The sequence below is a fragment of the Coprococcus sp. RTP21204st1_G4_RTP21204_210225 genome (assembly GCF_040915385.1).
In the GTDB taxonomy this organism is placed as follows: Bacteria; Bacillota; Clostridia; order Lachnospirales; family Lachnospiraceae; genus Allocoprococcus; species Allocoprococcus comes.
In genome coordinates, this window is sequence record NZ_JBCPDP010000011.1 from 1 (window position 1) to 57,671 (window position 57,671).

Sequence of the window (57,671 nt, forward strand, 5' to 3'; positions counted from 1 at the left end):
TGATACCAAATTTTCAACCTGTATAAAATTTTCAATGTTCTTAAATTTAGCCTTGACTTTTTATTTGCAGGCTAATTTTTCTCCTTCTTCTATGTGGTATCCGCGTAGGAAGGCATCGGCTTCCATGCGTTTTTTGCCTGGGATCTGGAGGGACTTGATGGCTAGTCTGCCTTCACCGGTCTGAACTTTAAAGCCGTGTTTTGTGACTTCTGTGATCGTTCCGGGCTCATGAGTATCTATGGTTTCTACAACATCCTCTACTTCTGCTTCCCAGATTTTCATCGTTTTGCCTTCCCACTGGGTGTAGGCACTTGGCCATGGATTTAAGCCGCGGATCAGGCGTTCGATTTCTACTGCTGTTTTCGTCCAGTCGATCTCACCGGATTTTTTGTTGAGCATTTTTGCGTATTCGGTGGTGCTTTCGCCCTGTTTTTGTGGAGTAATGGTTCCTTTTTCCAGTTCTGCAAGGGTATGGACGCAGAGTGCGGCTCCTTTTGCGGAAAGTTTATCGAAAAGGCTTCCTCCTGTTTCTTTTTTATCTAATGTGATTTCTACTTTTTCCAGCATATCACCCGTGTCAAGTCCTTCATCCATCTGCATCGTTGTGACACCGGATACTTTTTCTCCATTGATGACCGCCCATTGGATTGGTGCAGCACCGCGGTATTTCGGCAGAAGGGATGCATGGACATTGATACATCCGTACGGTGTCATTTCCAGAATCTCTTTTGGAAGGATCTGTCCAAACGCCACGACTACGCAGACATCTGCCTGATATTTTTTCAGTTCTTCGATACATTCAGGTTCCCGGATCTTCTTTGGCTGATAGACCGGGATATTATGTGCAAGTGCACATTCTTTTACCGGAGTGAACTGCATTTCTTTGCCTCTGCCCTTTGGCTTGTCCGGCTGTGTGACAGCGAGCACTACTTCATGTCCTGCTTCTACCAGTGCTTCCAGTGTTCCGACTGAGAAATCAGGAGTTCCCATAAATATTATCTTCATCTTATCTTAACCTCCCGCTTCCAGCCTAGGCTTCTTCGTATTCTGTGCTGTGAAGTTCGCCTTCTACTTTTTCTACATAAAGATGACCGTCCAGATGCTCCAGTTCGTGACAGATTGCTCTTGCCATCAGTCCTTCGCCTTCGATCTCGTATTCTTTCATATCTTCATCAAGTGCTACTGCTTTTACATAATTCGGACGGGTAACAATACCGGATTTACCTGGTACACTAAGGCATCCTTCTTCCCCGGTCTGTTCTCCGCTGCTCTCTACGATGCGTGGGTTGATCATGACAACCGGACCTTCTCCGATATCGATGACAACGATTCTTTTGAGAATTCCAACCTGTGGTGCAGCAAGACCTACCCCCATTGCCTCGTACATGGTCTCTAACATATCATCGATCAGTTCTGTTGTTCTTGGTGTCATCTTTGTTACTTCCTTACACACCTTTGTCAGTACTTCATCGCCTATTTCTCTGATTTTTCTAATTGCCATTTGTTCTTCCTCCTGCCTTTTCTTTTAAAATCCACTCATCGGATCAAAATCAAACTGAATCCGCATCTTTGCAAATCCCCGGTTCAATTCAATATATTGTTCCATTTTATCTTTCATTTCAATCAGGATCTCATAGGATTCCTGCTTCAGATACAAAACTTTCCGGTACACATCCTTGACCTTTCCGACTGCCGGAGCTGCCGGACCGATCACCTGTACCTTGCGGTTCTTCGTGATCCGCATTGCATATAATTTGAGATAGTGCATTCCTTTTTCCAGAAGTGCTTCATCCTCACAGGCTACCAGTACCGCCATCAGATGCTCTGCCGGCGGATACCCCATCAGTTCCCTGTAATTCATCTCTTCTGTATAAAATGCCTGATAATCCTGACGTGCTGCCGTCTGGATACTATAATGCTCCGGGCTGTAGGTCTGAATCACGACCTCTCCTTTTTTTGCCCCTCTTCCGGCTCTTCCCGCAGCCTGCGTCAGAAGCTCGAATGTCCTCTCTGCTGACCGGAAATCATCCGAGTATAAAGACATATCCGCAGCAAGCACGCCAACCAGGGTCACATTTGAAAAATCATGTCCTTTTACGATCATCTGTGTTCCGACAAGAATATCTGCCTCTTCATTTGCAAATGCAGATAGAATCTTTTCATGTCCTTCTTTGGATCTTGTAGTATCCAGATCCATCCGAAGTACCCTTGCCTGCGGAAATTCCTTTTTTACCAGTTCTTCAATCTGCTGTGTTCCTGCGCGGAAACCTCCGATATGAGGGGAGCCGCAGGACGGGCATTTTTTTGCAACCGTTTCTTCGTATCCACAGTAGTGGCACACCATTTTCCCATTATTGTGCGCTGCCAGTGAAACATCACAATGAGGACATTTTACTACATATCCGCAGGACCTGCAAGAAAGGAATCCGGCATACCCTCTTCGATTCAGAAACAAAATGATCTGTTCTTTCTTTTTCAGACGGTCTTCCATCAGCTCATGGAGCCTGTCACTTAAAATAGAACGGTTCCCTTTTTGCAGTTCTTCACGCATATCCACCGTGTAGACCTCCGGGAGCTCTGCTTTTGCAGTCCGCCTCTTTAATTCCAGCAACGTATACTCTCCCAGCTCGCACCGGTAAAATGCTTCCATGGAAGGGGTTGCCGATCCCAGTACCACACTTGCCCCTTCCAGGCTTGCGCGTTCGATTGCCGTCTCCCGCGCATGATACCGGGGAACCTGTTCACTTTTATAAGCTGCCTCATGTTCCTCATCGATCACGATCAGCCCAAGACTCGGAAACGGGGTAAAAAGCGCAGATCTTGGACCGATCATCACATCAATCTCTCCTTTTTTCGCCCGCATCATCTGGTCATACCGCTCTCCCGCTGAAAGTCTGGAATTCATGATGGAAACGCGTTCCCCAAATGTCCTGTAAAAGCGCATCACCGTCTGGTAAGTCAATGCGATCTCCGGAATCAGTACGATTGCCTGCCGCTTTTCCTTTACCACCTGCCGGATCATTTCCATATAGACCTCTGTCTTGCCGCTTCCGGTCACACCGTATAAAAGATAGGTCTTTCGGATCCCTTTTTTATAATCGTTTTCAAACGTCCGGATTGCACTTTCCTGCTCCTCCGTGTAGGTAATAAAATGCTGCTGCTGCTCTTTTTCTTTCACAGGATTACGGTAAATCTTATGATTTTTGATTTCCAGAACCCCCTGCTCTTCAAGCGCTCTCACCACCGTCAGCGTGATATTCAACTTCTGGCTGATCAGAGAATATTCTACCTCTTCATCATCCAAAAGTGCTGCCATCAATCTTGCCCGCGCTTTCTGGTTCTTGTGAAGATATTCTTCCAGCTTCTTTTCGCCTGCTTCTCTGGAAATACATCTTTTTAAAATCCGCTGTTCCTTCTGCTGCTCGGTACGCTTGATTGGAAGCACCGTTTTCAATGCCTGGATCATCGTACCTCCATAATATTCTTTCATCCACGCTGCAAGTGCAACCAGCCTTGCCTCAATCGCTACACTTGATGTATCTGTGCGCAGAATATCCTTTATTTTTTCCGCATCATAATCACATGTTTCCGAAAAACCGACAATATACCCCTTCGTTTCCCGGTTACCCCGTCCAAACGGCACAATGACGCCTGCACCGGTTCGTAAATCTCCTTCCAGTTCTTCCGGTACACGGTACTGAAATACTTTATCCAGTTTTTCATGTGTAATATCTATAATAATGTCTGCGTACATTCTGTCTGTTCCTTTTTCTGTCTCTTTTGTGCAGCAAGCCTGACGGCTTTTCGCACCAGTTCCCGGTCATCCATCGGATACCTGACTCCCTGGATCTCCTGGTAATTTTCATGTCCCTTTCCCGCAATCAGAAGGATATCCCCTTGTCTTGCCATTTCCACCGCAAAGAGTACTGCCTCTTCCCGATCCTGGATCATCCGATAGGCTCCGGAAGTTTCTTTGATGCCTTCTTCAACGTCTGCCATAATCTTCGCCGGCTCTTCCCATCTCGGATTATCTGAAGTGATGATCGTCAGATTCGCAAGCTCTCCTGCCACTCTTCCCATCCCGCCTCTTCTGCGTCCGGCACGGTTGCCTCCACATCCAAACACCAGTAAAATACGTTCTGGTTCGTAAATTCTCAGCATTTTAAGCACTTTTGCAAGACTCATGGCATTATGCGCGTAATCAATGTAACACAGGATATGTTCTCCTGCATCTACCCGTTCCATCCTGCCTCTTACCACCAGATGCTTTAACACGTCTCCTGCTTCTTCTCTTTCAAATCCAAGACAGCTCACCGTCTGTAAAGCAGCCAGTGCATTGTACACATTAAATTTTCCAGGAAGGGCAAGCTCATATTTTCTATCATCTGCATAAAATACCGTTTTAAGTTCTCCACCTTCCATCAGAAAACTGATTTTTTCTGCCGTCAGTACATGACTGTTTCTAAATCCTCTTTCCTGCCCTTCTTCCCGACAGGTAAATCCGTATTTCGTGCAACATTTTCTCTGGAACATATAGCTGCACTGTGCATCATCCAGATTCCCTATTCCAATCCTGCACTGTTCAAAAAGACATGATTTGTAATATCGGTATTCCCCAAGACTTGCATGCTCGCCTGGTCCAATGTGATCCTCCCCGAAATTAGTGAATACCGCAATTTCAAACCAGATTCCATCGATCCGATGCTGCTTTATTCCCTGTGAAGATACCTCCATCACCGCATAGTGGCAACCTGCTTCTACCATTTTAGCAAAATACGACTGAATGGTAAAGGCATCCGGAGTCGTATTTTGCGAAGTTACCACTTCATTTCCAAGATGGTGGCCGATCGTACCGATCAGTCCGCATTTTTGGCCAATACTTTCCAGCATCTCCCAGATCATCACTGCCACCGTACTTTTCCCCTTTGTGCCGGTCACGCCAATCACTTTCAACTTATCAGCAGGACTTCCAAACCAGATCCTGCTGATCCCGGCAAGAGCTTCCCGTGTATCTTTTACCAGAACGACGGCAACATTTTCCGGAAACTTCAGCATCCTTCCCCCAGATACCAGTTTTTCTATCAGAATGCAGGATGCCCCAAGGTTGCAGGCTTCTTCTATATAATCATGTCCATCTGCCCGGCTTCCCTGAATGCAGACAAACAGACTGTCTTCTTCTGCCTTTTGGGAATTACAGGTAATCCCCCGGATTTCCATCTCTTCTTCTAATTCCGGCATTTGGATCACCGCATGCTGAATCCTTTTAAACAGAACCGAAAGCTTCATAAGGCTCCTCTTTTTGGACTCTTTGTTTTCAGAATATGCTGTTTCCCATCAAACGTCACACCGGATATGAAAATATATAAAATGGGTGGATTTCCTGCTTTCGTTTTAACGCATCCTGTGCGTTTGCAGGAACACCCACCCATCTCTCAGTCTCTATTGATGCTTTTTATCATACTCGGCAAGATATTCTTTAACATACTGTGTATCTGATTTGCAGTCCAGATACTCACAGCCATATTTCTGCCTTGTCTCATTTCCTTTTCCGGTAATCAGGAAAATAGTCTTTCCCTCTGCTTCATCCATCGCTGCTTTGATTGCCTCTCCCCGATCCTCGATCATGGCATACGGACAGTTTTGTGCTTCCACATACTGTGCGATTTCTTTGGAAATCTGCTCTACCGGCTCATATCCCGGATCTTCCGCTGTCAGATAAACCTTTTTCGCATACTGACCAGCTACCGTTCCAAGGTCTCTTCTCCGGATAAATGCTTTCTTTCCTGGGCATCCGAAGATCGATACGATATTATAATCCGGATATTCATCTTTAATTGAAGAGAACAGCTTTTCAAAACTAAGCTTGTTGTGTGCATAATCCACAACAGCGATCAGATTCTTATCTGCACTTCCATAAAGCTCCATACGTCCGCTGGATCTTGCCCTCAAAAGACCGCTGTGCATATACTCCTTCGGGATTTCAAGAAGAATGGATGCCGCAATGACAGCCAGTGCATTTTCCACATTGAAAAGTCCCGGCATCGTCAGACGGAATTCTTCATCAAACAGCTCTGTCTTTACCATAAATACCGTTTCATGTCCGTCTTTCTGGATCTCATAACCATAAACATCCGCTTCCGGATTCTTTGTACTGAACGTCAGCACCTTCTCACAGACCTTTGACTCTTTCAGAATACGGTCTGCAAAATCTGCATCCATGTTCACAACTCCGTAACGTGATTTTCCGAAAATTTTCAGTTTAGACGAAAAATAGTCTTCAAAATCCGGATGCTCGATCGGACTGATATGGTCCTCTGAAATATTCAGAAAAATTCCCACATCAAACTGCATGTTATCGACACGATTGTATTTTAACGCCTGTGAAGATACTTCCATCTCGGCAAATGTAATACCACTTTCTACGGCATGGCGCAGATGCTCCTGCAATTCTACCGACTCCGGCGTAGTAATATGGGATTCTTTCTTGATCACTCCGTCATAAATATCGATTGAAGAAAGGACTGCACTTTCCTTTCCGCCGGTTGCTTCCATATAATCATCCACGATTGCTTTCATATAGTAAGCGGAAGTGGATTTTCCTTTTGTTCCGCCGATTCCGGTGATCGTCAGTTTCTTCCACGGTGCATTATTGAACTTCTCTGCAAGTGGAGGCATCGCCTTACGGATATCGTCTACCAGAAAATATGGAACATCTTCTTTCGTTTCATATTTTACTTCGCTTACATAAGCAATCGCACCTTTTTCGATCGCTGCATCCAGATACTCAGCCTTAAATGCCGCACCTTTGCAAATAAACAATGTTCCTTCCGTCACCTCTCTGGAATCATAGGTCAGATATCCTACGTTTTTTTCTTCTTCCCCATTTGAATAAAATTCTTTCATCATACGCAGGTTCTGTAACAGATTTGCGTACTCCTGTAATGTGTATTTTTCCATCTGGTATTTATCTCCCTTATATTCTTTCCGGTATTATTCCCGGTACTCTGCGCCTGATCTGATGATGGATTCTCTTACCAGAACATCCATTGCATCCATGCAGTCTGCCGGTACCTGATAATATTCTTTGAATACCGAAATCTCTGTGCATGCAAGAATTACTGCATCACAACCTTTTGCCTTCAGATCATTATAAGCACGGTCAAATTTGTTCTTGTCTCCCGGCTTTCCTTTTTTGATATCATCATAGATCAGCGACATCACATCTTTCTGGCAGGCTTCTCCCGGAACTACCGGTGTGATTCCAAATTTTTCGCAGGCTCGGTGGTAAGTCTTTGCCTGCATCGTTCCATCTGTTCCCATGATCCCGATCTTCTTCACTTTTGGATGAGCCTCTACTACATATCTGACACTCTCCTCTACCATATTGATGATCGGAACACTTGTAGATTTCTGGATATCTTTCAGGAAATAGTGCGAGGTATTGCACGGAATCGCAATATTTTCCACTCCCAGCATCTCCAGATCTCTTGCGTCCTGTGTGATCGCTTTCAGAAACGGAAGCTTATTTCCTGTAAGGATTGCCTGTGTCCTGTCCGGCATTGTCGCATGACTTAAAATGATCATGTTGATATGCTCCTGATCACTCTCCGCCTTTGTCCTCGCGATCACTCTTGCATAATAAAAACTTGTCGCCTCCGGTCCCATTCCGCCGATAACACCTAATTTTTTCAGCATATCATTCTCCCTGTTTCAGCTTCTCTTAGCTGTAATATTTCTTAAAGTTACCAAACTGTCTGAGATGATTCTTCACCATAGCAAGATAACGTCTTGGTTTAAAATCACCTCTCTTAAATACCGGATTGACCATCTTCTTTTCCTTAAGAAGGCGTCTCATCTTCTCACGGTTTGCTTCTTCTTTGATATATTTGAAAGCAACTGCCTTCGGTACTGTCATCCAGAGATGTTCTTCTTTTGCAAGTTCAAGCGGCAGTTCTTTTCCGTAAACATATTCTTCTACTACATATTTTGCAACATTGAATCCAGATCCTGTCACATAATAATTACTTCGTCCCTGGCGGGTGTTGATCTCGAAGAAACGGTATTTTCCATCACGCCTGTCATACTTGATATCAAAGTTGGAGAATCCTACATAGTGCAAATCTTCCAGCAGATTCTTCACCTTCATCATCAGCTCTTCGTTTGGCTCTGTGATGATAACTGCATGATTTCCAAGTCCGTGTGGTGTGTGTTCTTCCAGGAGTACATGTCCCAGACACATCATTTTAACTTTTCCATTCCGGTCAGAATAAGAAGTCAGAACACGCATATATTCATCATTTCCCGGAATCATATCCTGGATGATCAGTTTATCTGTATAACCTGCCCCATAGATATCCCGAATTACTTTTTCCAGTTCTTTTCTGTCCTTGATCGTGTAGATCTTATTCTGGGTTGCAAACGGATGCTCCCAGTAAGAAATACTGTCAGACGGCTTTAAAATTACCGGGTACGGGAAATTCATCTCAAAATCCAGTCCCATGGACTGATCGTAAATAATCGTTCCCGGATAATCTACCCCATGCTTTTCGCACAACTTGTAGAAAGTCTCTTTCTGCTGCAGACTGTTCATCAGATCAAAATCGATATATGGTGCGATAATATTTTTCTCAAGCTCTGCCTTATGCTTACTGATCAGCGCCACATAACTGTCACCACATCCGATGAGCATAATCTTTTTGTCTTTATGCTTTTTTGCAAATCCATTGACTGTCTGAAGAAAATAATCGTCCGTATCAATCTTCGGATTCGGATGATATTCGATGATCTTACTTCCGTAACTCGGTCCTGTTGCAAACTTTCCAAATATATATGTCTTCACCTGATACTGCTCATAAAATGCGCGGGCAACACTGTAAGTATTGATATCTCCACCAAGCAGTACCGGAATAAATTCTCTGTCTTTAAATTCCATTGTTTAAAGAAGCTCCTTTCTATCCCCTTATATTTCTACATATCATCTCATTATACTCCAGGGATTCTTTAGGTGTCAAGGCATGGAAACATCCCTGTTGTCCTGACACAAACTTTTCACCGATGTGAAAAAGATCTGTGTTTTATTTTATCCAAATCATGTTATACTTCTTAAAAGAATTTTCCTGATTGTAACAGCGTATACGCAAAAACAGCTCTGAAAGTTTCCCGGGAAATTTTCAGAACTGTTTCTTTTCATATTTCTTCTCTTTTTCTCTCTGCTCCAGAACACTGCCCCGTATCACCGCATCCGCCCCATACTTTCCGCGGATCTCTCCCATTGCCGCACTGAGCTTTTTCAGCTTTTCCATGCTCTTCTTCGGCTTCTCAGATTTCACCTCGAATTGCAGGTCAAACAGGCTTAACTGCTCCGGTTCATCTTCATCCACAAGCTTCGCTGTGCGAACACCAAGCAATCTGATCGGCTCACCGTTCCACAGCTCATCGAACAGACTGCAGGCCGCCTCGTAGATCACCTGATCTGCACCGGATGCTCTGCCAAGCTGCTTCTGGTGAGATACATTCTGAAAATCACTGTAGCGGATTTCCACACTAACCATATTGGCTTTCTGCCCTGCTTTCCTTAGTCTCTTTCCCACACTTTCTGCCAGAGAAAATAGAACCTTTTTTGCATCCTCTGCCTTTTCCACATCTTTTGGAAGTGTGGTGGAATTACCAACACCCTTTGCTGCGGTCTCCTCGGATTGCACCTTTGCATCACCGATTCCATTCGCAAATTCCCACAGCGTTCTCCCATGACTTTTCAAATGGAATTCCAGAAGCTTCGGATCTGTCTTCGCAAGCTCACCAATTGTCCGGATTTCCAGCTTTTCCAGAATCGCCACACTGGACTTCCCTGCCATAAAAAGCTCACTCACCGGGAGCGGCCACATTTTTTCCTTGACCTCTTCCGGGAAAAGAGTGTGGACACGGTTTGGCTTTTCAAAGTCTGATGCCATTTTTGCCAGAAGCTTGTTTGTCGAAATTCCCACATTCACGGTAAACCCAAACTTTTCATAAACCCGGGCTTTGATTTCATACGCAGCCTCCACCGGCGAAGAAAAGCGCTGTGCGATTCCGGTAAAATCCATATAGCACTCGTCCACACTGACCTGCTCGATTTCCGGTGTATAGGTTTTCAGGAAATCCATCAGTCTCCGGCTATACTCCCTGTACATCCTGTGATTTGGCGGATCCATGTGAAGATTCGGACACTTACGGAACGCATTTACCACCGGCTCTCCCGTCCGGATGCCGAATTTCTTTGCCGAAGGAGATTTCGCCAATACGATCCCGTGGCGTGATTCTCTGTCACCGCCGATGATCGCGGGGATCGTACGGATGTCCACATCGGCACCATTTTTCAGTTGTTCTACTGCCGTCCAACTAAGGTAGGCTGAATTGACATCTATATGGAAAATGATGTGTGACATTCCTGCTGTCTCCTCTCTGTAAATAATCGAGCAGGCTGACTCCTGCTCGATTTGTATACTTTGTACACCATCTCGCTTAACAGCCAGGTGATGTACATTCGACAAATGCAGATCCTTGTGCAAGCACAAATCTGCACTTGGCTCATCGTATACACAAAAAATACGGAATATGATATTCATTTTATCATATCCCGCATCCATTTTCATTATTTTATCTTTTATTTATCAAGCTTACCGCCAATTTCACTCCATCCACAGTTAAATACATATTGTGCAAATTCTTCCAGCTGCTTCTCATTATATAAACTTAAATCCATCGTTTTCAGCTTGGATTCTACTATTTTTTTGTTGTATCTCAGATCGGATACATATGAACATTCCACTCTCTTTATCATATCATCAAATATATCTCTTTCCATATGTTCCCTCTTTTCTACATAATGTTAATTATGTTGTAATATAAATCGTCCAAACTCAGTCCAACTATATTCTAGTCTGTATTACAAAGACTGTCAACATTAAAAAACGTCACAAAAATACAAAACAGTCCTTTCACTTTAATTATGTAAAACATTTATTTTTTCTTTTTTATTTTCATATTTTCGAGTCAAAATACCTATATCGAAAACTACAACATAATTAACATTATGTCGTCATTCTACAAGCATTTCTAACATTTCCATGCTCTTTTTCCATTCCATAATTCCATCCGAAGCATAAATCCTTGTCACCTCGATACTGCTGTGTCCCAGAATATCCGCAAGCTGCAACAGATTCCCAGTAACCCTGTAAAAAATTCTTGCAAACATATGTCTGAAATTATGCGGAAATACTTTTTCGGTTTCCACCCCCGCACTTACTGCAAGCTGTTTTAATTCTCTCCATATATTCGACCGGTCTTTTTCATGACCCGATCTCGTTATAAACACATTTCCCTTTTGAATTTTGTTTTTTCTTATATAATACAACAGTCTTTTTCTCAACTGATCCGTTAAAATAACCGATCTGTATTTTCCTTTATTCCACACCTTCACGATCCCTCTTTGAACACTATCAACTGAAAAATATCTTAGCTCACTGATCCGGATTCCTGTCCCTGCAAGCGTCTCCATAATCATTACAAGCTGTTCCTTTCCCTGCTCTTTTGCTTTCCGCACCAGTTTGATATAATCGGATTTCTGCAGTTCTCTTTCCATCATCTTTGAATTACAGCCCTGTACACGGACTCTGCGGAGCTTCCATTTTCCAAGCCCAACGGCAAGTAAATACTGATTCAGTGCCACAAGCATCGAATTTACACTGCTTACTGCATAATGCTGCATCAGCCACTCCCGGTAAGCAAGCAGAAGTTCCTTATCTATTTCTTCCGCTTCTGCTGCATAGGAATAAAAAGTCGTTACATCTGTCATATATTTCTTCTTTGTTGCCTCCGATGCTTCCCGCTCGATCAAATACTTCATAAAGATTTCTTTTTCAAATTTCATTCCGCTCATAATGTGTCCTCCTAGTTTTTTTTACTCACATTATTTCACAGATCTGAAATTTTATTAACCAAAAAAGCAGTAGGACAAAAACTTTTTTCATTGTCCTGCTGCTCATATCCGCCTATTTTTCTTAATTGATTTTAATTTGCATGAATCCTATCATAGTAGTACTGGAAATCTGGAAGTGGAATATCCTTCTTTTTAATATTTTTCTGAGGATAAAAAAGTAATTCCACCTCTTTTGGTGGCATCATCTGGAGTTCTTCAATCGGAATTTCTCCCGCATGATAACGTTCCATAATCAAAGATAATGTTCCGGATCCAATCTTATACCGATCCATGCTGGAGCTTCTTAATTTTTATATTATATTGGCTTGAATCCTTTTCCACGCACTTCATTCGATTCCATTGTAACAAGAAACGCTGATGAATCTACTTTCTTTACAGCTTCTTGAATCGTATGCATTTCTTTATTGTTACATGCACACATTAATACTTCTTTTTCACGTCCTGTATAACTTCCTTCTGCCTTAATCAAAGTTGCCCCTCGTTGTGATAGCTCATCAATTTTTGCCGCAATTTGTGGCCCCTTTTCTGTTACAATCAAAGCAAGTTTTCCAGCATCAACGCCATACATTAGCTTATCTACGACAAATGATAGAATATACGTTCCAATTAATCCATAAATAATCTTATCAATGTTTCCATGCATCAGAATTCCACCAATAATTACAATAATAAAATCCATAACAATGATAATTTTTCCTACAGAAATATGTGGCTTTGCCTTGTGTATTGCCATCAAAACAAAATCTGCTCCACCTGTAGAGGTATCTCTCATGTAAATTAATGCATATCCGATTCCTGAGAATACACTCATACAAATACAAGATAACATCATATCACCTTGGTAAATTGGAAACAATGGAACAACCCAGTCCATCAGTATATTAGAAATTAACATTGTCTTTATTGATCTTAAAAAAAATTGTTTTCCCAACAACTTGTAACAAATTAAAATAATTGGAATATTCAAAATTGTCGTCATTGTACCAATTGGAATTTTCCAAAAATAATAAAACACGATTGCAATACCTGATATACCTGCTACCGGAAATCCAGATGCCACTGCAAAATTATAGACTCCAATCGCAATGAAACAACCACCTACAATATCAAGTAAAATATCAATTAAAAATGTCTTTGCCTTTGATTTCAATGTGAGTTCCTCCCTATTACGGAATCTTATTTCTTTTTCATCACAATACATTGATATGTTTGTAGTTTTATTGAACCTGTAAGGATTTCATCAGTAATCAAATTTGTATAACATTCATTCAAAACCATCTTCACAGGATGTCTGTTAAAATTCTGAAGAAAATATACATCATCTTTCTGTTCTTTTCCACTTCTTTTTGAAACAGTAACTCCATAAGGCAATGTTTCCGTCAAATTTGCTTCCACATTTGCTTCCTCAATTACATCGCCCAAAAATTCTTTCAAAAATTCCAGATCTGGTTGAACAGCAACATAGTAAGCTTTTCCTTTGCCATACGCATTTTCTGTAATTGCTGGAGTATTTACATTGTAATCTTGCAAGTATGTTCCCAACGGCTTTGCAGTTTGAAGTGTCACAACTTCTCTTAACACACCGGCTTTATATACACCGTCTTTATAGGAGAAAGTATTTGGAAAATATTCATTCCCCACATCAATCTCATCAACTGATAATCCTAGCAATCTCTCATGTGGTCTCTCTCCAATAAAACATAAATCTGTTTCATTTACTACTCCACTCCAATAAGTTGTTACATATATTCCACCTGCTTCCACGTATGCTTCTACTTTATGAATATACTCTTTTTTATGCAAGTACAAGGTCGGAGCAACCACAAGCTGATAATCTAACAACTCTCGATCCATGGAAATTATATCAACTTCAATTCCTTTTTCCCAAAAAACCCGATAATATTTTAAAAGTTCTTCCGTATAATCAAATTTTCTCGATATTGCTTGTGCGTCAGAAAGAGCCCACCAATTTTCCCAATCCATAATAATAGCTACCTTCGCCCTATTACATGTACTTAGTATTTGACTGCTTAGCTTTTCTAGATCTTTGCCAATCCAAGCAACTTCTTGAAAAACTCTATTCTTTTCTGACGCATCATGATCAACAACCGCTCCATGAAACTTTTCACTCGATCCTCTGCTTTTTCTCCATTGAAAATAAAGAACACTATTCGAACCTAACGCAATTGCCTGCATTGAAGATAAGTAATTCATCCCCGGTCTTTTTACATTATTTTCCTCATCCCAATTCACAAGTGATGGTGTTGATTCCATCATCAAAAATGGCTTCTTCTGAAATCCTCTCATCTGGTTATGCATAAAGGCTGCCCACACAGCAATCGGTACTTCATCTTCTTTTGTATGCCAACTCGGATAAGAGTCCCAAGAAATCACATCCAACTCCTTTGCCCATTTGTCATAATCCAATGGTGAAAAATACATCATCATGTTTGTTGTAACTGGAAGATCCGAATATGTTTTAACAGCTCGAATCTCTTCTCTACAAAAGTCCTGTAACTGTTCGCTCACAAATCTTTTCCAGTCCAATTTCAAACCGTGTAATTCATCCTCTCCCCTCGGAGAAGGTGAATGAATCTGTTCCCAATCGGTATAAGTATGACTCCAAAACGCACTCCACCATGCATGATTCAATGCATCCAATGTTTTGTATTTTTTTTTCAACCATTTCCGAAATGCTTTTTGACATTCTTCGCAATGACAAGAAGCATCCCTAAAATTTCCTCCGTATTCGTTTGATATATGCCAAAGAATTACTCCTGGATGTTTTCCAAAGCGTTCTGATAATTTCAAATCCAACTTTCTAGTTTTTTCTCTCATAACAGCAGACGTGTAACAAAAATTATGCCTTTTCCCTGGTAAATTCTGTATCCCGTTTTCATCTGTCTGCATTACTTCAGGATATTTTTGAGTCATCCAATTTGGCATTGCACCTGTTGGTGTAGCTAGATTTGTATAGATGCCATTGTCATATAAACGGTTAATAATTTCTTCTAAATAGTCAAACTGATATTTTCCTTCTTCTGGCTCTAAAAATGCCCACGAAAATATTCCTAGTGAAACATTATTTACATGCGCTAATTTCATTAACCGGATATCCTCTTCAAGAATATCCGGTCTATCTAACCATTGTTCAGGATTATAATCTCCACCATGCAGAAGACCTGGCATATTTATTTTTTTATATTCCATTTCTAATCCCTTTCTTTATAGATATCATTTATTATTTTACAGCTCCAGTAATACCTTCTGCAAAACTCTTCTGTAAAATAAAGAATACTACGGCGGTAGGCAATGTACATATTAAGACTGCCAACATAAGCATTCCATAGTCTGTTACATATCCCTCTGTCAGATTTGCTACAACCATTGGCATTGTCATGCTCTTGGATTGTGTCATGATTACTTTCGGCCACATATAACTATTCCAAGCATTCATAAATGTAATAGTCATAGCCGCTGCATATGTTGATTTCATTGTAGGAATAAACATCTGAAAGAAGATTCCAATTTCCGAAAGTCCCTCTAATCTGGCAGCTTCAATAATATCACGAGGAAATGATCTTGCACTCTGCCGAAACATCATGATTAAAAATGGGGTTGATATCGTTGGTAAAATGAATCCCAACGTACTATTTAACATTTTCATTTTTGCAACCATCTGAAACAATGGGACCAATATCGTAATAAATGGAACCATCATCGCAAGAAGAATCACACCCATCACGGCATCTTTTGCTTTATCATGATAAATTTCAAATCCATATCCTGCCAAGGAACATATCACCATCGAAACTATTGTAAGTAATATTGCATATTTAAATGAATTGACCAATGCAGCCCCTACATCTTGATTTGCCAGCAGATTTTTCAAGTTTTCTCCCAAATGAGAGCCAAACGATAATACACCTTTTGATACATCCACACTTTTGTTTGTGGATGCACTTACCATCCAGTACAAAGGAAATACTGAAATAAAAGTAACCAAAATCAAGAATGCATACATTCCTATATTTTTCATTTTTTTAATCACGTTTATCACCCACCCTCATTTGTATAAATGCTAATACTGCAACCAACAGTAATATAAAGAAGGACATCGCTGCTGCATATCCAAAATTCGGCACATACTTAAAACATAAATTATATATGTAATGTGACATAGAGATCGAAGCATTCGCAGGACCTCCATCGGTCAAGTTAATTGATTCATCAAATAACTGTAATGTTCCATTTGTTGACATTATTGCTGTCAACAAGATAGTTGGTTTTAATAATGGAACAGTAATCTTAAAAAATGTCTGTATTGCTGATGCTCCATCAATTTTTGCAGCTTCGTATACTGAATATTCAATGTTTTGCAATCCAGAAAGGAAAAATACCATATTATATCCTGTCCATCTCCACAAAAGAGCCAATATGATAACTATTTTTGCCGCAAATGGTTGTGTCAAAAAATTATATGGTTTATCCAAAATTCCCAAATTCACTAGAACATAATTTACTAATCCATCATTTGCAAACAAAGACCGAAAAATAATTGAGTACGCAACCAATGAAGTTGTACACGGCAAAAAAATCATTGTTCGGAAAAATCCTTTAAACCGTAAGTCTTTTTTATTTAGAATACAAGCTAACACCATCGCTACTACAAGCATAATGGGCACTTGAAGAATGAAATAAAAAAATGTGTTTTTTATTGACTGAATAAATACATCATCTTGAAACATTCTGATGTAATTTGTAAATCCAGCCATCTGCATATTTCTACCTTTCCCCGTCTGAAAAGATAAAACTAACGCTTTAATCATTGGCCAAAAACTAAACACCGCAATCAAAAATGTTGCTGGTGTCAAAAAAGCCCATCCTGTTAAATTATGCTTTTTTTCCAACGTCATTTTTCTTGGTTTGTTAGACACAAAAACTCCTCCTCTCTATCCATAAGGGGGATGGTTCTACATTCCATCCCCTTGTATGATAGGAACCTTTCTTACTGTCCCATATTAAAATTAACAGTATCGTCCGCTTTTTTAAGCTCTTTCTCTAAATCTGCACCATTTGTAATATTTGTTGTCGCAACAGAGATTGCGTCTCTTGCTTCATGGAAATATGGTCCCGTAATAATAGAAGGAACTTTTGTTGAATAGTCAACTATTTTTTCAAACACTGCATCACCAGAGAAAAATTCATTCGGTACTGCATATGCATCAGAATCTCCTGCTGGTGTCCATGTAGCAATTGCTCCACAAGAGAGAATATTATTATATAACTCTGTACTTCCAGCAAATGTAGATGCAAGAAAATCTTCTGCTAACTCTACGTTTCCACAATTCCCTGAGATTGCCCAGGAAGAACCTCCAATATTTGAATAGTTTGTGGCACCCTTTACATTTGTAAGTTTTGGAATATTTGTAATAGCCCATTTTCCTGACTGATCCTCAGCTGTCTGAATTGTTCCCATAATCCAACACCCATTAATCACACCTGCAACTTCACTGTTCAACATTGAGCCAGTGTATTCATCCCAGTTATTTACTTCCTGTAACACACCTGAATCTTTCATTTTACAATATGTATCAATTACCTTCTTCAAAGTGTCATTTTTTGCAATATTCGTTGTTCCATCTTCATTAAACAAAGATGCTCCTGCAGACTGCAACATCATCGTAAGCAAATCACATTCGCCTGCTGTCGTTGTCAATAATGGTTTTCCTGTTTTTTCCAGTACTACTTTGCCTTTTTCAACCCACTCATCCCAAGTAATATCTGTAAAATCTTCTAAAGTCATTCCAGCTTCTTGCAAAATATCTGTACGATAACAAGCAATTGCTGCTCCGTTGTCAAAAGGCACTCCATAGTGTTTTCCATCTACAACAGAAAAATCTGTTTTACCAGGAGCAAATTCTGAAAAATCAATTTTCTTTTCAGAAATTTCTGTAAATACATCTGGATAAGATAATACATTTTTTTGGAATGCCTGGTCTTGCATCAAAAAAATATCTGGCAATGTGCTTAGATCTCCTGATATACCAGCCGTAGTAAGTCTAGACTGTACATCTACATCTCCAACTTCGACAATATCAATTTTCACATCTTGATGATCTTCTTGATAAATTTTTGCAGCTTCTTCCATTGCAAAAATATTAAATGTTTTGTCCCAACACCATACTGTAATTGTATTATCGTCTTTTTTGTCCCCTGAACCTCCGCATGCTGCAATCCCCATTGCCATCGTAGCTATCAATAAAATTGCCACTATTTTTTTTCTCATTCGTTATATTCTCCTTCTACCATGCCCCTTGATACCCTATTGTTACCGCACTATTCCGAGCTCCTGCTTCCATCGAATCTTGAACATTCAATCCATTCAAAATCCCATATAAAAATCCGGCAATAAAACTGTCGCCTGCACCCATTGTATCAACAACTTTACACTCTATGATTCCAAATCGATACCAAGAATTTCCATCATACCCAATGCTTCCATTTTTCCCCAATGTTGCAATAATGACTTTAGGTCCTTTTTGTTGCATTGCTTTCATGAATTCCTTTAATTGTTCCGTACAATTTTCTTTTTCTTTTAAGCCCATGCTATGATATTTCTGTCTAAACTCATTGCGTGATTCCTCGTCAAAAGAGAAGAATGCATATGTCACATATGGAATCGCTTTCTCAACAATTGGATTTGCAAATTTATTGGCAAAATCAAATGCAACTGGAATTTCTTTCGAAATAAGTGGAAGCTCATCTTCAATCATTCCCCAAATTCCTGTAACCGCTAAATCATGTTTCTTTATAAAGGAAATGTCTTGTTCTCTTAGCTTAAAGTCTGCCAAAACACCTTCTTCATATTTTCCAAACACTCTATCTCCGTCTACAATGTCAACATGTGTAACTGCGGTCTTTCCATCCAGCACTTGAATATGAGAAGTATCAACTCCTTTATTTTGAATTGCACTTATCATGATTTTTCCGAATGAATCAGTTCCAACAGCACCTGTATAAGAACTTTCTCCACCTAATCGTTTTATGTATACAGCAACATTCACTGGGTTTCCCCCTGGATAAGATTCATTCAATGAATCATAATAATCAATACAATTATCTCCTATTGCTGCTACTCTTATCTTTCTGTCCATTTTGCCACCTTAATAGTCCAGACATCTGTAATATCTTCTGATTTCCATAGGATGACAATTGACTTTTTCCATATGTACATCAATTCTCTGTGTTACCGCATGCATCACTAAATGTGATATATATCCTCTGTACTCTGGACTAATTCCTTTTAATTCAAATTTCTTGGTATCAATAATATTGTATTTTCCACAAATGCGTGGCAAGAAGTTTGCAACGCGCTCGCTCAATGATCTCTGAGAATCTTCCCCAATAAATACTGTAACTGGTGTATCTTTGTCAATTATTTCTAACATTCCATGGAAAAATTCTGCACTGTGGATAGATTTTGTACGAATCCAATGCTGTTCTTCCCAATAACACATTGCATAAGAATATGTGGCACCATACTGGTTCCCAGCCCCAACAAAATAATGAATTTTGTCATCCTTATGACGATTTGCAAATTCTTCTCCGAAAGCATCTGCTTCCTTTTCAACTTCCACAAGTGCAGTTGCCAAATACTGATCCAACTCCTTGTATAAATCCTCATATTCTGGAAATTCTCCTGCATTGTACATAAATCTATCTGCTACCATATAAAATTTCAATTGTTCATTGGCAGGATATGTAATCACATAGTCTACAAGTTTTGCAAGTTCTGCAGTAGCAACATCAATAAAACCAATCACCCTTGCTCCACTCTTCTGTGCTTTTTTTACTCCATCTACGATTTCAGAAGTTGTTCCTGTAACAGACGAAATAATTACAATAGTTCCTTCTCCAACTTTTTTATTTCCAGTTGTCAAATACTCTGCTGCGTTTTCAACAAAAAATGAAAGTTTTGATTTTTCTTTCATATGAACCTCTGCCTGGAGGCAAGATGCATATGTTCCACCGATACCGAGCCAACAAATATTCTTGTATCCTTCTTTACAAATTCCATCAATCAATTCATTAATTTGATTTCTCAGAGCAAGCGCTCCATTCACACTTTCAATCTGTTTCTGTTCATTAAATTTCAACATAGTGTTTTCCCTTTCCCTTCTTTTGTATTGGTGACTATTTTTAAATTTAATATACCACTTTTTTTATTTTTTTCAATATTTCACGCAAAGAATATTGAATATTGTTGTATTTTTATAAATATAAATGCTTTTTTTTATACACAATGCATATATTTCTTTTATTCTGGTATGAAACGCATTTCAAGTTTACTATACCAGTTTTTATATTTATTTTTTATTTATTCATTTCTTTTTTCCTTTCTATTTGCTTTTTAAGAACTGACAACGTATAATTTGATTATAATTTACAAGTAAATTATAATATTAGGAGTTCTTATGAAAAAAAATTTATTAACTTTAGATGTTGCATTATCAAAAGAAATCAAATACATGCTAAAGGAAGAACACTATCTTCCAGGTGACAAACTGCCTTCGGAACGAAAGCTGGCAGAGCTGTTTCATGTACAACGCTTAACTGTTCGTGGAGCCTTGAATCTGTTACTTCAAGATAAAACAATTATCTCAAAACCACGAAGTGGTTATTACGTAGCGCCTAAACGCATTTTACAATCCATTCGTAATTTTTCCTTACATTCAGAGGAAGATAGCGAACAATTAACTTACGAATTATATGATTTCAAAAAAATAGAAGCAGATAACTATCTTGCAAGCGAAATGTTACTTCCTGAAAAATCGAAAATATACAAAATTGTTTGGCTTTATTCAGATGGTACTCAACTAATTTGTATCAATACAACTTATATTCCTGAATATATCTATCCAGATCTCACCCAACAAATTGCTGCTTCTGCTCCTGCAATTGATTTGATTACAAACAATTGTCAAATAACCTTGGCAAAATCGAATCAAAAAGTCACCTTACTTTACGCAGACACAAAGACTGCTCAAATTTTAAATATTCCTGTTGATAGCCCTTTAATGAAATACAAAGGGCTCATGTATGATAAACAAGGACATCTTGCAGTCTTTTTTGAAAATAATATGCTAATTGATCGTTTTGGTTTTATCAGGGAGGTAGTTTTATGAGCAATGATGATGTATTAGCCGCACAAATAAAATCTAGTATCATTACAAAAATTAAAACACAGGAATATCTTCCTGGGGAGTTGCTTCCTAGCGAACGGGATTTTGCAACAATGTATAGTGTAAGTCGGTATTTGATTCATGACATCTTTGACGAATTAATTAGCCAACATTACTTAATTCGCGTTCACGGAAAGGGAACTTTTGTCCGCAAACCCGAACAAAATCGAGTTGCTTTAGGAGTACTAAATGAATCAAAAAATGCTAGCTTTACCTCTTTAGTTCGTAACTTTGGTATTGAAATTTCCAATAAATGCTTAGGCACAGGTATAATCAAAAACAGAAAATACTTTGCAGATAAACTTGGACTTTCTGAAGAAGATGAAATATACGGTATTCATCGAATTCGTCTTGGAAACAAGGAACCTCTTGCAATTGAGTTTACCTATGTTCCTCTTCATTTTTTTTCAGATATCGATAATTACAATTTTGAGCACATATCGCTTTATGATTATATGAAATCCAAAAATCATTTGCCTGTAAAATTTAATGAGACAATGATGATGGTAGAAGCTGGCGAAAAACTTCAAAAGCACCTTCATCTTCCAAGTGCCACCTCTATCGTCAACTATATTGAATTCATAGGATACGATGAAAATAGTAATTTAGTTGAATATACAGAAAGTTATTCACGCCCTGATAAACTTGAAGTGCGCTTTGTCACAAATGATATCTAAATTCACTTTAATTTTACCATTTAGTATGTGTATGCACCATAAACAAAACAAGATAGAATATACACAAAATAATACTTTTGTTAGGGGCGGGGAAAATTGACCACCTAAAGTCGCTTAGAATTAACCATTTTTAGTCGGATAGGCAAGCTTTTCCTTGAGATTTTCTTCACGCTTGTCATCGAATACAGCAGAAGCATTGTTTAGGGTGTCTTAATTTATGAGACCATTATAGTACTCAATATAACAAAAATAAGGACAGCTTTTTAGAACCTCATTAGTTCAAAAAACTGTCCTTATTTTACATCCTATCGTTTTTTATCTTTTATGTTTTCTTTTCTGTATTTGTGCGGTGTCATTCCGTAACGTTTCTTAAATTGCCTGAAAAATAGCTTTGATTCTCATACCCGACAATCCAGGGCTATTTCTTCAATCGAAAGCTTTGTATCGCACAACAGAAGAACCGTCATCTGAAATCTTTTTCTTTGCAGAAGCTCCTGAAAATTGTATCCGGTTTTTTGCTTTATCAGCTTGTATCGCGATTATGTGATTGAAGAAGCCATTTTATTCTCCGGTGTAAGCCCGAGGAGGGACGGCGTCTGCTTCAGTTCACGAATAAACCGATCAGTACAATCAGCACTTTTTTGTGTTTTTCAGGCAAGAACCACTTTCAGACTGCCTTCAAAAAACAGTTTGGTATAACTCCAAACGAATACAGGCGCAAGCGGTTATAAACCGTCCTGCGCCTGATGATGTCACCATGATCGGATTCGATGATCTGCCGATTGCAGATTCTTTATATGTCACATTTCTTATACTTCTCTTAAGTGCTGCTTGATCCTTGCAGTAAGTTTTCCATCCACATTATCGATCAGGATCGTATCTCCGCTGCCAACATTTCCTTCCAGAATCAGTTTAGCTGCCTCGGTTTCAACATTCTTCTGAAGATATCTCTTCAATGGTCTTGCACCATAGGTCGGATCATATCCGCCTTCCACTACAAGCTGTTTGGCTGCTTCGGTAAGCTCGATCCTCAGTTCTTTATCTGCAAGCCGTTTATTGATATCATTGACAAGCAGGCTGATGATAGAGTAGACATTATCTTTCGTCAGCGGACGGAACATAATCGTCTCATCCAGACGGTTCAGAAATTCCGGTCTGAAATGTGCTCTCAGATCATTCATGACCATCTCCTCTGCCTCTGGTTTGATATCGCCATTTTCATCGATACCATCCAGCAGATAAGAAGATCCGATGTTCGATGTCATGATCAGGATCGTATTCTTGAAATCAACGGTACGTCCCTGCGAGTCCGTGATACGTCCGTCATCCAGTACCTGCAGAAGTACGTTAAATACATCCGGATGTGCTTTTTCTACTTCATCGAAAAGCACTACGGAATACGGTTTTCTGCGAACGGCTTCCGTAAGCTGACCGCCCTCATCATATCCGACATATCCCGGAGGCGCTCCGATCAGACGGGACACAGAATATTTCTCCATGTACTCACTCATATCGATACGCACCATATTGTTCTCATCATCAAACAGATTCTCGGCAAGTGCTTTTGCAAGCTCTGTCTTACCTACACCTGTAGGTCCAAGAAAGAGGAAGGAACCAATCGGCTTAGTCGGATCTTTGATTCCTGCTTTGGAACGGATGATTGCATCGGTTACTTTCGTAACGCCTTCGTCCTGTCCGATGACACGTTTGTGAAGTTCATCTGCAAGGTGCAGTGTCTTGCTTCTCTCGCTTTCGTTTAATTTTGCAACCGGAATACCAGTCCAGCGGGAAATGATCTTAGCAATCTCATCATCGGTAACACTTTCATGAACCAGTGACAGATCTTCATCTTTTACCTTTGCTTCCTCTTCTTCCAGCTGTTTCTGCAACTGTGGAAGACGTCCGTACTGAAGCTCTGCTGCCTTGTTCAGATCATAGCTCCTCTGAGCTGCTTCGATTTCACGGTTCAGCTGTTCAATCTGCTCACGGATCTTCTGTACATGTTCAACAGAATGTTTTTCGTTATCCCACTGTGCTTTCTGCTTTGCGAATTTTTCCCGTTCTTCGGCAAGTTCTTCCTGCAGTTTCTGCAGTCTTTCCTTGCTCAGTCGGTCATCCTCTTTCTTCAAAGCAGCTTCTTCAATCTCCAGCTGCATGATCTTACGGTTCAGTTCATCCAACTCTGTCGGCATAGAATCCAGCTCTGTCTTAATGGATGCACATGCTTCATCAACCAGGTCGATTGCCTTATCCGGAAGGAAACGGTCTGAAATATAACGGTTACTCAAAGTAACCGCCGCAACCAGTGCGCTGTCTGTGATCTTGACACCATGGAATACTTCATAACGCTCTTTCAATCCACGAAGGATAGAAATGGCATCCTCAACTGAAGGCTCATCCACCATAACCGGCTGGAAACGACGTTCCAGAGCGGCATCCTTTTCGATATACTGGCGATACTCATCCAGAGTTGTCGCACCAATACAATGCAGCTCACCACGGGCAAGCATTGGTTTTAACATATTTCCGGCGTCCATTGCACCGTCTGACTTTCCGGCACCTACAATGGTATGCAGCTCATCGATAAACAGGATGATGTTTCCATCACTGTTCTTGACTTCTTCCAGAACTGCTTTCAGACGCTCTTCAAATTCACCACGATACTTGGCACCTGCAACCAGTGCTCCCATATCCAGTGCAAATACTTTTTTATCTTTCAAAGCTTCCGGTACATCACCACGCACAATACGCTGTGCCAGACCTTCTACTGCTGCTGTCTTACCTACACCAGGTTCACCGATCAGAACCGGGTTGTTCTTTGTCTTACGTGACAGGATACGGATCACATTCCGGATCTCTGCATCACGTCCGATGACCGGATCCAGCTTCTGCTCCCTGGCTTTTTCTACCAGATCTTCCCCGTATTTGTTCAAGGTATCATAAGTAGCTTCCGGATTATCACTGGTTACTCGCTGATTACCTCTTACCGAAGAAAGTACCTGAAGGAAACTTTCCCTTGTGATTCCAAGTTCCTTCATCATACCTTTGATCTCACGGTTCGCATATTTCAGAAGTGCGAGGAACAGATGCTCAACCGATACATATTCATCACCCATCTGCTTTGCCTCATCCTCGCCATGGATCAGCACATTATTCAGATTCTGACCAATATACATCTGACCGCCCTGTACCTTCGGACGCTTCCGTAAAAGCTCTTCCACACGGTTCATCATCGTCTCTTTTGTAATGCCCATCTTCTCAATCAGCTTGAGAATCAGGCTGTCATCTATTGTAAGCAAAGAATACAGAAGATGTTCCTGTTCAATTTCCTGGTTGCCATAATCTGCCGCAATCTTTTCAAGGTTCTGTACTGCTGCCATAGAACTTTGTGTAAATTTATTGATATTCATAACATGAGTCCCTCCTTTGCCTTGCTATCTTTGTTCTACTCGAACTATAGCACTTGTTATTAGCACTGTCAATAGTCGAGTGCTAAATCTATATAAATTTTTACTTCCCTGTCAAATCATCGAACTCATTTTATGAGTCCCATCTATATGAAACGCCCCGGATCCTTTATCTTCCTCCGGCAGCGGCTTTCTTATATTCCATCAGTTTCTGTCTTGCTTCTGCATTTAAATGTCTCGGAACCTGAATTTGTACCGTTACATACTGATCACCATGGACATTTGCATCCTTCATGGAAACGATTCCTTTTCCTCTTAAACGAATCTTGCTTCCTGACTGTGTTCCTTCTTTGATCTTACACATCACATCACCATACAGGGTATGCACCCTTGCTTCTCCACCAAACACAGCAGTTGTATAAGGAATGCTGACCGTTGTATAAACATCCATACCTTTTCGTTCATATCCGGCTTTCGGCTGAACAGTTACTTTCAGAAGAAGATCTCCTGCCCCACCTTTTCCGGTTCCCGGCATTCCTTTTCCACGAAGTCTTATGCTCTTTCCGCTGTCAATTCCTGCCGGAATATGCACCTCAAGTGTCTGTGCTTTTCCGCTCTGATCCTGCAGAGTAATTCTTTTATCACATCCAAATGCTGCCTCATCAAATGTAACAGACACACTGGCATTCAAATCCTGACCTTTCTGATCAAAGCCTGCTGATCCGTGACCGCCAAATCCTCCGAAGCCACTAAATCCGGATCCATCGTCATAGAAACTGCTTCTGTGAAAACCATGACCTCCGAAACCATCTGTGCTTTTACTGCTGCTTCCGTGGAAGATATCTTTAAACATATCTCCGAAAATATCATCTGCATTTCCTGTAAAATGATACTCCTGATATCCTCCAGGACCACTTTTGAATCCCTGGAAACCATTTCCAAATCCACTGCCCTGATAGCTGCCTCCTGCAGACTGGTCAAATGCAGCGTGTCCGAACTGATCGTACATCTTCTTCTTTTCCGGATCACTCAGTACCGAATAAGCTTCTGTTACTTCTTTGAATTTCTTTTCTGCATCCGGATTTCCGGCATTGGTATCCGGATGATACTTCTTCGCCAGCTTCCGGTAAGCTTTTTTGATTGTCTTCTCATCTGCATTCTTTGCTACTCCGAGCACCTCGTAGTAATCCCGCTTTGCTGCCATGCTCTGTCACCTCCTGCCTGTAAAACACCCCGGAGATTGCTCTCCGGGGGAAATTTATCTTCTATATTAACCTTCAATTGTGATATATTTCTTCTCTTCTACCGCTGGTTTTGCTTCTTTTTTCGGAACAAAAAGTTTCAGAATACCATGTTTAAATTCTGCTTTGATATCTTCTTCTGTGATATCTTCACCAACATAGTAACTTCTCTGACATGCTCCTGCGTAACGTTCACGGCGGATATACCTGCCGGTTTCTTTCTCCTGTTCATCCTGATCAAGACCTTTCGCTGCACTGACTGTCAGATAACCATCTTTCAATTCTGCAGTAACTTCATCTTTCTTGAACCCTGGAAGATCAATCTCAAGTTCATATCCATCTTTCATTTCCTTGATATCTGTCTTCATCAGATTATTCGCATGATGTCCATAGAGCTTCTTTTCTGCTCTGTTCTCTGCTTTATCTGCATATCCGTAAAACGGAAATCCAAACCAATCATCATCAAATAAATTATTATTAAAAATACTAGGCATTAACATAAGTCCTGTCTCCTTTCAAACACTCATAATACGTTCGGAACACTTTCTGGCGAACCTTTCTTTTCGTTCCCCTTCCTTTGTTCTACCTGTACTATAGCACGCGTTATTAGCACTGTCAAGAGGTGAGTGCTAATTCTTTTGTGAAAATTTTGTGAACGCTACAAGCCATGCAAAATGGTGAAAATAAACGCCCTGCAAGTTTACTTGCAAAGGCGTCCATTTTTGCTATTTTATAGGGCGACAGCCCGGCAGCGAGGGAATTCTTTCCCGAGCTGTGCATGGCGTATCTCTCAGCTTCACAGGGATTTTTCACTTGCTTTCGCACGGAGGTTTCTTGATTTGACCACATTTTACGACAAATCTGCGGATGATCCGTTTACAGTAATTACTTTTTCTGTATCCATGCTGCATTATCTCTCTTCTGTATTTTTTATATAAATAGTGCTTCATGCCGCACCCTCTTTTCTCAAATAGCCGTCCTTAACCATATTCAGCAAAACAGCTCTGGCTCTACGATGTTTTACATCTGTCTTAAAATCTCTACTGTTTCAGCAGTAGTAATAAAGCCATTTTCCAATACATATTTATAAATTTGTTGTTCCTGTTCACTATAAAGACGGATATCTCTTCTGCAAACCGGTCCATATCTCACTGCTTCATCCATCCGCTCATAATAAGCCATCGAAAAATCTACAATTTTATAAATACTGACTGAACTCTACCTTCTCCTTATTCGGTCCTTCAATCGTAAAGAAACGCACGCCGTTATCCCAGAACGGAAGGAAATGAATGGTATCCTTCGTTGTGTTCATTTTTTCGGCTTCAATATACCGATACACTTCTTCGATATCTTTCACATTGATCGCCACATGATCAATTGCTCCGCTCTCCATCTTTGCAGCCTTATTTTCATAAGTCTCGATCACAAGCGTTTCCAGTTCCAGAAATGCAACCTTTTCGTCTGCTTCTTCATTCACCGTCTGAAGTGCAATCTCAAATCCCAGTTTCTGATAAAAAGCAATTGTTTTTTCAATATCATTTGTCGGAATCCCGATATGCTGAATCCCTGTTGTATATGTTTTCAAATCCATCTTAACGTCCCATCCTTTCTTCAACCTGTGCAAGTTCCGGCATTGCAGGGATCGCGCCTTTCCTCTCTACACAAAGGCTTGCCACCGCGTTGCCAAACCGTACATACTCTTTCAGTTCATCCATGGTAAATGCTTCCGGTCTCTTTCCGGCTTTGCTGATACAGTATAAAAATCCTCCCCAGAAGGAATCTCCTGCCCCATTGGTGTCCACCGCTTTGCTCACAAATCCCGGAATATGTACACCGCCTTCTTTGCAGTACAGATATGCTCCATCGCTTCCCAGCGTGACTGCAACGATCTTGACACCCTTCCGAAATAAAATTTCTGTCGCTTCTTCCGGACTTTCTTTGTCTGTCAGAAGCTTCGTTTCTTCATCTGAAATTTTCATGATATCCACGTAAGGAACCAGACTTCTCATCTGTTTCTTTGCAGTCTCCTCATCCTTCCATAAAGAGGCTCTGTAATTCGGATCATACGAGATGATACTTCCTTTTTCTTTTGCGCGCCGGATCGCATAATGTGTGGTATCTCTTGCCGGCTGTTCCGTAAGTGACAGAGAACCGACATGAAAAATATGTGTCTTATCCAGAATATCAACATCGATTTCTTCTTTTTCCATTCTGGTATCTGCTCCCGGTTTTCTTGCAAAAGAAAATGTTCTCTCTCCATTCTCATCAATATTTACAAACGCAAGAGTCGTAAAATATTTTTCATCCAGAAGCATTCCTTCCGTTTCCACGTTTTCTTTTTCCAGCACAGATTTCAAAAACTCTCCATGCATATCCTTTCCTGCCTTCCCGATAAAAGCGGTATGTCCACCAAGTTTTGCCACCGCAACTGCAACATTTGCAGGAGCGCCACCCGGATTCTGGGCAAATAGTGTCTGCCCGTCTTCATTTACTCCCTGCCAGGTAAAATCGATCAGGATCTCACCAAATGTTGTAATGTCGTAAAGCGACCGTTTTGCCGCATCATTGGTATCTGCAAGAAGTCCTTCTTCAAGCAGTCTCTCCAGAACCTGGTTGCATTCATTTTCTTCGTCCGTGTGGATATGCAGTTCTCCGTATTCAAATTCAGGCATACTTAAAACACCGAGCATGGATTTCGCATTGACCACATATCTGCCACTGCAAAGCTCTACGTCACAGGAAATCCGCTCTGCAATGCTAACCAGTTTCCGTGCATTTGTCATGGTTCCCAATATTACTTTCGCAATCATTTTTTCCTCCTAAGCAAATATGCTGATAATCAGGGCACAGATAAGACCGGTAAATCCGATAATCGTCTCCATCATCGTCCATGATTTTAAGGTTGTCTTTTCATCAATTTCCAGCAAGGAGCTTACCAGCCAGAAACCAGAATCATTCACATGACTGAATGCCGTTGCACCACCGGTAATCGCACAGACCATCGCTGCAAGGTATAATGGCGAAAGTCCTGCAACCGCCGGCATGGATGCCATAATTCCGGCTGCCATCGTCATCGCAACCACTGCCGCTCCAACCGATGCTCTTACCAGAGCTGCGATCAGAAATGCAACTAAGATTAAAAGAAGACCGCTCTTTTCCAGTGCCGGTCCGATGATGTCTCCCATCCCGCAGTCCTGAAGCACCCAACGAATGATTCCGCCTCCGGTAATAACCAGAAGGATCTGTCCTGTCGGTCGGAGAGATCTGTCCATGATCTTTTTCAGCTGTTCCCCGTCATATCCCTGCTTCTTTCCAAGAAAATACATTGCACACAGAACTGCAATAATCAGCGCTACAAATGGTGTTCCCACAAATTCCAGTACCGGTCGTATTCCATCAAGTGCCGGAATATATTCCGAAAGTGTGCTGCACAGAATGAGTACCAGCGGAACAAGGATGATCGCAATGACAGTTGAAAATTTGGGAAGATTTGCTTCTTCCTCTTCCCTTACTTCTGAAACTGTAGTTGGAAGTCCGGTATGGATCTTGGTCCCGATAAATTTTGACCATAAAATTCCGGCAAAAATAAGTGATAAAATTCCGATCGGCACACCAACTGCGATCATAATACCAAGATCTACTCCAAGCATATTGGCAACCAGAACCGATCCAGCTGACGGCGGGATAAAGGCAAATCCGGTTGCAAGACCTGCAAGAAGCGGAATCACATAATACAAAGTTGATTTTTTTGTTTTCTTTGCCAGTCCGAAAGCAAGCGGAATTAAGATTACAACTCCTGCCTCAAAGAAAACAGTCGTTCCAACTACAAGTCCGGTAATTCCAAGGGCAATCCCTGCTTTTTTTTCACCAAACCTGTTAACCAGTGTCTGTGCAACACACTGTGCGCCACCCGACACTTCCAATATACCTCCGAACAGGGAACCCAGACCGATCAGCAGTACAATTCCCTGTAAGGTTTCTCCTGCACCTTTTTCTACCGTATTTACCAGAGTCGGAACCGGCATCCCGGCTCCGAGTCCGATCAACAGAGCAGAAATCAACAGAGACAATACCGGATGAAATTTAAATTTTATGATCAGCAGTAATAATAAGACGATTCCCGCTGCCGCAGCGATCAGCAGTCTTGTCGGATCTGCTGCAAATACTGTTTCTGACATTTTCATTTCCTCCCGTATTCTTCCTGATTAGTGAACATATTTGTGGATCGTTGCTTTTACAGCACCTGGTCCTGCGATCATTTCACGAAACATTTCTTCAATCTTTTCACCGACACCATCTTTGTAAAGATCGGTAAAGAACAGACGTTCATTGGACAGGATCGGTTTCAACTGGTCTTTCAATGTCTCCGGCTTTCCAACTACGATGTCACCAAGCTGTTCTCCGATTTCTTCATTCATCGGATCCGGTGCCAGTTCGAATTTGTTTCCTTCATCATCAACTGCCAGCATATATCTGAGCCAGCCTGCAATACCAAGCGGAATTGCTGTCAGTTTTGATGCATCTCCGTATTTTGCCACATAAGCTTTTACCGTCTCGCCAAAACGGATACCAACCATCTGTGACACATCAACTGCAAGACGGAGATTTGTATCTCCCAGATATTCATTCGGAAAACGGTCATTAAAAAGTTCATCCACAAATGCCTGTGGAGAAAGGATTCCAGGATCTGCCACTACCGGAAGTCCTTCGTCATAAGCAACCATTCTTGCCATCTTCATCATATCTTCATTGGTATTAAGCATATGTGCGAACAGATCATATCCAAGTACGACACCAAGCGGACCTGTGGCTGAATGAACCGGATTTAAGCATACCGTTACTTTCATTCGTTCCGAAAGATTTACTGTATTTCTGTCCGCCATATAAACTCCAAATCCTTTTTCCAGTGCCGGGCGTCCGTTCGGAAAACTGTCTTCAATGACCAAATATTGCGGTTTTTCTGCATTTACAAATGGAGCAATGTAAGTCTTCTTTCCAGTGATGACCGGCTGCATTTTTTCCACACCGAGAGCTTCAAGATCATCTGCAATCTGTTCGCTCGGACGTGGAGTGATCTTGTCGATCATGGTCCATGGGAAGGCAACGACTTTTTCATCACTTACATATGTAATGAAATCATCATCTACAAATCCCTGCTTCTTCCACTCTTCTGCCATTGTAAGAACAGATTCACGGAGTTTTGCACCATTCTTGGAACAGTTATCCATAGATACCAGTGCAATTGGATATCTTCCTGCTTTGAATCTTTCATAAAGCATTGCTACCAGTACTGCCATGGCTCCTGTCGCTTTATCCGGTCCGTTCTTAATGTCCGCTTCCACGAATGGAAACCAGGTTCCGTCTGCTTTCTGCAGAGCATATCCTTTTTCGGTAATTGTAAAGGATACCATCTGAAGAGATTTGCTTGTAAAGATCTCTTTCAGGCGGTTCCACTGTGCCAAATCAGAAGACTGTGCTTTTACTGCTTCTGCAAGGGATCCGAGTACTTTATATTCACGTGTTCCGTCCCCATGCAGAATTACGCTCAGTCCCAGATTGTCATATGGATCATAAATTTTATCTACTACGTCATAGTCAAATGTCTCTACACAGGTGATTCCTCTGTCCAGTACACCTTCTTCCAGAAGTCCGTCTGCAATTCCACCGATAAAAATACGGAAAATATTACCGATTCCAAAATGAACCCATCCCGGTTCTTCTTTTGCTTTTTCAGATATCTTCTCCACATCATATCCCGGAAGTGCAATTCCTGCCTTCTCCCATGCCGCACGGTCTTTGATTCCTTCGATTGTTAACTTCATTTTGTTACCTCCCGTTTTACTTTTTCTTTTTAGTTATGTTTTTGACTTACGCTTATATCTAAGTTGTAAGTGTAGTATATAACCACAAAAGTGAGTTGTCTATTGACAAAAAATACAATTTTACAATTCTATTTTTATCTATTTTTCACAAAGTGAATCAGAAAGCTCTTGTTTTATCCGCACATCTATATTAGAATAAGTTCATATCTTGTGTGTATGATTCACGCATAAGTAAAGGAGAATATCATGAAAGAAAAAGGAATGACCACGATTACCCTGAAAAAAATCAATCGGGAAAAAGTGTACCAATATATTTATCAGCAAAAAGAAACATCCAAACTCCAGATCGTTCAGGATCTGCAGATGGGACTTTCTACTGTCAGCCAGAATTTAAATGAGCTGGAAAATGACGGTCTGATCAGCCGGAATGGATATTTTGAATCAACCGGCGGACGAAAGGCCCAGATTATAAAAATTGTTGAAGATTTCCGTATTTCGATCGGACTTGGGATTTTAAAAGATATGTTTCATATTGTAGCCGTAAATCTATATGGAGATGCAATTGCAACCGAAACGATTGAGCTGCCATACGAGAGCAGCGATGCTTACTACTCTGCCCTTGCTGCAAATGTAGAACTGTTTATCCAAAAGAATCATTATGATCCTGAGAAAATTGAAGGGATTTCGATTGCCACCCAGGGCGTCATCTCCCCGGACGGAAATGTTGTTACTTACGGCGATATCATGGGAAATGCAAACATGCAGCTGTCTGATTTTTCTTCCAGACTTCCGTATCCATGTCATCTGGAACACGATTCAAAAGCCGCTGCAGATCTGGAACTCTGGAATCATCCACAATTTGACAGTGCCCTGATTTTTCTTCTGAATTCTAACCTTGGCGGTGCGATCATCACCGGACATGAAGTTCACCAGGGCGATCATATGCGTAGTGGTCTGATCGAACACATCTGCATTGATCCAAATGGTCCGAAATGTTATTGCGGCAATCACGGGTGTCTGGAAACTTACTGTTCTGCAAATGCCCTGAAAGCAGCTTCCGGTATGCCGGTCAAAGAATTTTTTAACCTCCTGCATCAGACACATGCTCTGAATCTCACACAAATCTGGAGAGACTATCTTGACCACCTTGCCTTTGCAATCCGTAACCTGAATCTTGTGATCGACAGTCCGGTGATCATCAGCGGATATCTTGCACCATATTTTCAGGAAGCAGATATGCAGTATCTTTTAAGCAAGATCAATGAAAGTTCCCTTTTCCAGATGGACGAAAGCCAGCTTCTGGTGGGAAATCATGGACAGTATACTCCTGCGATTGGTGCGGCACTTTATTATATTAAAGAGTTTCTGACGCCGGCTGTGTCGTAATAATCGAGCAGGCTGCTCCTGCTCAGCTTGTGTACCATCTTGCTTAACAGCCAGGTGATGTACTTTTTCCAAATACAAATCCTTATGCAAACATAAATCTGCATTTTGCACATCGTATACACAAAAACAGGACAGATATTTGATATCACTTTCCTCATTTTCTGATAAAAATGATATCAAATATCTGTCCTGTTTTCTTATGCTTTACCTAAACATTTTCACAGAACTTCTACGCATCAAAATGAATCCTGCTCTCATCAAACCGGTCCTGCTGCGCTCTTTCTTCCGCCGGATATCCAAGTGGAAAGATTGCGAATGCTCTCTGATCTTCCGGAATCCCAACGATCTCTTCCACTTCCTTCATCCGCTCTTCGATCGGAGCAATTCCAAGCCAGACTCCGCCAAGTCCGATTTCATCTGTCTTAAGCCATAAGTTCTCCATTGCAATACTCATATCGATGTCCGCATAACATGGGACATCACAATCTTTCCGATATGCAGATATGATTGCCACCGGTGCATTCGCCGTCATCCCTGCATACGGACTTGCCTTTGATAATTTCTCCAGTGTATCTTTTTTGGTAATTACATAGAATTCCCACGGCTGCTGGTTCTTTGCAGACGGTGCTGCCATTGCCGCGCGAAGGATTTCCACAATCTTTTCCCTCTCCACTGGTCTGTCCTGATATTTTCTGATACTTACGCGATGAAATAAATCTGCCATTTTCTGTTCTCCTCTATTCTATCTTTTTCAGTCTCTCAACCGCATATTTGATAAATCTTTTTACCGCTGGTGATGCCTGTTTATACGACGGAACTGCAAGTCCAAGTGTGATCCTTGATGGTGGATCTACCGGAATCTTCACTACATCACAATTCCACTTTTCCGTGATCAGATTGTTCATCACACTCATTCCAAGTCCCTTTTCAATCATTGCCATTGTCGCAAAATTTTCCAGAGTTGTAAAATGAATATTCAGTTTGATTCCATTTCGCTCAAACAGCGAAACCACATCATCATCCCGTCCAAGTGCCGGCATAATAAACGAATCGGTCTCACAATTGATTAACGGATAACTTTCTTTTGATGCATACGGATGATCTTTTGGCAAAACTGCCAGCATTTCATCATAGTCCAGTGGTGTCCACTCATACGGCATTGGCTCCTGATAACTTAAAAATCCGATATCCGCCTTTTTTTCATCCAGCCATCTTGTCACTTCCTGCCGGATTCCCTCCATAAGCCGGATTTCGATCTGCGGATAATCCTGTTCAAAGTCCCGGATCACCTCCGGAAGCCAGTGCGTAGAAATACTGGAATATGCTGCAATCGTCACACTGCCTACAAGAAGTCCCTTTACTTCTGCTGCGAGCTCATAGATTCGATTTTCTTTTTCAAGAAATTCTCTGACTGCAGGCAAAAGAATTTCCCCATCCGGTGTTAGGGTAACCCCTTTCCTCGTTCGTCTGAGTAAGGTAAGACCTGTTTCGTTCTCCAAAGCTCCAACAAGCTGACTGACTCCTGACGGTGTATAATTTAATCTCTCTGCTGCTTTTGTAAAGCTCCCAGTATCTGCAGCATACATAAAAGCTTTACATCTGGCACTTTCCACATCTGTTCACCTCTTAATTTAAATATTTATTTTAAGTAATACTATTCTTATTTTGAATAATTAATAGTTTTACTTTATTGTAGGTGTATTTTAAAATAATTTCAACAGGAAATAGAAAGGAGGTTTTATAATATGAATATTCAAATCAGAGCTTATCAGAGTAAAGATGCTGCCTCTGCAGCACAGATATGGAATGAGGTTGTAACAGACGGAAATGCATTTCCACAGGATACCGAAATGACAGCTAACGTTGCCAACTTATTTTTTCAGGAACAGACTTATACCGGTATTGCAGAAAATGCGGACACTCACGAAATTCTTGGCCTTTATATCCTTCATCCTAATAATGTTGGAAGATGTGGGCACATCTGTAATGCCAGCTATGCTGTCCGTAAAAATATCCGTGGATTGCATATAGGTGAAAAACTGGTTCTTGATTGTCTGCAGAAAGCAAAAGAAAACCAGTTCCGCATTCTGCAATTTAATGCGGTTGTTGCTACCAACACCCCAGCATTACATCTTTATGAACGAATTGGATTCAAAAAACTCGGCACAATACCCGGCGGTTTCCGGATGCCGGATGGAACTTATGAAGACATCATTCCACATTACTATCTTCTCTAAGTACATCCCCCTCCATAACGGAGGAAGGGCGCATCCAGCTTATCCCAGATGCGCCCTGTATTTATGATCAACTATTTACAAAATATCTTTATAGAGCCGGAGGACATTCTTATAAAAAATCTTTTCTATTTCCTGATAACTTTTTATAAATGAAATTTTGTCTTTATTCTTTTCCATTTCATTATAAAAAACAGCTAAAAGGCGCATTCCATATGCAAAAGGATTATTCTCCGTTCTTGGTCTTGTTGCCATATCTTTTGCTCCTTCTTTCTGTTATGCCATATGGCTGTCACGTGCTACTTTAATGCACTCCAGACCTTTCTTTAATACTGCGGTCTGTGTTGCCACATTCAGACGAACATATCCTTTTCCGCATTCACCATAGTTTGTTCCACTGTTCAAACGAACACCTGCTTCTGCAAATGCATTCATCAGATCATCCTGTTCCATATTCCATGCACTGAAATCAATCCACAGCAGGTAAGTTCCTTCTGGTTCAATCATCTTAACTTCCGGCATATTCTCCGCAAGGAAATCTCTTACTACACCGATATTCTTCCAGAAATATTCATTCTGCTGGTCTACATAGTAATCGCACTCGTTGTAGCATGCCATAAGTGCTTCGATTCCAAGATAGTTATAGTCAAAGTGGAAATCATCATATACCACATTGTACTGGTCGCGAAGCGCTTTATTCTTGATTACAACATATGCAGAATAGAAGCATGCAAGATTGAATGTCTTACTTGGTGATCCCATTACAACGATATTGTCTGTAAGGTCATCTGAAAGTGAGAATAATGGAGTATGTTTGTGTTCTCCGTATACAATATCTCCGTGAATCTCATCACCAACAAGAATTGTATTGTTTTTCTTACAGATTTCTGCAACTTTGATAAGTTCTTCTTTTGTCCATACACGTCCTACCGGATTGTGTGGGTTACAGATCAGCATGATTCTTACTCTTGGATCTGCTACTTTCTTCTCAAGATCTTCAAAATTCATCTCATAACGGCCATCTTCGAGTACCAGATCATTGCTTTCAACAAAACGTCCTGCACCTTTGATTACGATGCTGAATGTATGGTAAACCGGAGCCTGGATCAGCACTTTATCGCCCGGACGGGTATATGCATTCAGGATCATCCATAAAGCACCTGTCATTAGTCCCTGTGAATGACGGATTGTTTCCGGGTCAACAGTAAGACCATATCTCTTTTTATACCAGTTACAGATTGATGCTGCAAATCTTTCCTGTGGCAGTGCACCATATGCATACACACCAAATTCTGTACGTTTACGAACTGCTGCAATTGCTTCTTCCGGTGCTTTGAAGTCTGTATCTGCTACTCCAAGCGGAATATACTTTCCATTTTCTCCTTCATAATCCCATTTGAAAGAATCTGTGCCAATACGATTGATCGGTTCATCAAAATCATGAAATATGTTTGCCATTGTTTTTACCTCATTTTTTCAATATCTTCATCATCTGTTTTTTTGATGGCACCTGACCTGCAACAACTAGTTTCCCGTCAATCATCACCGAAGGAGCCGTCATCACTCCCAGCTTTACGATCTCAACCAGGTCTGTCACTCTCTCGATTTCCGTATCCATCCCGAGCTCTTCAAGACACTCCTTCACAACCGCATTTGTCTTATCACAGTTCTCACAGCCGCTTCCAATTACTTTTATATTCATATCCCGCCTCCAGATTTAATTGTTCAGTTTCATAGGAAGTCCCACACACTCTTCCCACGCCGCCGCGATCTCCCGGATCAGTGCAATTCCGATTTTGGAAATAAATACAAGCTGAGACTTCGGCTGTGGTTCGTAAGGCGCATAATCCCGTTTCTTTCCGACTACATCAACTTTTTCCCATCCTTCTTTTTCCACTTTAAAGAATCCCTTTACACGGAAAACATCCGGTTCAATCTTTGCAAGGAAAGCTTCCAGCTTTTCCTTCTGGATCTCTCCTGTAAAATCCATGGAAAATGTTTTTGGTTTATTTTTCGATGAATTCGTAGTATCCTCACATTCTGCCCATTTATACAGCATCAGATCCATATCATAAAACGAACGGTCAATATTTCCATTGGCACTCTCTGTAATTGGGCATACCGGATTAATTTCACGCACTTTGTCTTTCACCTGTTCAATCTGCTCGCTGTCCACCAGATCAACCTTTGTCAGAACCGCAAGATTGCAGTGTTTAAGCTGACGATCAATTGTCTCTGAATCCCCGATCTGATCCAGAAAATTATAGCAGTCCACCAGACAGATACAGCCTTTGAAATCATATGCATCCGTAGCCATCACTTCCGTCGCCGCAAGAATTTCTTCCGCATTGGACGGATCTCCAAACCCTGAGCTCTCTACAAACACGTATTCCAGACCTTTTCTGGACATCTGAACCAGCGCATCCACAAAGGATAATCTCAGACAGCTGCAGAAAATCGATCCCCGGTTCAGTTCTACCATCTGAATATCATTATTCTGAAGCACGGTTCCATCAATACTGATCTTTCCCAGTTCATTCTGGATCACTCCAACCTTTGTTCCTTCCATATTTTCCAGAAGATTCCGGAGGATCGTCGTCTTGCCGGATCCCAGAAATCCCGTCAAAAAATACAATTTAATCTTACTCATGATTCATTTCTCCTTTTTCTATACTGCAACTGCACCCTGATTTGCTCTGCTGCCGCTGCAACTTATTTTTCTTCTTTTTCTGTATTACAATTGCAATTTAAAAGCCCTGCATAATCTCCCGGAATCATCAGATGCCCCACTGTCTTATAAACCTCATTCATTACGTCTATGTCCAGAGAATACTGCATCCATTTTCCTTCTTTGCGCGCCTTTACGATTCCCAGATCACACATCAGCTTCATATCATGCGATAAGGTCGGCTGTGTAATATGAAATTCCTCCAGGATCTTACAGGCACATAATTCTCCTTCGGATAACATGTCGATGATCTTCAGGCGTTTCGGATCCGACATCACTTTGAATATACGGGCATATTTTTCATAGTCTATCTGCATTTTTCTGTCACCTCGGGTAATGTAAATCTTTTCCTTTTCGTGCAAGCACGAATGATATTTGGATTTTCCCCACTACTTTTGATAATATTACGGATTGCTCCGCAGCGTTGCTGCTCCCGCAATCCTTCGTCCATTCGGAATCCGCTGATTTACTTTGTAAATCGCTCCTTCCTCATGGCCGGCGGGGAGCAAATTCATATGCCTTTTCGTGCAAGCACGAACGTCATATGAGTTTTCTCCCCTATATTATCATATTAAACCCATACCCCACAATGATTATTCCGATACAGACAATCCCGATGAATGTTCCGAGCAGTTTTTTCTTGATCGCTTTTGACAGCATTACCATAGATGGAAGTGAAAGGGTTGTCACTGCCATCATAAACGAAAGAATCGTTCCAAGTCCTGCACCTTTTGCCAGCAGGCTTTCTGCAACCGGGATGGTTCCGAAAATATCTGCATACATCGGAACGCCTACTGCTGTCGCCAATGGCACGGCGTACCAGGTCTGTTTTCCAAGAATGCTTCGGACGATATGCTCTGGGATCAGATTGTGGATAGCTGCCCCGATGATGACTCCGACAACGATATACGGAGCTACCTTTTTGACGGTAGCCACAACCTGATTTTTTGCATAATCCATACGGTCTGCAATTGTAAGCGACGGCGAAGCTACCTCCACATTCGGCGCCTGCCGAATAAAATCTGCCACCTGGTCTTCCATATGCAGCCGCTCAATGATCGTTCCCCCTATAACAGCTATGACAAATCCAACAATCACATAAGCAAATGCGATCTTCCCTCCAAAGACACTCATCAGAAGAACCAGAGATCCCAGATCCACCATCGGAGATGAAATCAGAAACGAGAAAGTAACTCCCAGCGGCAATCCCGCACTGGTGAATCCCATAAAGATCGGAATCGATGAGCAGGAGCAGAACGGAGTCACTGTTCCAAGAAGTGCTCCGATCAGATTCGCCCAGATTCCATGAAATCTTCCCATAATCTTTCTGCTTTTCTCTGGCGGAAAATAGCTTTGAATATAGGATATCACAAAGATCAGCACCGCAAGCAGCACAAAAATTTTTATGATATCATACAGGAAAAAGTGAAGAAATTCTCCTGGAAACCTTCCCTCTCCCAATCCGGCTTTAACAAGAAGTTTTCCGATCAGATCTTTCAGCCAGTGCATTCCAAGAATCTGGTCCTGAAAGAAATCCCATCCGTTTTTTATGATTTTCATGCTCTCTCCCTTCCCATAGAAATATAGAAATATTTCTATATATTTTTCATTTTTTAACCGGTGCAATCTATTTCTCACACCGGTTTTCTAACTACATCTTACTCTTCATATAGAATTTTGTCAATATGTTCCCGCTTTTTTTCTAATTTATCCCCTTCGCATTTGGATAGATTTTCTTCATCTTCGCATCATCATAATGCACATCCACCCACTTCTGGACAACATTCGTCGCCTGTACACCATTTCCTCTTTCATCGTATCTTACCAGTGCCACACAGGATACCAGAATATTGCAGACCATAAATACTAATAAAAACCAGGTCAAAAGCTTTCCTGCAACTGCCGGTATTTTTTCTATCCATTTTTCCACAGGTGGAAATAATATTTTAAACCACACAACCGCAGCAATTCCCCAGAAAAAGCAGTAAAGCAGATTGATTCGACCTCCCAGGTTAAACGGGATCTTACTGTAATCCCAGAACACTTTTCCAAATACAAGTTCCGTAAACACACTGCAGAAATACTCATAAGCACCACCAAGCAATGTTCCTGTAAGGAAAAGAAAACGATCCCCTTTATCCTTATATTTGTACAAAAGTGCTGTGACAAGCGCAATTGCAAGCCCCCAGACAATGCTGAACGGTCCCCAGACCACACTGCTTCTGCTCATCCATACTCCAGCCGTCACACGACAGAAAATCGTTTCTGTGATATCTCCCAGAAAAGCACCGATCATAAACAGCATCACAATCTTATAAAAGCCGCACCCTTTTGCAAATACCTTTTCTTCGTTCTCTTCCCGGATTTCCTCTTCGATTTTTCTTGCCTTTGGATATGCTTTTTTCAGACGCTTTTCCAGACTTCCGGCAATCTTTCCCGCAATTTTTGTGCTGATCTTATCCATCCCGGCATCCGTTGCAATCCAGCGCTCCGGCTTCTTACTCTTTCCGGTAAGAAGCATAAAGGAACCAAAGATATCCACAAAAAGTACACCGATCAGTGTCAGCAGCACAATATGCATCAGAAGTTTCGGCAGAATATGTAATAAAATCAACGTGACCCCATTGCACCATCTCACTGCCAGATAACCGAGCACACCCCAAAATAGTGAAGCCGGAAGACAAATATATCCATCCAGGTTCCATTTGATATTTGAATAATCCCACCATCTTGCCTTGAATGCTTTTTCGATCAGATGTCCACTGACCCATTCTGCAACTGTTGCATAGACCGTTGCAAAGATAAATAGCCAGATTCCCCGAAGTTCCTGTAATCCCACTGTCATCGCAATTGCGGTCAGACCATAGAGCACACAGAACGGTCCATTTACCAGACCTCGGTTAGCAAACTTTCTCTGCTTCAAAGTTGCCGATATCGTTTCCAATACCCAGCCACCAAAAGAATAAATAAAAAAGAGCCACAGTAATTCATATCCAGTATAGTGATTCATAGTCTTCTCCTTTGTAAATTCATGGTATCATCTTATCATGCCAACCATGAACTTACAATTGGGATTTTATCCATAAAGATATTATATAACACCAATCGTTTTTACAACCGGTTAAACCGGGATCCGACTCCCCATACCGTCTCGATGATCTGCGGATTCCGCATATCCACATCGTCATTTCATTTCCTGTAGTCGAAATTCGGACTGCGCCTTCTGTTTTTTCTGTATATTTATTTGTTTATCGTATATATTTTCCCATTTTTATATGTATTCCTGATTTATTTCATATATTTAAAATTATTTTATTTTTTTCAGAATTTTTATTGACATTTTGCATTTTATGAGATATTATAATATTAACAAAACAAAAGGAGGACGGACCACCAGAAACTTAATCTTAACTCCAAAGTCTAAGAAAGTAAGAGGTATGGACCAAAGGACACTTAATTTAAAACTCGGACAAATCTAATGAAAGTAAGAGGTACGGACCAAAAGGAACATAATTTAAAACCAGAACAAAATCTAATGAAAGTAAGAGGTACAGACCACCGGAAACTTAATTTAAAACCAGAACAAATCTAATGAAAGTAAGAGGTATGGACCAAAAGGAACATAATTTAAAACCAGAATAAATCTGATGAAAGCAAGAGGTACAGACCAATGGCAAGATAATTTATACAATATCAAATCAATGAAATCAAGAGGTGCAGACCAATGGCATAATAATTATTGAAATTTACATAGAAAAAACTATTTGAGATAATAGTTTCAGATAGATAAGAAGTGAATAAGGAGGATAATCCAATGGATGGATCAAATTAAAATCCACTGTAGCTGAAAGATCAGATACAGTGGATTTTTTATGACATATTTTTTGTTACAAAGTTCAAGAGCGCGCCTGCTGACGCGCTCAATTTCTGCTGATTCATAGTACAGCGGATTCTATGAAGTCTTCCGGTCCATATCCCATACTGCCTTACCATCATCACAGTATTCCAGATCCGGGCATTCCCCCTGTACAAAGGAATAAACCGGTTCTTTTCCTTCATATTCCTGAATGATACCATTTAATTTGGCAAGCATTTTTTCTTTATCCCCCGGAAGATGTCCTCTGACTCTCACATGAATAAAATCATGAAAACCATCATATAAAATATTTGCTCCTGCTTTTTCCGGTACAATCCTCTCGATCAGATGATATTCTTCCCGAATTGTTTCCAGCTCATCTGCCGGAACAAAAGTACCTTGCCGTATATCTTGATACAACGGAACTTCTTTATGCAGAAACATGGAAAAATTCACTACATGCACCGGATTGGTCCTGTTCAGGAACTGCGCCAGTGCTTCTGCATTTTCCATTCCTCTTCCTTTTCCTGCGACTCCGGTCATAATATGTGCATCATAGATCAGTCCTGCTTCATGAAGCCTGTCGATTGCCTGATATGCCTGTGCCAGATCATGATCTTTTTTCATAAATTTCAGCACATCATCCAGTCCGCTCTCGATTCCAAGATACAGATGCTTTACCTTTTTTCTAGCAAGCATTTCCAGCTCTTCCTGGCTTTTATGTAAAATACTCGTAACAGTCGCATCCATATTAATCCCTTCACATTCTGGGAAGTAATATGCGATCAGATCCAGAATCTCATACAATTTTTCTGTCTTCAGACCAAATGCATTACCATCCCCCAGAAAGATCTTCTTCGGCTTCCCATGCAGTTCCCGCACTCTCTTTAGTTCCGCTTCAATCTGTTCCATCGGAAGTTCCCGATACTTCAGATGCCGGAATAAATTACAGAATTTACACTGATTATATGAGCATCCAACCATAACCGGAAGCATGAAAGAGCTTCTTTCCATCGGGGCCCGGCAAATCTGTCCTTCGTAATCCATATGTCACACTCCTATGCTTCTACATAATAGACATAATTTTCTTTTCTTGGTTTTGCTGCAGGAAGTTCTGCTGCCGCATATCCAAGTACGCAATGACCGATTCCTTCATAGTCTCCTTCGATTCCCCATTTTTTCAGAAGAGCCTTTCCTTCCTCGGATTCAAATTCTTCTTTTGCCCGGTGGATCCAGCAGCTTCCGATTCCAAGCGAATGCGCTGCATTCATCAGATTTCCCATCACAAGACTTCCATCATAAAGATATGTCGGTCTTGCCTTATCTGCAAGTACAATAAGAACTACCGGTGCCCCATAAAACGGATCTGTATCGGTTCCCATAATTTTTGCATTCATTGCTGAAAGCTGATCTCTTGTTGCTTTATCCGTCACTGCCACGATGATCGGTGACTGCATTCCCATTCCCGTTGCCGCATAAGTTCCGGCCTCAATGATCGTATCCAGATCCTCTTTTCTGATCATATCCGGTTTGTATCCACGGACACTTCTGCGTTCTTCCATATTTTTGATTACTTCATTCATAAATTTTCAGCTCCTTTCAAATCTGCTTCTATTGTAGCACGATTTGAAAGGAGCTGTATGTATCTTATTTATTAAATTTTTATATCGGGCTTATTTTTCTTCGCCCCAGACTTCTTCCGCGATTTCTTTTACCAGTGCAAGCTTCTTCCACTGTTCTTCTTCTGTCAGTTTATTTCCGATTTCACAGGAAGCAAATCCACACTGTGGACTCAAATACAGTCTGTCGAGCGGGACATATTTCGCTGCTTCATGGATTCTCTTAATTACGTCTTCTTTATCTTCCAGCTTTGGTGACTTGGTTGTGATCAGACCGAGAACCACTTTTTTATCACCACTTACACTCTTCAACGGCTCAAATCCACCAGAACGTGCATCATCAAATTCCAGATAATATGCACTTACATTTTCACGGGCGAATAAAGCTTCTGCCACACGGTCATATGCACCACTGCTTGCATAAGTAGAATGGAAATTTCCACGGCATACATGAGTGTTGATCACCAGATCCTCCGGCGCTCCCTCAATTGCACGGTTATTGATAGCAAGAAGCTGTTCCATGATTTTCTGAAGTCCGGCTTCATCGGTTCCGAAAATTGCTGTAGCATGTGGATCTACACACATTCCCCATGAACAGTCATCCAACTGAATGTTTCTACAGCCCGCATCATACAGGTCACGAATAACTTTCTTATATCCATTTGCGATATCTTCTGCCAGTTCTTCCACATCCGGATAATACTGATTGGTATTTGGAAGGGACATTGGCATAATAAACTGTTCCAGGAACTGTGCCGGTGCCGGAATCGTCTGCTTTGCTACTGTATTTTCATCTTCCAGTGCCTTTACAAATTTAAAATGTTCTACAAATGGATGCTGATCTACGGAAATTTTTCCAGTCAAATAAGTATCATCGATCATTGCAGCTTCACCGTGGAACGGAAGTCCGGTCTTAGTCGGCTCATGTCCTACCCCGTTAAATCCCCACATAAAATCAAGATGCCAGGTTGCTCTTCTGAACTCGCCGTCTGTGATCACATGATATCCGGCTTTTTTCTGCTTCTCTACCAGATCAAGAATTGCATCATCCTCAACCTTTGTCAGTTCTTCTTTTGAAATCTTTCCTTCTTCAAAATCTCTTCTTGCTCTTTTCAGTGTTTCCGGTCTTAAAAAACTTCCTACATAATCATAACGAAATGGTGTATTTTTACTCATAATATAACTCTCCTTTTCTCTTTCGTACTGTCTGTCTTTTATGTTTGAAAGTATAGCAGAGTATTCTGCATCTGAAAAATACAAAAAAAATGCAGTTTGCCATAGTTTAAAACTATAGCAATATCAAAAAAATGTTTCACGCTCCCTGCTTCCATGCTACAATATTACCAGGATATCTGACCAGAAGTATTTTCCGCTAAGATACATTTTCCAGATACTTTTCTGATATCTCAAACCCAAAAACAATATTCTTTATAGAAAGTGAAAAATATGACTCTTCAACAATTAAAATATGTCGTAACTGTTGCTGAAACAGGAACAATTACCGAAGCCGCAAATCGTCTTTATATTTCCCAGCCAAGCCTGACAAACGCAATCCGTGAACTGGAAAAAGAAATGAAGATTACCATTTTTCTCCGGACTAATAAAGGGATCATCCTTTCAAAAGAAGGCGAAGATTTCTTAGGATACGCCAGACAGGTGCTGGAACAGGCCGCTATTCTCGAAGATAAATACAAAGGAACTTCTGGCGGGAAAAAGAAATTCTGTGTATCCACGCAACACTATTCTTTCGCTGTCAATGCCTTTGTCGATCTGATCAAAACCTACGGACAGGATGAATATGATTTCAGTCTCCGCGAAACCCAGACATACGAAATCATCGAAGATGTAGCAAAAATGCGCAGCGAGATTGGAATTCTTTTCTTAAATAATTTTAATGAAACGGTTCTGGAAAAAATTTTAAAATCCAACGGGCTTATTTTTCATCAGCTGTTTGTTGCAAAACCACATGTATTTATCAGCAGACGTCACCCTCTCGCCGATCACAAAATAATCACCAATGAAGAACTGGACGATTATCCATATCTTTCCTTTGAACAGGGTGAACACAATTCCTTTTATTTTTCAGAAGAAATCTTTTCTGTATCTGAACGCAAAAAAAATATCCGTGTACGGGATCGTGCCACCTTATTTAATCTTCTGATCGGGCTAAATGGCTACACAGTATGCAGTGGTGTAATTGACAAAAAGTTGAATGGAAAAGATATCATTGCCGTTCCTCTTGCTGACGAAAGTGATATGCGGATTGGGTATATTACACATAAAAAAAGGATGTTAAGCAGATTAGGGACAACTTATCTGGATGCCTTGAAAAAATATCTGCAATAAAAAACTTCTGGAAGCAGTTTTCCTGTTTCCAGAAGTTTTTGTTTTAAAACAAACATACAATTCCATGCACAATAAATGCAGCAACCCATGCAATCACGCACTGAAAGATCACAACACCGATCGCCCATTTACCACCAAGTTCTCTTTTAATAGAAGCAATCGCTGCCACACACGGTGTATACAAAAGACAGAAAATCAAAAGTGCTGCTGCACCGGCTGTATTTATCACCGCTGTCAGTGCTGCTGTTGACCCAAACAAAATCGAAAGAGTGGAGACGACACTCTCTTTTGCCATAAATCCGGAAATCAGTGCCGTTGATATTCTCCAATCACCGAATCCAAGTGGAATGAATACAGGTGCGATCATACCTGCTACCGTTGCAAGGATACTTGCCTGTGAATCTGTCACCATATTCAGATGCAGATCAAAGCTCTGCAGGAACCAGATCACGATCGTTGCACCAAAAATAACGGTAAATGCTCTCTGCAGGAAGTCCTTTGCTTTTTCCCAGAGAAGCTGACCAACATTTTTTGCTCCCGGCATACGATAATTCGGAAGCTCCATAACAAACGGAACAGGTTCTCCTTTGAACATCGTCCCTTTCATTGCAAGTGCAGTAAGGATTCCCATCAGGATTCCAAAGAAATAGAGACCAATCATTACAATTGCACCCTTCCCCGGGAAAAACGCCGCTGTAAAGAATGCATAGATCGGAAGTTTTGCTGAACAACTCATAAACGGAGTCAGCATAATCGTCATTTTACGATCACGCTCTGAAGAAAGTGTCCGGCTCGCCATAACTCCCGGTACTGTACATCCAAATCCGATCAGCATCGGTACAATACTTCTTCCGGAAAGACCAATCTTTCGCAAAAGTTTATCCATAATAAACGCAACCCTTGCCATATATCCACTGTCCTCCAGCATCGAAAGGAAAAAGAACAGTGTAACAATAATCGGCAAGAAACTCAGCACGCTTCCAACCCCCTGAAAGATTCCATCTACAATCAGTGACTTTAATACGCCATTGACTCCTGCCGCATCCAGCGCCTGACTGCAGGCTACAATCACCTGGTCAATTCCCTGTTGCAGAAGATCCTGCAAAAATGCTCCGATCACATTAAATGTAAGCCAGAATACCAGTCCCATAATTGCAATAAATGCCGGAATCCCGGTATATTTTCCTGTCAGAACCTGATCAATCTTCCTGCTTCGCACCCGCTCCCTGCTCTCATGTGGCTTTAAGACCGTATCTTCACAGGCACGCTGGATATAGTTAAAACGCATTCCCGCTACTGCCGATGAACGGTCTACCTTGCATTCTTCTTCCATCTGCAGATTGATATGTTCCAGAAGTTCCTTTTCATTCTGGCTCAGCTTTAATTTTTCCAGGACAAGCTCATCATTCTCTGCCAGTTTGCTTGCTGCAAATCTGACCGGGATCCCTGCTTCCTTTGCATGATCTTCAATCAGATGCATGATCGCATGAATGCATCTGTGAACCGCACTTTCCTGACCTTCAGCAGAGCAGAAATCCACTTCCTCCGGTGCTTCCTGATATTTTGCGACATGCAGTGCATGTTCTACCAGTTCCGCAATTCCTTCTCCCTTTGCTGCCGAGATTGGTACAACCGGTACTCCGAGAAATGCTTCCAGCTCATTCACACGCACAGAGCCACCGTTCACACGCATCTCATCCATCATATTCAGCGCAACAACCATTGGGATCTCAAGTTCCATAAGCTGCATCGTCAGATACATATTCCGTTCAATATTGGTTGCATCTACAATATTGATGATTCCTTTCGGTTTATCCTGAAGCAGAAATTCTCTTGTAACAATTTCCTCACTGCTATACGGAGACATAGAATAAATTCCCGGAAGATCGGTAATACGGGTATTGGGATGTTCCTTGATCACACCGTCTTTTCTGTCAACCGTAACACCTGGGAAATTTCCCACATGCTGATTCGATCCGGTCAGCTGGTTGAACAGCGTTGTTTTTCCACAATTCTGATTTCCAACCAATGCAAACGTAAGTGTCGTATTCTCCGGTAACGGATGCTCTGTTTTCTTCTCATGAAAAATGCCTGCTTCTCCATACCCCGGATGCTGTGCATCTCCTAACGGTTGTCTGCCTTCCTTCTTCTTATAATGCGGCTCATGGGCCGGCGTAATTTCAATCTGTCCGGCATCCTCCAGACGGATCGTAAGTTCATAACCATGGATTCTGATCTCAACCGGATCCCCCATCGGCGCATACTTTACAATCGTTACTTCTGTTCCCTGGATCAATCCCATATCCAGAAAATGCTGCCTGAGTGCACCATTTCCTCCTACGGAAAGAATCGTAGCTGTCTTTCCGACTTGTAATTCTTTTAATGTCATTCCTCTATCTGTCTCCTTTGGCAAAACCATTTATTGATAATTTATATCATTATCATATCAGTCCTGTAGGTAGTCATTCAAGAATAACATTCGTTTTTTCTAACTAATTTCATCGTCTGCAAATTGTTTTACTCCGTAGCCTCTCTAAACCGGTACCCTACTCCGATTTCTGTCAGAATAAATCTGCAATTTCCGGGATCCTTTTCTATCTTCCTTCGCAGTGCTGCCATAAATACCCTCAGGTTGGCTGCTTCTACTCCCTGTGCACTGCCCCAGATCTGGCTGAGAATATAATTATGTGTCAGTACCTTTCCCCTGTTGTCGATCAATAGTTTCAAAATTTTATATTCCATCGGAGTCAGATGAACTTCTTTCCCATCTATCGATACCTGATGTTTTTCCCAGTCCACTTTCAGATAATCACACTGAAAGATTTTTTCTTTCTTCTCTTCCGGGATCTGGTTACTCTTTCTGAGCGCCACACGGATTCTGGCAAGCAGTTCGCCCATATAAAACGGTTTTGTCACATAATCATCTGCCCCCAGATCCAGTGCCTGTATTTTTTCTTCCTCTTCCTGTCTTGCACTGACCACAATGATCGGTATCTTCGAGATTTCTCTTACATTTTTTATAATCTCAATCCCGTCACCATCCGGAAGTCCAAGATCCAGAATGATCATATCTGGTCTGTTTGCATAGAACAGTGCATTTGCTTCTCCACATGTCTTCGCAATCACATAATCATAGTCTTCTTTCTTAAGACTCATCGAGATAAAGTTAATAATATATTTATCGTCTTCCACAATTAAAATTTTATGCTTATCTGCCATCTGTACTTACCTGCCTTGCCTCCAACCAGAACATGAACCTTGCTCCGCCTTCTTTTCTGTTCTCTGCACAAATATTTCCACCATGTGCATTTACTACCGCTTTACATATAGCCAATCCCAGTCCGATTCCTCTTTGTCTGTCCCCTTTTTCGTCTGACCTTGTAACAAATTCGTCAAAAATATTTTCTTTCAGATCTTCCTGAATCCCGTCTCCGTCATCTTCTACACTGATCCACACTTTCCCTGCATCATATCTGGCTTCTATACAGATCCATCCATTTTCCCCTGTATGCTTCATCGCATTATCCAGAAGATTGACCAGCACCTGGACCATCAGTTTTCCATCTACATTTACAACAATCAGCTCCGACGGAAGTTTAATTTCAAACCTCCTCTTTTCCCGGAGTCCTATGATATGTGATACGGCTTCATAGATCAGATCATCCACTACTTCCTGGTTTTTCCGGATCTCAAATTCTTCACTTTCCAGCTTTGTCATATTCAAAATATTTTCCATCAGGCGCATCAGCCATACAGACTGCTCCTGTATCTCTCCTGCCAGTTCCTTTCTGACTCTGGCATCCAACTCATCCGCCTCTTTTAAGAGTCCTGCAGCTCCCATAATTCCGGTCAAAGGTGTCCTGAAATCATGGGATATACTTCTCAGCATATTGCTTTTCAGCTTTTCTCTTTCCATCTGTGCCCTTGTTTCCTCTGCAATACGCACCTGATTATGAAATCGTACCATAATACTTGCAGAAATGAATCCTGTGATAAGGAAAAATACCAGACGTACCACATCATTCTGATCCGTCATCGCAAATGTATGCACCGGCACTGTAAAAAAATAATTAAACAGCAACACACTGCATACAGAAGCCATCATTCCATACAGATAACCGGTAGTTGTAACTGTTATGACCAGTACACCCACAATATAGATCATCAGAATATTTTCTTTTCGAATTCCATAACTCTGGAGAAAAAAAGACAAAAATGTTGCAACCGCCATGATCGCAATCGACTGCACCATATATTTTACTCTCTTTTTTGTCATTTTCTTTCCCCCATCATTCATCATTTTATACTTGCAAGCAGACGGTCAATATCCTTTGTAAGACCTACTACAAGCAGATGATCCTTCTCATGCATCACATAATCCGCTCTCGGAAGGACCACCAGCTCTGTATTTTTCTTTATTCCAAATACAGTTATATGATAGTTTGCCCTTATATCCGCTTCTTCTATCGTCCGCCCGATCCATGCAGCCTTCGGCTGGATTTCAAAAATCGAATAATCCTTACTGAGTTCAAAATAGTCAAAAACATGATTTGCACTGTATTTTACAGCCAGTCGCTCTGCAATATCCCGATCCGGATAAAAAACTTCATCCGCTCCATTTCTCAATAAGAATTTTGCATGGATATCCCTGTTTGCCTTACTGACAACATGTTTGGCTCCAAGCTCTTTTACCAGGCTTGTTATCTCCAGACTGCTCTGGAAATTTGATCCGATGCACACAAAGCAAAGATCGAAATTTCCTACTCCAAGACTTCTTAATACTTCTTCATTTGTACAGTCCCCTACCCGTACTGCTGTTGCGTATTCCAACAAATCCGGTGTCTTTTTTTCATCTTTATCGATGACCATTACCTCATTTCCCCGATTTGCCATATCCATACACAGATGATGGCCAAATCTTCCAAGTCCAATAATCAATACTGATTTCATTTTTCTACTCCTTATTCTATCCTATCGTAATTTCTTCTACCGGTTTCCGGATCGGTGCTTCATGTCTGTGCCCTTTCAATGAAAGCGCAAATGTCAGACTTCCTATTCTTCCGCAAAACATCAGAAATACCAGCATCATTCTTGATGCCATGCATACATCTCTTGTGATTCCCGCAGACATTCCCACTGTTCCCATTGCAGAAAAGACTTCAAACATCACATCCGCCAAAGAAAACGGCTGCATAATTTCCATGAAGATCGTTCCTGTTAGTATAAGGAACAAATTCGTACACATTACAACACTGGCCTTTCTGATCGCAGTTTCATCCAGTCTTCTGTTAAATACATTACAACCGGCTGCTTCCATCAGATTTGCACGCACAAATACAATAAGAACCACTACGGTTGTCGTCTTAATTCCACCTGCTGTAGATCCCGGGCTTCCTCCTATGAACATCAGAATCATAGTAACAAGTTTACTGCCTTCCGTCAACGCTCCTGTATCGGTTGTATTAAATCCTGCCGTTCTGGCTGTCACCGAGTGAAATAAAGAACAGAGTATCTGTTCTTTCACAGGCATCCCTGCCAGTACATTATTTTTTTCCAGTATCAGGAATAAAACTGCTCCTCCTATAATCAGAAAACCTGTTGTTGATAATACAATCTTTGTATGCAGATGATATTTTTTCCATTGAAATTTTTTCACAGACAGATCATCCCACACCAAAAAACCGATTCCACCGATTATAATCAGCAGCATGATCACTGTATTTACCAGCCAGTCATCCGAATATCTGATCAGTGACTGATAGGCACCATTTTCTCCCATAAGGTCAAACCCGGCGTTGCAAAAGGCTGATATAGAATGAAAGATCCCGTACCAGATTCCTCTTCCTATTCCGAATTCCGGAATAAACCGGATCATCAGCAATACAGCTCCAATGCTTTCAAAAAAAAGTGTTCCTTTTATAATCTTCTTCGTAAGCTTTACAATTCCACCAATTTGAATACTATTGATACTCTCCTGCAAAATTCCACGGACTTTAAGCCCTATCTTTCTTCTTAACAGAATCGCCACACAGACACCAATTGTCATAAATCCCATACCGCCGATCTGGATCAGGATCAAAATGATAAGCTGTCCAAAAAAAGACCAGTGCAGATATGTATCCTGTACAACCAGCCCAGTCACACAGGATGCGGATGTCGAGGTAAATAATGCATCTGCAAAAGATGTCATATTTCCATCCCTTGATGAAACCGGAAGCATTAAGAGAATACTTCCCAAAAGGATCAACAACAAATACCCGACAACAATCATCTGTGTCTGTGTCATCTTTTTATATATTACTGTCATTTGTTTCGTTTCCTTTCTCCTCTATATCTTTCTTCCTCTCTCTCTTTTTTATCCTTCTTCAGAAAAATGTCGAGTTCACGCATCAGATGCAATCCGGCGATCAGCAGAAAGCTCAGGATCCCTGTAAATAAAATAATACTCTCAATCTCGAACATAACCTTTCCTTCCTCTCACTGTTTTTCCTCTCCTGTTTTGTAAATCAATGATAGTATTTTTAGTATAAAGATTGTATAAAGATTCCTGATTTTATGTAAATATTCCGTTATGATTTCCTGCTGAAAAATGGGATTAGGAATTTCATTAAATAGAAAGAATGTGCATCTCCGGCACGCAGTGCCTTTTGTTTCATAGGAAGTTCCTTCGGGATTTTCTATGAAGCAAAAAACGGGCACTTTGCAGTTCTTTCTGCAAAGCGTCCGCCTTTTTTACAAAATCTTTTTATTCAACTGCTGCTTCTTCCTCATCTGTTTCCGGAACATCATTATGAACGGCAGCCACACCTGCTACATCTGCTTCCGGATCTGTGATCAGTTTGACATCTTTATCCTTTGCGATGTCAAGGTCTTTGACTTTAATGGTTTCTCCAACCTTCAAATCTCCAACATCAACAATTACTTTTTCAACAAGTGCAGATGGAAGTGCTTTGTATTCAATTTCATCAAGCAGTTCCTCCACAACACCTGTGACAACCTTTGACTGATTGTGGATCACAACTTCTGCTACAGAATGTACCATTTCTCCACTTACCAGTGCCTGAAAATCTATTTCAAGTACTTTTGAACCCATAGAATCATAATCGACTTCTTTTACCAGCACATCCATCTGCTCTCCGTCCAAATCCAACATGATCTGGCTTCCTTTGCCATTAGCTTTCAGGAACTTTTCCGCTTCTTTCTGTGTCATCTGTACCGGAATGGAGCCTTCAATCTCACGTCCGAATACATTGCCGGTTACATAACCTTCTCTTCTGAGTTTTTTGGCTTTTGTCTGCATGTTTCTTTTTTCAGCTTTTAAAGTATTCATTTATCTTTTCCTCCAATCACTGACTTCTGGTAAAGTACCTATTTCCTTGTTACAGCTGTATTATAGCACTCATGGATTATCAAGATTAACCAAAATCACATCTTTTTTGATCAATATTTTTGCTGTTTTTCAAACTTTTTTATTTGTTTTGTGCAATTTTTTATTTTTCAGTCCTTATAGATTTCCATAATTTTTCATATTTTCAGCTTTTTATTGTTCCAGATATTCTTTGATCCTGTCGATATTATACAAAGGAATATTTGTCATCCATTCCTGTTCCCGGTAATCTGACATTGACGTTCTTACGGCATATTTAGGCTTATATTTTTCACAGAACGCTTTCAGGCTTTTTGCCCTCAAATTTTCCTCCGCTTTCACTTCCAACGGAATAATCGAAGTTCTTCCCTGCTCTTTGTACCTTATGAATCAGTCCACAGCCTAAAAGCCATTGTATTGCCAGTTCAAAATCTTTTGCCCTTGATCCTTTTCTCACCTGTCCATAGATATATTTTTTATTTTCCTTCGCCAGCTGCATCGGAATCGAATTCCATACAAGATTCAGTCTTGGAACCAATGAAGTCTCGGCGTGTTTTGAAAAATCCTGTTGATAATAATTCAACAGGTTCTTCTGTATCTCTCTGACCTGATTAAAATCCTTCGTTTCTACATACGTCTGTACTACTTCCGGCATGTCACCTACATAATAATATTCGCGTAATCGGTCTATATATTTAGATTTGAATGTTGTCACCATATCGGTATCCGTTCCCTGAAGAATATTTACGAAGCGTTCCTCTCCTAATGCGCACAAAAATTCCTGAAATGTCAATGGATAAAGATCCATAAAATCTACCTTTCCAACCGGAAAAGAAGTTCCTTTATGCAATGCCACACCCAAAAAAGAACCTGCTGCCACAATTGCATTTCCACCTGCAAAATGCTATACTCGGATAAGAAATGTTAATGAAAAGAGGTTTGATTATGAGAGCATATGAACGACTTTTAAATTATGTAGTAATCCGTACTCCAAGTGATGAACACAGTACGACTTCTCCTTCTTCCCAGTGTCAGTTCGACCTGGCACGTATTCTGGCAGATGAGATGACTGCCCTCGGGATTTCTGACGTAAGTCTGGATGAATTCTGCTATGTATATGGAAAGATTCCTGCCACACCGGGATATGAGAATAAACCATCTATCGGATTTATCGCACACATGGATACCGTTTCCGATTACTGTGACCATGACATCATCCCGGTCGTACACAAGAACTACGATGGCGGTGATCTGCCGCTTGGCACAAGTGGACGTACCCTTACCGTAAAAGATTTCCCGCATCTTCCATCTCTTGCCGGACGCACCCTGATCACAACAGACGGTACAACTGTTCTTGGTGCCGATGATAAAGCCGGAGTTGCCGAGATCATGACCATGGCCGAAGCACTGATCAAAGAAAATATTCCTCATGGACCGATCTCAATCGCTTTTACACCAGATGAAGAAGTCGGTGGTGGAACTGATCATTTTAATGTGGAAAAATTTGGTGCACAGTTTGCCTACACTCTGGATGGCGATACCGAAGGAGAAATTCAGTATGAAAACTTCAATGCATGCAAGGCAGATTTTGAAATTACCGGCTTTGCTGTGCATCCGGGTTCCAGCAAGGATACGATGATCAATGCGTGTCTGGTTGCCGCTGAAATCAATAACATGCTTCCAGGACTTGAAATCCCGCGTGAAACGGAGGATTATGAAGGATTCTACCATTTGACCGGTATGAGTGGAGATGTGGCACAAGCAAAGCTTCATTACATTGTAAGGGATCACGACAAGAATCTGTTTGAAGCCAGAAAAGAAACTCTTCGCCATATCGAAAAAAATCTCAATGAAAAATGGGGAGAAGGCACTGTGAAACTTATGATTACTGACCAGTACCAGAATATGGCTGAGATTATTGCCGGATGCATGCATCTGATTGAGAATGCAAAGAAAGCCTGTGAAAATGTGGGTGTTGCACCGCTTGTGCTTCCGATCCGTGGCGGCACAGACGGATGCCAGCTCAGCTTTATGGGACTTCCTTGCCCGAACCTTGGAACAGGGGGACATGCATTCCATGGACCATATGAACACATCACGGCAGAAGGAATGGACAAGGCTGTGGATATCGCAGTTGAGCTTGTGAAATTATACGCGGAGATGTAAAGGGTTGTCTTTCGTCTTTAATCCGATTTAACAAGTAAACAAATATTTTAAGCAAAACCGGAGTTGACGCATATCACTAAAATCTATGCGACAACTCCGGTTTCTTAAATTTGAAAATATTCTTTTATCTGTCCCAGTATTATCCCCATCAGCTTTGTCCTTGCTTCTACACTCGCCCATGCTACATGTGGTGTAATCAGCAGTTTTTTGCTGTCTTTTATTTTTCGCAGCGGATTCGTCTCACTCATCGGCTCCTGACAAAGTACGTCAAGTCCGGCTGCAGCTATCTCGTCATTTTCCAGTGCCTCATACAGATCCTGCTCGATTACGATCGGACCACGTCCGAGATTCAGGAAAATACAGGTTTTTTTCATTTTTGCAAATGCTGCTTTATCCATTAAGCCCTCTGTATGTTCATTTAACGGTGCATGAATGGATATAATGTCAGATTTTGCAAGCAATGTATCCAGATCTACCTGTTCGTAACCTTCCTGCGCCGAACGCCCTGATGCAGAGTAATAAATAATCTGTGCTCCAAATGCTTTTGCGATATCCGCAACTCTCCGTCCAATTGTTCCCAGACCTATGATCCCCCACGTTTTGCCACTGATCTCCGTAAAATGCTCTGCAAAATGCGTAAATATTGTATCATTGATATAACGCTCTTCTTTTACATAATCATCGTAATAACGTATCTTTTCCAGCAGATAGAGAAGCATTGCAAAAGTGTGCTGTGCCACCGTTTCTGTCGAATAGCCAGCTACATTTCTCCATGCAACTCCTCTTTTTTCCAGATATTCTTTATCCAAATTGTTGGTCCCCGTTGCCGTCACACATACCAGCTTTAAATTCTCTGCTTTTCCAATCGTCTGTTCATTGACCTGTACTTTATTTAAAATAATCACATCTGCATCCTGAACTCTTTCCGGTACTTCTTCTGATGTAGAAAAATCGTATTTTACGACTTCACCTAACCTGTCAAATCCAGAAAGATCAATATCTTCTCCAATTGTTTTTACATCCAAAAAAACTATTTTCATAATCTGTTCCTCACTTTATCACTGTAATTTGCAACTTTTTCTGTTCATTATCATAACAAATTTATTTTACGAATACAACCTAAACAACCGTTGACATCCTTATCCTATGGCGCGTATACTAAAGAAATGAAGAGCATTTGCGATTATATCCAGATATAATTAGCAGGTGTTTTTTTTGGTCTTTCTGGCAAGCCTTTGCTTTTTATAAATCACATTCCATCAACATCAAGGAGGTTATTATCATGAATCAGAACAAAGCTTTGGAACTTACAAAAGATATCGCAACTGACATTATCGGAGGAATCCTGATCGCTGTCGGTGTCTATAATTTTGCTGCCGCCGCAAAATTTCCGATGGTAGGGGTAAACGGAATCGCCCTGATCTTTTACCAGTTGTTTGGACTGCCGATCGGTACTGTTGCCTTGATCCTTAACATCCCGATCGCCATCTGTTGTTTTCGGCTTCTGGGACGCAGATTTTTCCTGAATTCAGTCCGGACGATCATTATTACTTCCATAATCATGGACGTGATCGCACCGCTGTTCCCGGTTTATCAGGGTG

The 57,671-nt window shown here is 40.9% G+C and carries 56 protein-coding genes (1 of these 56 running past the window's edge); 8 read left to right on the top strand and 48 right to left on the bottom strand.

Going from position 1 to position 57,671, the window contains the following annotated elements; genetic code table 11:
- Window positions 1-60: 60 nt before the first annotated feature.
- The 18 genes from fmt to AB5213_RS10935 form a co-directional block, all read right to left on the bottom strand.
- Window positions 61-1,005, bottom strand: a complete 945-nt coding sequence (gene fmt, locus AB5213_RS10850) for a methionyl-tRNA formyltransferase (RefSeq protein WP_368276680.1) — start codon at window positions 1,003-1,005, stop codon at window positions 61-63.
- 25 nt (window positions 1,006-1,030) lie between these two features.
- Entirely contained in the window at window positions 1,031-1,501 is a 471-nt protein-coding gene (def, locus tag AB5213_RS10855) for a peptide deformylase (protein ID WP_008370813.1), read from the bottom strand.
- Window positions 1,502-1,525: 24 nt separating this feature from the next.
- The gene (gene priA, locus AB5213_RS10860; protein WP_368276681.1) at window positions 1,526-3,754 is read right to left on the bottom strand and encodes a primosomal protein N'; all 2,229 of its coding nucleotides are present in this window, start codon (window positions 3,752-3,754) and stop codon (window positions 1,526-1,528) included.
- On the bottom strand, window positions 3,733-5,286 hold the full coding sequence (locus tag AB5213_RS10865) for a UDP-N-acetylmuramoyl-L-alanyl-D-glutamate--2,6-diaminopimelate ligase (RefSeq protein WP_215633546.1): 1,554 nt from the start codon (window positions 5,284-5,286) through the stop codon (window positions 3,733-3,735). The genes priA and AB5213_RS10865 overlap by 22 nt, the downstream gene beginning before the upstream one ends.
- Before the next feature lie 153 nt (window positions 5,287-5,439).
- Window positions 5,440-6,957 carry a Mur ligase family protein gene (locus AB5213_RS10870; protein ID WP_008370817.1) on the bottom strand — a complete coding sequence of 506 codons (1,518 nt, stop codon included), beginning with the start codon at window positions 6,955-6,957 and terminating at the stop codon, window positions 5,440-5,442.
- Window positions 6,958-6,990: 33 nt separating this feature from the next.
- On the bottom strand, window positions 6,991-7,695 hold the full coding sequence (locus AB5213_RS10875) for an aspartate/glutamate racemase family protein (RefSeq protein ID WP_173690783.1): 705 nt from the start codon (window positions 7,693-7,695) through the stop codon (window positions 6,991-6,993).
- Window positions 7,696-7,720: 25 nt separating this feature from the next.
- Window positions 7,721-8,932: a hypothetical protein gene (locus AB5213_RS10880; protein WP_008370820.1), complete on the bottom strand. Its 1,212-nt coding sequence runs from the start codon at window positions 8,930-8,932 to the stop codon at window positions 7,721-7,723.
- A 238-nt stretch (window positions 8,933-9,170) separates the two neighbouring features.
- Window positions 9,171-10,424 carry a DNA polymerase IV gene (locus AB5213_RS10885; RefSeq protein WP_055246581.1) on the bottom strand — a complete coding sequence of 418 codons (1,254 nt, stop codon included), beginning with the start codon at window positions 10,422-10,424 and terminating at the stop codon, window positions 9,171-9,173.
- Between the two features lie 218 nt (window positions 10,425-10,642).
- Window positions 10,643-10,843 (bottom strand): hypothetical protein, encoded by a 201-nt coding sequence (locus AB5213_RS10890; RefSeq protein WP_008370826.1) that lies wholly within the window; start codon window positions 10,841-10,843, stop codon window positions 10,643-10,645.
- 234 nt (window positions 10,844-11,077) lie between these two features.
- A complete protein-coding gene (locus AB5213_RS10895) occupies window positions 11,078-11,917 on the bottom strand; it encodes a tyrosine-type recombinase/integrase (protein ID WP_177998952.1) in 840 nt (279 codons plus the stop codon).
- A 131-nt stretch (window positions 11,918-12,048) separates the two neighbouring features.
- On the bottom strand, window positions 12,049-12,249 hold the full coding sequence (locus AB5213_RS10900; protein ID WP_008370830.1) for a hypothetical protein: 201 nt from the start codon (window positions 12,247-12,249) through the stop codon (window positions 12,049-12,051).
- Between the two features lie 23 nt (window positions 12,250-12,272).
- Window positions 12,273-13,178, bottom strand: a complete 906-nt coding sequence (locus tag AB5213_RS10905; RefSeq protein ID WP_055246333.1) for a YitT family protein — start codon at window positions 13,176-13,178, stop codon at window positions 12,273-12,275.
- Entirely contained in the window at window positions 13,154-15,187 is a 2,034-nt protein-coding gene (locus AB5213_RS10910; RefSeq protein WP_055246331.1) for a beta-galactosidase, read from the bottom strand. The genes AB5213_RS10905 and AB5213_RS10910 overlap by 25 nt, the downstream gene beginning before the upstream one ends.
- Before the next feature lie 31 nt (window positions 15,188-15,218).
- Entirely contained in the window at window positions 15,219-16,028 is an 810-nt protein-coding gene (locus AB5213_RS10915; RefSeq protein ID WP_342999711.1) for a carbohydrate ABC transporter permease, read from the bottom strand.
- Window positions 16,021-16,914: a carbohydrate ABC transporter permease gene (locus AB5213_RS10920; RefSeq protein WP_227120799.1), complete on the bottom strand. Its 894-nt coding sequence runs from the start codon at window positions 16,912-16,914 to the stop codon at window positions 16,021-16,023. Before AB5213_RS10920 ends, AB5213_RS10915 begins: the two co-directional genes overlap by 8 nt.
- A 71-nt stretch (window positions 16,915-16,985) precedes the next feature.
- Window positions 16,986-18,266: an ABC transporter substrate-binding protein gene (locus AB5213_RS10925; protein WP_270222942.1), complete on the bottom strand. Its 1,281-nt coding sequence runs from the start codon at window positions 18,264-18,266 to the stop codon at window positions 16,986-16,988.
- 16 nt (window positions 18,267-18,282) lie between these two features.
- Entirely contained in the window at window positions 18,283-19,134 is an 852-nt protein-coding gene (locus tag AB5213_RS10930; RefSeq protein ID WP_055246327.1) for a PfkB family carbohydrate kinase, read from the bottom strand.
- A gap of 9 nt (window positions 19,135-19,143) precedes the next feature.
- Window positions 19,144-20,139, bottom strand: coding sequence for an SIS domain-containing protein (locus AB5213_RS10935; RefSeq protein ID WP_004074321.1), 996 nt, complete (start codon window positions 20,137-20,139; stop codon window positions 19,144-19,146).
- 315 nt (window positions 20,140-20,454) lie between these two features.
- Between AB5213_RS10935 and AB5213_RS10940 the strand changes: the two genes are divergently transcribed.
- The 3 genes from AB5213_RS10940 to AB5213_RS10950 all read left to right on the top strand — a co-directional run bounded on the left by AB5213_RS10940 (window position 20,455) and on the right by AB5213_RS10950 (window position 22,630).
- Complete coding sequence (locus tag AB5213_RS10940) at window positions 20,455-21,165, top strand: GntR family transcriptional regulator (RefSeq protein WP_173686991.1); 711 nt, start codon at window positions 20,455-20,457, stop codon at window positions 21,163-21,165.
- Window positions 21,162-21,899, top strand: coding sequence for a GntR family transcriptional regulator (locus tag AB5213_RS10945; protein ID WP_055246324.1), 738 nt, complete (start codon window positions 21,162-21,164; stop codon window positions 21,897-21,899). Before AB5213_RS10940 ends, AB5213_RS10945 begins: the two co-directional genes overlap by 4 nt.
- Before the next feature lie 563 nt (window positions 21,900-22,462).
- Complete coding sequence (locus AB5213_RS10950; protein ID WP_173685758.1) at window positions 22,463-22,630, top strand: helix-turn-helix domain-containing protein; 168 nt, start codon at window positions 22,463-22,465, stop codon at window positions 22,628-22,630.
- A 78-nt stretch (window positions 22,631-22,708) separates the two neighbouring features.
- Here AB5213_RS10950 and clpB read toward each other — a convergent pair whose 3' ends face one another.
- The 9 genes from clpB to AB5213_RS10995 all read right to left on the bottom strand — a co-directional run bounded on the left by clpB (window position 22,709) and on the right by AB5213_RS10995 (window position 32,369).
- Window positions 22,709-25,309 (bottom strand): ATP-dependent chaperone ClpB, encoded by a 2,601-nt coding sequence (clpB, locus tag AB5213_RS10955; protein WP_008370859.1) that lies wholly within the window; start codon window positions 25,307-25,309, stop codon window positions 22,709-22,711.
- A 166-nt stretch (window positions 25,310-25,475) separates the two neighbouring features.
- Window positions 25,476-26,510: a DnaJ C-terminal domain-containing protein gene (locus AB5213_RS10960; protein ID WP_055246322.1), complete on the bottom strand. Its 1,035-nt coding sequence runs from the start codon at window positions 26,508-26,510 to the stop codon at window positions 25,476-25,478.
- Window positions 26,511-26,576: 66 nt separating this feature from the next.
- Window positions 26,577-27,047 carry an Hsp20/alpha crystallin family protein gene (locus AB5213_RS10965; protein ID WP_008370865.1) on the bottom strand — a complete coding sequence of 157 codons (471 nt, stop codon included), beginning with the start codon at window positions 27,045-27,047 and terminating at the stop codon, window positions 26,577-26,579.
- Between the two features lie 115 nt (window positions 27,048-27,162).
- On the bottom strand, window positions 27,163-27,396 hold the full coding sequence (locus AB5213_RS10970) for a hypothetical protein (protein ID WP_368276683.1): 234 nt from the start codon (window positions 27,394-27,396) through the stop codon (window positions 27,163-27,165).
- Window positions 27,397-27,567: 171 nt separating this feature from the next.
- Entirely contained in the window at window positions 27,568-27,729 is a 162-nt protein-coding gene (locus AB5213_RS10975) for a hypothetical protein (RefSeq protein ID WP_008374334.1), read from the bottom strand.
- A gap of 16 nt (window positions 27,730-27,745) precedes the next feature.
- On the bottom strand, window positions 27,746-28,138 hold the full coding sequence (locus AB5213_RS10980) for a VOC family protein (RefSeq protein WP_022220878.1): 393 nt from the start codon (window positions 28,136-28,138) through the stop codon (window positions 27,746-27,748).
- Between the two features lies 1 nt (window position 28,139).
- Window positions 28,140-29,357, bottom strand: a complete 1,218-nt coding sequence (locus AB5213_RS10985) for a PfkB family carbohydrate kinase (RefSeq protein WP_022220877.1) — start codon at window positions 29,355-29,357, stop codon at window positions 28,140-28,142.
- 9 nt (window positions 29,358-29,366) lie between these two features.
- Complete coding sequence (locus tag AB5213_RS10990) at window positions 29,367-30,725, bottom strand: GntP family permease (RefSeq protein ID WP_368276684.1); 1,359 nt, start codon at window positions 30,723-30,725, stop codon at window positions 29,367-29,369.
- A gap of 27 nt (window positions 30,726-30,752) precedes the next feature.
- Window positions 30,753-32,369: a mannitol dehydrogenase family protein gene (locus AB5213_RS10995; protein ID WP_022220875.1), complete on the bottom strand. Its 1,617-nt coding sequence runs from the start codon at window positions 32,367-32,369 to the stop codon at window positions 30,753-30,755.
- A 246-nt stretch (window positions 32,370-32,615) separates the two neighbouring features.
- Between AB5213_RS10995 and AB5213_RS11000 the strand changes: the two genes are divergently transcribed.
- Window positions 32,616-33,755 (top strand): ROK family protein, encoded by a 1,140-nt coding sequence (locus AB5213_RS11000; RefSeq protein ID WP_368276685.1) that lies wholly within the window; start codon window positions 32,616-32,618, stop codon window positions 33,753-33,755.
- Between the two features lie 229 nt (window positions 33,756-33,984).
- Here AB5213_RS11000 and AB5213_RS11005 read toward each other — a convergent pair whose 3' ends face one another.
- Both AB5213_RS11005 and AB5213_RS11010 read right to left on the bottom strand, forming a co-directional pair.
- The gene (locus AB5213_RS11005) at window positions 33,985-34,479 is read right to left on the bottom strand and encodes a nitroreductase family protein (protein WP_008374319.1); all 495 of its coding nucleotides are present in this window, start codon (window positions 34,477-34,479) and stop codon (window positions 33,985-33,987) included.
- Window positions 34,480-34,492: 13 nt separating this feature from the next.
- Window positions 34,493-35,368 (bottom strand): LysR family transcriptional regulator, encoded by an 876-nt coding sequence (locus tag AB5213_RS11010; protein ID WP_022220873.1) that lies wholly within the window; start codon window positions 35,366-35,368, stop codon window positions 34,493-34,495.
- Window positions 35,369-35,500: 132 nt separating this feature from the next.
- Between AB5213_RS11010 and AB5213_RS11015 the strand changes: the two genes are divergently transcribed.
- A complete protein-coding gene (locus tag AB5213_RS11015; protein ID WP_008374316.1) occupies window positions 35,501-35,992 on the top strand; it encodes a GNAT family N-acetyltransferase in 492 nt (163 codons plus the stop codon).
- Between the two features lie 75 nt (window positions 35,993-36,067).
- Here AB5213_RS11015 and AB5213_RS11020 read toward each other — a convergent pair whose 3' ends face one another.
- The 10 genes from AB5213_RS11020 to AB5213_RS11065 form a co-directional block, all read right to left on the bottom strand.
- The gene (locus AB5213_RS11020) at window positions 36,068-36,244 is read right to left on the bottom strand and encodes a hypothetical protein (protein ID WP_022220872.1); all 177 of its coding nucleotides are present in this window, start codon (window positions 36,242-36,244) and stop codon (window positions 36,068-36,070) included.
- Between the two features lie 21 nt (window positions 36,245-36,265).
- Entirely contained in the window at window positions 36,266-37,447 is a 1,182-nt protein-coding gene (locus tag AB5213_RS11025; RefSeq protein ID WP_368276686.1) for a MalY/PatB family protein, read from the bottom strand.
- A gap of 10 nt (window positions 37,448-37,457) precedes the next feature.
- A complete protein-coding gene (locus AB5213_RS11030) occupies window positions 37,458-37,691 on the bottom strand; it encodes a thioredoxin family protein (protein WP_008374309.1) in 234 nt (77 codons plus the stop codon).
- A 15-nt stretch (window positions 37,692-37,706) separates the two neighbouring features.
- Window positions 37,707-38,639: a GTP-binding protein gene (locus AB5213_RS11035; RefSeq protein WP_368276687.1), complete on the bottom strand. Its 933-nt coding sequence runs from the start codon at window positions 38,637-38,639 to the stop codon at window positions 37,707-37,709.
- A 62-nt stretch (window positions 38,640-38,701) separates the two neighbouring features.
- The gene (locus AB5213_RS11040; RefSeq protein WP_173692701.1) at window positions 38,702-39,034 is read right to left on the bottom strand and encodes a metalloregulator ArsR/SmtB family transcription factor; all 333 of its coding nucleotides are present in this window, start codon (window positions 39,032-39,034) and stop codon (window positions 38,702-38,704) included.
- A 241-nt stretch (window positions 39,035-39,275) separates the two neighbouring features.
- Complete coding sequence (locus tag AB5213_RS11045; RefSeq protein WP_368276688.1) at window positions 39,276-40,277, bottom strand: permease; 1,002 nt, start codon at window positions 40,275-40,277, stop codon at window positions 39,276-39,278.
- Window positions 40,278-40,419: 142 nt separating this feature from the next.
- Window positions 40,420-41,727, bottom strand: coding sequence for a putative ABC transporter permease (locus AB5213_RS11050; RefSeq protein WP_008374301.1), 1,308 nt, complete (start codon window positions 41,725-41,727; stop codon window positions 40,420-40,422).
- Between the two features lie 942 nt (window positions 41,728-42,669).
- Window positions 42,670-43,620 carry a radical SAM protein gene (locus AB5213_RS11055; protein WP_368276689.1) on the bottom strand — a complete coding sequence of 317 codons (951 nt, stop codon included), beginning with the start codon at window positions 43,618-43,620 and terminating at the stop codon, window positions 42,670-42,672.
- Between the two features lie 11 nt (window positions 43,621-43,631).
- Window positions 43,632-44,156 carry a nitroreductase gene (locus AB5213_RS11060; RefSeq protein ID WP_022220868.1) on the bottom strand — a complete coding sequence of 175 codons (525 nt, stop codon included), beginning with the start codon at window positions 44,154-44,156 and terminating at the stop codon, window positions 43,632-43,634.
- Window positions 44,157-44,246: 90 nt separating this feature from the next.
- Window positions 44,247-45,368: a 5-methyltetrahydropteroyltriglutamate--homocysteine S-methyltransferase gene (locus AB5213_RS11065; protein WP_173685687.1), complete on the bottom strand. Its 1,122-nt coding sequence runs from the start codon at window positions 45,366-45,368 to the stop codon at window positions 44,247-44,249.
- A 270-nt stretch (window positions 45,369-45,638) separates the two neighbouring features.
- Between AB5213_RS11065 and AB5213_RS11070 the strand changes: the two genes are divergently transcribed.
- Window positions 45,639-46,538, top strand: a complete 900-nt coding sequence (locus AB5213_RS11070; protein WP_008374293.1) for a LysR family transcriptional regulator — start codon at window positions 45,639-45,641, stop codon at window positions 46,536-46,538.
- 43 nt (window positions 46,539-46,581) lie between these two features.
- Here the strand turns inward: AB5213_RS11070 and feoB are convergent, their stop codons facing one another.
- The 8 genes from feoB to AB5213_RS11110 all read right to left on the bottom strand — a co-directional run bounded on the left by feoB (window position 46,582) and on the right by AB5213_RS11110 (window position 54,784).
- A complete protein-coding gene (feoB, locus tag AB5213_RS11075; protein ID WP_055249142.1) occupies window positions 46,582-48,927 on the bottom strand; it encodes a ferrous iron transport protein B in 2,346 nt (781 codons plus the stop codon).
- Window positions 48,928-49,055: 128 nt separating this feature from the next.
- Entirely contained in the window at window positions 49,056-49,757 is a 702-nt protein-coding gene (locus tag AB5213_RS11080) for a response regulator (protein WP_055158392.1), read from the bottom strand.
- Window positions 49,747-50,814, bottom strand: a complete 1,068-nt coding sequence (locus AB5213_RS11085; RefSeq protein ID WP_242856267.1) for a DUF4118 domain-containing protein — start codon at window positions 50,812-50,814, stop codon at window positions 49,747-49,749. The genes AB5213_RS11080 and AB5213_RS11085 overlap by 11 nt, the downstream gene beginning before the upstream one ends.
- 20 nt (window positions 50,815-50,834) lie before the next feature.
- On the bottom strand, window positions 50,835-51,488 hold the full coding sequence (locus AB5213_RS11090; RefSeq protein ID WP_055158396.1) for a TrkA family potassium uptake protein: 654 nt from the start codon (window positions 51,486-51,488) through the stop codon (window positions 50,835-50,837).
- Window positions 51,489-51,504: 16 nt separating this feature from the next.
- Complete coding sequence (locus AB5213_RS11095) at window positions 51,505-52,845, bottom strand: TrkH family potassium uptake protein (protein WP_055158398.1); 1,341 nt, start codon at window positions 52,843-52,845, stop codon at window positions 51,505-51,507.
- A complete protein-coding gene (locus tag AB5213_RS11100; protein ID WP_008374277.1) occupies window positions 52,842-53,000 on the bottom strand; it encodes a hypothetical protein in 159 nt (52 codons plus the stop codon). The genes AB5213_RS11095 and AB5213_RS11100 overlap by 4 nt, the downstream gene beginning before the upstream one ends.
- Window positions 53,001-53,283: 283 nt before the next feature.
- The gene (locus AB5213_RS11105; RefSeq protein ID WP_008374273.1) at window positions 53,284-53,868 is read right to left on the bottom strand and encodes a 50S ribosomal protein L25; all 585 of its coding nucleotides are present in this window, start codon (window positions 53,866-53,868) and stop codon (window positions 53,284-53,286) included.
- A 328-nt stretch (window positions 53,869-54,196) separates the two neighbouring features.
- The gene (locus tag AB5213_RS11110; protein WP_195479354.1) at window positions 54,197-54,784 is read right to left on the bottom strand and encodes a hypothetical protein; all 588 of its coding nucleotides are present in this window, start codon (window positions 54,782-54,784) and stop codon (window positions 54,197-54,199) included.
- A gap of 65 nt (window positions 54,785-54,849) precedes the next feature.
- Here AB5213_RS11110 and pepT point away from each other — a divergent pair, with 65 nt between their 5' ends.
- A complete protein-coding gene (pepT, locus tag AB5213_RS11115) occupies window positions 54,850-56,070 on the top strand; it encodes a peptidase T (protein WP_368276690.1) in 1,221 nt (406 codons plus the stop codon).
- Window positions 56,071-56,174: 104 nt separating this feature from the next.
- Here pepT and AB5213_RS11120 read toward each other — a convergent pair whose 3' ends face one another.
- Window positions 56,175-57,110, bottom strand: coding sequence for a D-2-hydroxyacid dehydrogenase (locus tag AB5213_RS11120; RefSeq protein ID WP_055158404.1), 936 nt, complete (start codon window positions 57,108-57,110; stop codon window positions 56,175-56,177).
- 242 nt (window positions 57,111-57,352) lie between these two features.
- On the opposite strand from AB5213_RS11120, the gene AB5213_RS11125 reads away from it, so the two are divergent.
- On the top strand, window positions 57,353-57,671 hold the beginning of the coding sequence (locus AB5213_RS11125) for a YitT family protein (RefSeq protein ID WP_022220861.1). Its footprint extends 545 nt past the window's final position; the window shows 319 of its 864 coding nt (coding positions 1-319); the start codon lies at window positions 57,353-57,355; the stop codon falls past the right edge of the window.

Bases quoted from the DNA above. Each gene is read 5' to 3' on its own strand.
- fmt (WP_368276680.1), bottom strand. From the start codon at position 1,005: ATGAAGATAATATTTATGGGAACTCCTGATTTCTCAGTCGGAACACTG.
- def (WP_008370813.1), bottom strand. From the start codon at position 1,501: ATGGCAATTAGAAAAATCAGAGAAATAGGCGATGAAGTACTGACAAAG.
- priA (WP_368276681.1), bottom strand. From the start codon at position 3,754: ATGTACGCAGACATTATTATAGATATTACACATGAAAAACTGGATAAA.
- AB5213_RS10865 (WP_215633546.1), bottom strand. From the start codon at position 5,286: ATGAAGCTTTCGGTTCTGTTTAAAAGGATTCAGCATGCGGTGATCCAA.
- AB5213_RS10870 (WP_008370817.1), bottom strand. From the start codon at position 6,957: ATGGAAAAATACACATTACAGGAGTACGCAAATCTGTTACAGAACCTG.
- AB5213_RS10875 (WP_173690783.1), bottom strand. From the start codon at position 7,695: ATGCTGAAAAAATTAGGTGTTATCGGCGGAATGGGACCGGAGGCGACA.
- AB5213_RS10880 (WP_008370820.1), bottom strand. From the start codon at position 8,932: ATGGAATTTAAAGACAGAGAATTTATTCCGGTACTGCTTGGTGGAGAT.
- AB5213_RS10885 (WP_055246581.1), bottom strand. From the start codon at position 10,424: ATGTCACACATCATTTTCCATATAGATGTCAATTCAGCCTACCTTAGT.
- AB5213_RS10890 (WP_008370826.1), bottom strand. From the start codon at position 10,843: ATGGAAAGAGATATATTTGATGATATGATAAAGAGAGTGGAATGTTCA.
- AB5213_RS10895 (WP_177998952.1), bottom strand. From the start codon at position 11,917: ATGAGCGGAATGAAATTTGAAAAAGAAATCTTTATGAAGTATTTGATC.
- AB5213_RS10900 (WP_008370830.1), bottom strand. From the start codon at position 12,249: ATGGATCGGTATAAGATTGGATCCGGAACATTATCTTTGATTATGGAA.
- AB5213_RS10905 (WP_055246333.1), bottom strand. From the start codon at position 13,178: ATGTATTGTGATGAAAAAGAAATAAGATTCCGTAATAGGGAGGAACTC.
- AB5213_RS10910 (WP_055246331.1), bottom strand. From the start codon at position 15,187: ATGGAATATAAAAAAATAAATATGCCAGGTCTTCTGCATGGTGGAGAT.
- AB5213_RS10925 (WP_270222942.1), bottom strand. From the start codon at position 18,266: ATGAGAAAAAAAATAGTGGCAATTTTATTGATAGCTACGATGGCAATG.
- AB5213_RS10930 (WP_055246327.1), bottom strand. From the start codon at position 19,134: ATGGACAGAAAGATAAGAGTAGCAGCAATAGGAGATAATTGTATTGAT.
- AB5213_RS10935 (WP_004074321.1), bottom strand. From the start codon at position 20,139: ATGTTGAAATTTAATGAACAGAAACAGATTGAAAGTGTGAATGGAGCG.
- AB5213_RS10940 (WP_173686991.1), top strand. From the start codon at position 20,455: ATGAAAAAAAATTTATTAACTTTAGATGTTGCATTATCAAAAGAAATC.
- AB5213_RS10945 (WP_055246324.1), top strand. From the start codon at position 21,162: ATGAGCAATGATGATGTATTAGCCGCACAAATAAAATCTAGTATCATT.
- clpB (WP_008370859.1), bottom strand. From the start codon at position 25,309: ATGAATATCAATAAATTTACACAAAGTTCTATGGCAGCAGTACAGAAC.
- AB5213_RS10960 (WP_055246322.1), bottom strand. From the start codon at position 26,510: ATGGCAGCAAAGCGGGATTACTACGAGGTGCTCGGAGTAGCAAAGAAT.
- AB5213_RS10965 (WP_008370865.1), bottom strand. From the start codon at position 27,047: ATGTTAATGCCTAGTATTTTTAATAATAATTTATTTGATGATGATTGG.
- AB5213_RS10970 (WP_368276683.1), bottom strand. From the start codon at position 27,396: ATGTGGTCAAATCAAGAAACCTCCGTGCGAAAGCAAGTGAAAAATCCC.
- AB5213_RS10975 (WP_008374334.1), bottom strand. From the start codon at position 27,729: ATGGCTTATTATGAGCGGATGGATGAAGCAGTGAGATATGGACCGGTT.
- AB5213_RS10980 (WP_022220878.1), bottom strand. From the start codon at position 28,138: ATGGATTTGAAAACATATACAACAGGGATTCAGCATATCGGGATTCCG.
- AB5213_RS10985 (WP_022220877.1), bottom strand. From the start codon at position 29,357: ATGATTGCGAAAGTAATATTGGGAACCATGACAAATGCACGGAAACTG.
- AB5213_RS10990 (WP_368276684.1), bottom strand. From the start codon at position 30,725: ATGTCAGAAACAGTATTTGCAGCAGATCCGACAAGACTGCTGATCGCT.
- AB5213_RS10995 (WP_022220875.1), bottom strand. From the start codon at position 32,369: ATGAAGTTAACAATCGAAGGAATCAAAGACCGTGCGGCATGGGAGAAG.
- AB5213_RS11000 (WP_368276685.1), top strand. From the start codon at position 32,616: ATGAAAGAAAAAGGAATGACCACGATTACCCTGAAAAAAATCAATCGG.
- AB5213_RS11005 (WP_008374319.1), bottom strand. From the start codon at position 34,479: ATGGCAGATTTATTTCATCGCGTAAGTATCAGAAAATATCAGGACAGA.
- AB5213_RS11015 (WP_008374316.1), top strand. From the start codon at position 35,501: ATGAATATTCAAATCAGAGCTTATCAGAGTAAAGATGCTGCCTCTGCA.
- AB5213_RS11020 (WP_022220872.1), bottom strand. From the start codon at position 36,244: ATGGCAACAAGACCAAGAACGGAGAATAATCCTTTTGCATATGGAATG.
- AB5213_RS11025 (WP_368276686.1), bottom strand. From the start codon at position 37,447: ATGGCAAACATATTTCATGATTTTGATGAACCGATCAATCGTATTGGC.
- AB5213_RS11030 (WP_008374309.1), bottom strand. From the start codon at position 37,691: ATGAATATAAAAGTAATTGGAAGCGGCTGTGAGAACTGTGATAAGACA.
- AB5213_RS11035 (WP_368276687.1), bottom strand. From the start codon at position 38,639: ATGAGTAAGATTAAATTGTATTTTTTGACGGGATTTCTGGGATCCGGC.
- AB5213_RS11040 (WP_173692701.1), bottom strand. From the start codon at position 39,034: ATGCAGATAGACTATGAAAAATATGCCCGTATATTCAAAGTGATGTCG.
- AB5213_RS11045 (WP_368276688.1), bottom strand. From the start codon at position 40,277: ATGAAAATCATAAAAAACGGATGGGATTTCTTTCAGGACCAGATTCTT.
- AB5213_RS11050 (WP_008374301.1), bottom strand. From the start codon at position 41,727: ATGAATCACTATACTGGATATGAATTACTGTGGCTCTTTTTTATTTAT.
- AB5213_RS11055 (WP_368276689.1), bottom strand. From the start codon at position 43,620: ATGGATTACGAAGGACAGATTTGCCGGGCCCCGATGGAAAGAAGCTCT.
- AB5213_RS11060 (WP_022220868.1), bottom strand. From the start codon at position 44,156: ATGAATGAAGTAATCAAAAATATGGAAGAACGCAGAAGTGTCCGTGGA.
- AB5213_RS11065 (WP_173685687.1), bottom strand. From the start codon at position 45,368: ATGAGTAAAAATACACCATTTCGTTATGATTATGTAGGAAGTTTTTTA.
- AB5213_RS11070 (WP_008374293.1), top strand. From the start codon at position 45,639: ATGACTCTTCAACAATTAAAATATGTCGTAACTGTTGCTGAAACAGGA.
- feoB (WP_055249142.1), bottom strand. From the start codon at position 48,927: ATGACATTAAAAGAATTACAAGTCGGAAAGACAGCTACGATTCTTTCC.
- AB5213_RS11080 (WP_055158392.1), bottom strand. From the start codon at position 49,757: ATGGCAGATAAGCATAAAATTTTAATTGTGGAAGACGATAAATATATT.
- AB5213_RS11085 (WP_242856267.1), bottom strand. From the start codon at position 50,814: ATGACAAAAAAGAGAGTAAAATATATGGTGCAGTCGATTGCGATCATG.
- AB5213_RS11090 (WP_055158396.1), bottom strand. From the start codon at position 51,488: ATGAAATCAGTATTGATTATTGGACTTGGAAGATTTGGCCATCATCTG.
- AB5213_RS11095 (WP_055158398.1), bottom strand. From the start codon at position 52,845: ATGACAGTAATATATAAAAAGATGACACAGACACAGATGATTGTTGTC.
- AB5213_RS11100 (WP_008374277.1), bottom strand. From the start codon at position 53,000: ATGTTCGAGATTGAGAGTATTATTTTATTTACAGGGATCCTGAGCTTT.
- AB5213_RS11105 (WP_008374273.1), bottom strand. From the start codon at position 53,868: ATGAATACTTTAAAAGCTGAAAAAAGAAACATGCAGACAAAAGCCAAA.
- pepT (WP_368276690.1), top strand. From the start codon at position 54,850: ATGAGAGCATATGAACGACTTTTAAATTATGTAGTAATCCGTACTCCA.
- AB5213_RS11120 (WP_055158404.1), bottom strand. From the start codon at position 57,110: ATGAAAATAGTTTTTTTGGATGTAAAAACAATTGGAGAAGATATTGAT.